The sequence below is a fragment of the Rhizobacter sp. P2_D12 genome (genome assembly GCF_056404395.1).
The window spans coordinates 1-46,618 of sequence record NZ_JBFUEB010000044.1; the positions used below are offsets into that span (position 1 = coordinate 1).

Annotated in this window: 39 protein-coding genes and 1 pseudogene; 25 read left to right on the plus strand and 15 right to left on the minus strand. The window is 68.7% G+C overall.

The window, feature by feature from the left end; all coding sequences use genetic code 11:
• Nucleotides 1-123: 123 nt before the first annotated feature.
• The 3 genes from AC1DYN_RS16165 (at nt 124) to AC1DYN_RS16175 (ending at nt 3,048) form a co-directional block, all read left to right on the plus strand.
• The gene (locus tag AC1DYN_RS16165; protein ID WP_477961285.1) at nt 124-1,107 is read left to right on the plus strand and encodes a C45 family autoproteolytic acyltransferase/hydrolase; all 984 of its coding nucleotides are present in this window, start codon (nt 124-126) and stop codon (nt 1,105-1,107) included.
• 295 nt (nt 1,108-1,402) lie between these two features.
• Nucleotides 1,403-2,272 carry an alpha/beta hydrolase gene (locus AC1DYN_RS16170; protein ID WP_477961287.1) on the plus strand — a complete coding sequence of 290 codons (870 nt, stop codon included), beginning with the start codon at nt 1,403-1,405 and terminating at the stop codon, nt 2,270-2,272.
• Between the two features lie 200 nt (nt 2,273-2,472).
• Nucleotides 2,473-3,048, plus strand: coding sequence for a hypothetical protein (locus AC1DYN_RS16175; protein ID WP_477961289.1), 576 nt, complete (start codon nt 2,473-2,475; stop codon nt 3,046-3,048).
• Nucleotides 3,049-3,367: 319 nt separating this feature from the next.
• On the opposite strand, the gene AC1DYN_RS16180 is transcribed toward AC1DYN_RS16175, so the two are convergent.
• Complete coding sequence (locus AC1DYN_RS16180) at nt 3,368-4,675, minus strand: tyrosine-type recombinase/integrase (RefSeq protein WP_056806382.1); 1,308 nt, start codon at nt 4,673-4,675, stop codon at nt 3,368-3,370.
• 238 nt (nt 4,676-4,913) lie between these two features.
• Here AC1DYN_RS16180 and mutS point away from each other — a divergent pair, with 238 nt between their 5' ends.
• The 9 genes from mutS (at nt 4,914) to AC1DYN_RS16225 (ending at nt 14,542) form a co-directional block, all read left to right on the plus strand.
• Nucleotides 4,914-7,469, plus strand: a complete 2,556-nt coding sequence (gene mutS, locus AC1DYN_RS16185) for a DNA mismatch repair protein MutS (RefSeq protein WP_477961291.1) — start codon at nt 4,914-4,916, stop codon at nt 7,467-7,469.
• Nucleotides 7,466-8,290, plus strand: a complete 825-nt coding sequence (locus AC1DYN_RS16190) for a proteasome-type protease (RefSeq protein ID WP_477961293.1) — start codon at nt 7,466-7,468, stop codon at nt 8,288-8,290. The genes mutS and AC1DYN_RS16190 overlap by 4 nt, the downstream gene beginning before the upstream one ends.
• Nucleotides 8,290-9,090: an alpha/beta fold hydrolase gene (locus tag AC1DYN_RS16195; RefSeq protein ID WP_477961295.1), complete on the plus strand. Its 801-nt coding sequence runs from the start codon at nt 8,290-8,292 to the stop codon at nt 9,088-9,090. The genes AC1DYN_RS16190 and AC1DYN_RS16195 overlap by 1 nt, the downstream gene beginning before the upstream one ends.
• Nucleotides 9,091-9,163: 73 nt before the next feature.
• Nucleotides 9,164-10,840, plus strand: a complete 1,677-nt coding sequence (pyrG, locus tag AC1DYN_RS16200; protein WP_477961297.1) for a CTP synthase — start codon at nt 9,164-9,166, stop codon at nt 10,838-10,840.
• Nucleotides 10,837-11,691, plus strand: coding sequence for a 3-deoxy-8-phosphooctulonate synthase (kdsA, locus tag AC1DYN_RS16205; RefSeq protein WP_477961299.1), 855 nt, complete (start codon nt 10,837-10,839; stop codon nt 11,689-11,691). The genes pyrG and kdsA overlap by 4 nt, the downstream gene beginning before the upstream one ends.
• Nucleotides 11,692-11,709: 18 nt before the next feature.
• Nucleotides 11,710-12,993, plus strand: a complete 1,284-nt coding sequence (gene eno / locus AC1DYN_RS16210) for a phosphopyruvate hydratase (protein WP_477961301.1) — start codon at nt 11,710-11,712, stop codon at nt 12,991-12,993.
• Nucleotides 12,994-13,011: 18 nt separating this feature from the next.
• Complete coding sequence (ftsB, locus tag AC1DYN_RS16215; protein ID WP_477961303.1) at nt 13,012-13,290, plus strand: cell division protein FtsB; 279 nt, start codon at nt 13,012-13,014, stop codon at nt 13,288-13,290.
• 2 nt (nt 13,291-13,292) lie between these two features.
• Nucleotides 13,293-13,901 (plus strand): nicotinamide riboside transporter PnuC, encoded by a 609-nt coding sequence (pnuC, locus tag AC1DYN_RS16220; protein WP_477961305.1) that lies wholly within the window; start codon nt 13,293-13,295, stop codon nt 13,899-13,901.
• The gene (locus AC1DYN_RS16225; RefSeq protein WP_477961307.1) at nt 13,898-14,542 is read left to right on the plus strand and encodes an AAA family ATPase; all 645 of its coding nucleotides are present in this window, start codon (nt 13,898-13,900) and stop codon (nt 14,540-14,542) included. The genes pnuC and AC1DYN_RS16225 overlap by 4 nt, the downstream gene beginning before the upstream one ends.
• On the opposite strand, the gene AC1DYN_RS16230 is transcribed toward AC1DYN_RS16225, so the two are convergent.
• The 3 genes from AC1DYN_RS16230 to AC1DYN_RS16240 are packed head-to-tail and all read right to left on the minus strand — an operon-like array spanning nt 14,520 to nt 16,511.
• Nucleotides 14,520-14,996 carry a CopD family protein gene (locus tag AC1DYN_RS16230; protein WP_477961309.1) on the minus strand — a complete coding sequence of 159 codons (477 nt, stop codon included), beginning with the start codon at nt 14,994-14,996 and terminating at the stop codon, nt 14,520-14,522. The genes AC1DYN_RS16225 and AC1DYN_RS16230 overlap by 23 nt on opposite strands.
• A 16-nt stretch (nt 14,997-15,012) precedes the next feature.
• Nucleotides 15,013-15,987 carry an Hsp33 family molecular chaperone HslO gene (gene hslO, locus AC1DYN_RS16235; RefSeq protein WP_477961311.1) on the minus strand — a complete coding sequence of 325 codons (975 nt, stop codon included), beginning with the start codon at nt 15,985-15,987 and terminating at the stop codon, nt 15,013-15,015.
• Nucleotides 15,987-16,511, minus strand: a complete 525-nt coding sequence (locus AC1DYN_RS16240) for a gamma carbonic anhydrase family protein (RefSeq protein ID WP_477961314.1) — start codon at nt 16,509-16,511, stop codon at nt 15,987-15,989. The genes hslO and AC1DYN_RS16240 overlap by 1 nt, the downstream gene beginning before the upstream one ends.
• Nucleotides 16,512-16,548: 37 nt before the next feature.
• Between AC1DYN_RS16240 and AC1DYN_RS16245 the strand changes: the two genes are divergently transcribed.
• Nucleotides 16,549-17,334 carry a ferritin-like domain-containing protein gene (locus tag AC1DYN_RS16245; protein WP_477961316.1) on the plus strand — a complete coding sequence of 262 codons (786 nt, stop codon included), beginning with the start codon at nt 16,549-16,551 and terminating at the stop codon, nt 17,332-17,334.
• A gap of 18 nt (nt 17,335-17,352) precedes the next feature.
• Here the strand turns inward: AC1DYN_RS16245 and AC1DYN_RS16250 are convergent, their stop codons facing one another.
• Nucleotides 17,353-18,534, minus strand: coding sequence for an acyltransferase family protein (locus tag AC1DYN_RS16250; RefSeq protein ID WP_477961318.1), 1,182 nt, complete (start codon nt 18,532-18,534; stop codon nt 17,353-17,355).
• A 200-nt stretch (nt 18,535-18,734) separates the two neighbouring features.
• On the opposite strand from AC1DYN_RS16250, the gene AC1DYN_RS16255 reads away from it, so the two are divergent.
• The 3 genes from AC1DYN_RS16255 to AC1DYN_RS16265 all read left to right on the plus strand — a co-directional run bounded on the left by AC1DYN_RS16255 (nt 18,735) and on the right by AC1DYN_RS16265 (nt 21,518).
• Nucleotides 18,735-19,598 (plus strand): basic amino acid ABC transporter substrate-binding protein, encoded by an 864-nt coding sequence (locus AC1DYN_RS16255; RefSeq protein WP_477961320.1) that lies wholly within the window; start codon nt 18,735-18,737, stop codon nt 19,596-19,598.
• Nucleotides 19,599-19,616: 18 nt separating this feature from the next.
• Nucleotides 19,617-20,369 carry an amino acid ABC transporter permease gene (locus AC1DYN_RS16260; protein WP_477961322.1) on the plus strand — a complete coding sequence of 251 codons (753 nt, stop codon included), beginning with the start codon at nt 19,617-19,619 and terminating at the stop codon, nt 20,367-20,369.
• Nucleotides 20,370-20,549: 180 nt separating this feature from the next.
• Nucleotides 20,550-21,518: a porin gene (locus tag AC1DYN_RS16265; RefSeq protein ID WP_477961324.1), complete on the plus strand. Its 969-nt coding sequence runs from the start codon at nt 20,550-20,552 to the stop codon at nt 21,516-21,518.
• Between the two features lie 59 nt (nt 21,519-21,577).
• Here the strand turns inward: AC1DYN_RS16265 and AC1DYN_RS16270 are convergent, their stop codons facing one another.
• Entirely contained in the window at nt 21,578-22,171 is a 594-nt protein-coding gene (locus AC1DYN_RS16270; protein WP_477961326.1) for a MarC family protein, read from the minus strand.
• 11 nt (nt 22,172-22,182) lie between these two features.
• Nucleotides 22,183-24,048: a DNA mismatch repair endonuclease MutL gene (gene mutL, locus AC1DYN_RS16275; RefSeq protein ID WP_477961328.1), complete on the minus strand. Its 1,866-nt coding sequence runs from the start codon at nt 24,046-24,048 to the stop codon at nt 22,183-22,185.
• Between the two features lie 44 nt (nt 24,049-24,092).
• Here mutL and AC1DYN_RS16280 point away from each other — a divergent pair, with 44 nt between their 5' ends.
• Complete coding sequence (locus AC1DYN_RS16280; protein ID WP_477961330.1) at nt 24,093-25,706, plus strand: cation:proton antiporter; 1,614 nt, start codon at nt 24,093-24,095, stop codon at nt 25,704-25,706.
• A 12-nt stretch (nt 25,707-25,718) separates the two neighbouring features.
• Nucleotides 25,719-26,363, plus strand: a complete 645-nt coding sequence (locus AC1DYN_RS16285) for a DedA family protein (RefSeq protein ID WP_477961332.1) — start codon at nt 25,719-25,721, stop codon at nt 26,361-26,363.
• Nucleotides 26,364-26,391: 28 nt separating this feature from the next.
• On the opposite strand, the gene AC1DYN_RS16290 is transcribed toward AC1DYN_RS16285, so the two are convergent.
• Together AC1DYN_RS16290 and tsaE are read right to left on the minus strand one after the other, a co-directional pair.
• Nucleotides 26,392-27,753 carry an N-acetylmuramoyl-L-alanine amidase gene (locus AC1DYN_RS16290; RefSeq protein WP_477961334.1) on the minus strand — a complete coding sequence of 454 codons (1,362 nt, stop codon included), beginning with the start codon at nt 27,751-27,753 and terminating at the stop codon, nt 26,392-26,394.
• Entirely contained in the window at nt 27,750-28,241 is a 492-nt protein-coding gene (gene tsaE, locus AC1DYN_RS16295) for a tRNA (adenosine(37)-N6)-threonylcarbamoyltransferase complex ATPase subunit type 1 TsaE (RefSeq protein ID WP_477961336.1), read from the minus strand. Before tsaE ends, AC1DYN_RS16290 begins: the two co-directional genes overlap by 4 nt.
• Between tsaE and queG the strand changes: the two genes are divergently transcribed.
• The 4 genes from queG to AC1DYN_RS16315 all read left to right on the plus strand — a co-directional run bounded on the left by queG (nt 28,242) and on the right by AC1DYN_RS16315 (nt 33,803).
• Complete coding sequence (gene queG / locus AC1DYN_RS16300) at nt 28,242-29,348, plus strand: tRNA epoxyqueuosine(34) reductase QueG (protein WP_477961338.1); 1,107 nt, start codon at nt 28,242-28,244, stop codon at nt 29,346-29,348.
• 65 nt (nt 29,349-29,413) lie between these two features.
• Nucleotides 29,414-30,460: a 5'-methylthioadenosine/S-adenosylhomocysteine nucleosidase gene (locus AC1DYN_RS16305; RefSeq protein ID WP_477961340.1), complete on the plus strand. Its 1,047-nt coding sequence runs from the start codon at nt 29,414-29,416 to the stop codon at nt 30,458-30,460.
• Nucleotides 30,457-31,488 carry a purine-nucleoside phosphorylase gene (locus tag AC1DYN_RS16310; RefSeq protein ID WP_477961342.1) on the plus strand — a complete coding sequence of 344 codons (1,032 nt, stop codon included), beginning with the start codon at nt 30,457-30,459 and terminating at the stop codon, nt 31,486-31,488. Before AC1DYN_RS16305 ends, AC1DYN_RS16310 begins: the two co-directional genes overlap by 4 nt.
• Nucleotides 31,489-31,562: 74 nt before the next feature.
• Nucleotides 31,563-33,803 carry a TonB-dependent receptor gene (locus AC1DYN_RS16315; protein WP_477961344.1) on the plus strand — a complete coding sequence of 747 codons (2,241 nt, stop codon included), beginning with the start codon at nt 31,563-31,565 and terminating at the stop codon, nt 33,801-33,803.
• 276 nt (nt 33,804-34,079) lie between these two features.
• Here the strand turns inward: AC1DYN_RS16315 and AC1DYN_RS16320 are convergent, their stop codons facing one another.
• Nucleotides 34,080-34,985 carry an AEC family transporter gene (locus AC1DYN_RS16320; RefSeq protein WP_477961346.1) on the minus strand — a complete coding sequence of 302 codons (906 nt, stop codon included), beginning with the start codon at nt 34,983-34,985 and terminating at the stop codon, nt 34,080-34,082.
• Between the two features lie 127 nt (nt 34,986-35,112).
• Between AC1DYN_RS16320 and AC1DYN_RS16325 the strand changes: the two genes are divergently transcribed.
• Nucleotides 35,113-36,090, plus strand: coding sequence for a tripartite tricarboxylate transporter substrate binding protein BugE (locus AC1DYN_RS16325; RefSeq protein ID WP_477961348.1), 978 nt, complete (start codon nt 35,113-35,115; stop codon nt 36,088-36,090).
• Complete coding sequence (gene xerD / locus AC1DYN_RS16330) at nt 36,087-36,995, plus strand: site-specific tyrosine recombinase XerD (protein WP_477961350.1); 909 nt, start codon at nt 36,087-36,089, stop codon at nt 36,993-36,995. Before AC1DYN_RS16325 ends, xerD begins: the two co-directional genes overlap by 4 nt.
• 2 nt (nt 36,996-36,997) lie before the next feature.
• Here xerD and AC1DYN_RS16335 read toward each other — a convergent pair whose 3' ends face one another.
• The 5 genes from AC1DYN_RS16335 to AC1DYN_RS16355 form a co-directional block, all read right to left on the minus strand.
• Entirely contained in the window at nt 36,998-39,580 is a 2,583-nt protein-coding gene (locus tag AC1DYN_RS16335; protein ID WP_477961352.1) for a PQQ-dependent sugar dehydrogenase, read from the minus strand.
• 47 nt (nt 39,581-39,627) lie between these two features.
• Complete coding sequence (locus tag AC1DYN_RS16340) at nt 39,628-43,599, minus strand: Ig-like domain-containing protein (RefSeq protein ID WP_477961354.1); 3,972 nt, start codon at nt 43,597-43,599, stop codon at nt 39,628-39,630.
• Nucleotides 43,600-43,801: 202 nt separating this feature from the next.
• Nucleotides 43,802-44,053, minus strand: a complete 252-nt coding sequence (locus AC1DYN_RS16345; RefSeq protein ID WP_477961356.1) for a BrnA antitoxin family protein — start codon at nt 44,051-44,053, stop codon at nt 43,802-43,804.
• Nucleotides 44,037-44,312, minus strand: a complete 276-nt coding sequence (locus tag AC1DYN_RS16350) for a BrnT family toxin (protein WP_477961358.1) — start codon at nt 44,310-44,312, stop codon at nt 44,037-44,039. The genes AC1DYN_RS16345 and AC1DYN_RS16350 overlap by 17 nt, the downstream gene beginning before the upstream one ends.
• 66 nt (nt 44,313-44,378) lie before the next feature.
• Nucleotides 44,379-45,239 (minus strand): MurR/RpiR family transcriptional regulator, encoded by an 861-nt coding sequence (locus tag AC1DYN_RS16355; RefSeq protein ID WP_477961360.1) that lies wholly within the window; start codon nt 45,237-45,239, stop codon nt 44,379-44,381.
• A gap of 270 nt (nt 45,240-45,509) precedes the next feature.
• On the opposite strand from AC1DYN_RS16355, the pseudogene AC1DYN_RS16360 reads away from it, so the two are divergent.
• A pseudogene (locus AC1DYN_RS16360) lies at nt 45,510-46,618 on the plus strand (hypothetical protein); the annotation flags it as partial.

Sequence of the window (46,618 nt, forward strand, 5' to 3'; positions counted from 1 at the left end):
ATCCTGCAACGCTCGCCGCTGCGGATCCTGCTGGAAGGCGCGCCCCGGGGATCCCTTCGTTAGGTGGGACCACCGGGTGTGTCTCTTGGAGATTTGTCTCTCCCCAGCGCGATACGATCGGCGATGCACAAACGCTTCCGCGCGATTCGTGAGGACGTGCCAGGTACCGACTGGCTGGCGCGGTTCGTGGAAGGTCGCGCGGAAGCCGAAGCCTGGTATCGAGGCCGCGGACGAAGCGCCCCGCCCTCAGGCGCCGAGTGCGAGGCACAGCTTGGAAAACACATGCCGGAGCTGCTCGGCCTGTATGCGCAGGCTTGCGCCCTCGTCGGCGGCGACGCACTCGCACCGCAGATTCTCAGCCAGTACCGCCCGCCGCTGCTGCCGCACGGATGCACCCAGACGGTTTGGTTCGGCGACGACGGCCCGGCGCTTATCCGCAACTACGACTACCCGCTCGAGACCGTCTCCGAGCAGTTCGAATCGACACGCTGGTTCGGCCGGGAAGTGATCTGCAAGGGGCAGCGACCGTGGGGCGGCTGTCTCGACGGGATGAACGCCGACGGGCTCGTGGCGAGTCTGACGTTCGGCGGTCGGCCGGCGCAAGGCGCCGGCTTCGCGATCATCCTGGTCCTTCGATACGTGCTGGAAACCTGCAGCCGCGTATCCGAAGCGGTCGCCGCACTGTGCCGGATCCCGGTGGCTCAGTCGCAGAACGTCACCGTGCTGGACAAGACGGGCGACCATGCGATTGTCTTCCTGAGCCCTGACCGCCCGGCCACCGTGTCGCGCACCGCAGTGTGCGCCAATCATCAGGACGCGAGCGATGCGAGCAACTTGTCAAGCGCAAGGGCGAACTCGGTCGCGCGTCAGCAGGCAGCGCTCGATGCGCTCGATCGCTCGGACGTTACGCTCGCGAAGATGGTCGACACCTTCCTTGCGGCGCCGATTTATTCGCGCGCGGCGTCGGCACCCACCGTGTACAGCGCGGTCTATCGTCCCTGCGCCTTGACTGTCGACTACCTGTGGCCGGGCCACGTCATGACGCAGCGGATCGGATCGTTCGAACCCGCGGAGTACGTGCATGAATACGGCGACCTCATGAACTGAACCGAGCGGGGCCGGGCTGGGGCCAAAGGTGGCACCCGCTCATGAGCAGCTACCGTCGGCTTTCGGACGGGTTAACCTGCGATATGACTCCTAAGGGTCGGCAAGGTGAGCTCACCGCCTTATGAACCGGTCGATCGAGCCCGGCCAAGCCGAGCGGCAGCTGTTGGCGCCGGCCGCGAACTGGAGGTCTCGGCCACTATCGGCCGGTCGCAGGCGACCGCTTTGAGGTAGGCTGAAGCGCAATGGTTCTCGAGTCATATCCATTCAACTGGCGTACGCGTTCTCGCCGACCAAAATGAACATACGCCGTCTCATCGTCAGTCTCTTCATCAGCGTCCTCCTCGTTGCGGCGGCCTTTGGTGGGGCCGGCGAAGCTCTGAGTCGGCCTGCAACGGGATCTGTCGGCCCCGCGCCGTTGGATCTGCACGCCACCTCGGTCGTCATTCGCACAGCTTCCGGTGGAGCCGTTTCTGGTTGGCTTGTTCTTGGCCGGCCTCGCTCGGGTGCGGTCCTTCTATTGCATGGCGTACGGAGTGATCGGCGACAGATGATCGAACGTGCCAGGTTGCTCAGTGGTTTGGGGTATACGGCATTCCTGATCGACCTTCCCGCTCACGGCGAGAGCACTGGTGACCGAATCACATTCGGAGTTCGTGAAGCCGAAGGTGTCAGGGCCGCATTGGACTATCTCCGGAATCGACTCCCAGGCGAGAGAATCGGAATCGTCGGAGTGTCACTCGGTGCGGCATCTGCGGTGCTTGCGAAAGCGGTACCGTCACCGGACGCGGTTGTTCTGGAGTCCATGTTCCCAACCATTGCAGAAGCGGTCTCCGACCGGCTGGTAAGGCAGTTGGGGCCGGCCGGGCGATATCTGGCCCCGCCCTTGCTGTGGCAACTCCCGCTGCGTCTCGGACTGCATCCTGAACAGATTCAGCCAATCATGGACATCCCGTCGCTGAATGCGCCCGTCCTCATCGCCTCAGGCACAGCGGACGAGCACACAACCCTCGCGGAGAGCAAGCGCATATTCGAGGCGGCACGTGAGCCAAAACAATTCTGGGCAGTCGAAGGGGCTGCTCATGTAGACCTCTATAGGCATGGCCCAAAAGCGTATCAAAGCACGGTCCTGCCGTTCCTGGAAAAGCACCTCCGAAGTGGGATCTGATTCCTTCGTCAGCCACGTATGCAAGCGCTGGTGCTGCCTGCCAGCCGGGTCAGTTTCTGCCGCCCCGGGCCATGTGCTCGAATGCCGGAGGCCGGCCACGAACTGCCGGTGATGAACGTCCACTCGCGGCTGACCCGGCGGGCATGTCGCGGAGTGGGCTTCGTTCTAAAACGGCAACACCTCCGTCAGAATTCCCAGATATGGCCTACTTCACCGTTTCGCTGAATGAGCATGTCATAGCTTGCGCCGGCTCGCCGGAGGTAAGTGTGCTCACGGCAACTATCGTCGCAACGGCCCGCGGTGCCGCGCAGCTCACTCTCAATAGTTTGACTACCGCAGGTGGCGAACAACGTTCTGAGCACTGGCCATTGTGGAATCTCTCGCCGCAAGATCAGGTATGCATTGCGTACACCGCCGCGGGCAAAGTGACCATCCCAGTCAGCACGGGAGTCGAGCCGGACCTACCATTCGACGAAACCCTGGCCCGCCTTCGGCAGAGCTTTCCGCAACTGCCTGAGCCGCGGGCTAAAGCGTTCTCTCATACGCGCGCGCCGCGCCGCGCCTGTTTGAGCGTAACCACGGATGCTGGCTCAGGTGTCGAAGCCACTCTGGGCGATGCCGAGCTTCTGCAAGCGGTAGTGTGCTTTGTCGGTGCAACCTGCAATGTGGAAGTGCACTCCCTTTCTGTGCGGTCAGGCGGAACAACCAACGGTGTTCGCTGGCTGGTGGAACAGGTCGAGATCGGGCAATCGGTGAGGTTGACCTACACGGAATAGCCCCTCGCGGCACCGAAGTGCTCAAACACCGAGCGTCCGCTTGCGGGCGTTGAATGCAATCGCGCCACCGACTGCAATGGGTCGATAGCTCCGCTTCGCCGCTCGCGAGAGCAGCCGTTCGACCAGCTCGGCGCCGCAAACGGCCCTATCCCCTCGGGCGTTGCAGATCGGCCGCTCGGGCGCGTTGCGTGGGGCTCGACGCGAGGCGCGACGAACGCCTCCATTCGGTCCGAGCTATTGCTCGGCGGCTAGACATGCCCGAACACAACCAGCCTGACGCTGACGCTCGGCGCTCACATGCCGTCGCCCCCCCGGCCCATCAGCGTGAGGTGGATAGATGTATCCGCCGCTGCGCCAACTCTTCGAGGTGCGCGGACAGACGGTTGATCCAGACACGGCGCTGCTTGTCGTATGTGTGCAGGTTGTAGATCCCCTTTACCCCCTCCTGCATGTGCCCCAACATCGCCTCACCTACGTCGTCAGGGCACTCTAGCGACGTGAGGAAGGTGCGAGAGGTGCGCCGAAGATCATGCGGTGACCAGTGAGTGACCTGAAGACGTGGCCGAGCATGCTCCGGCCGCGTCTTGCTGTACGGCTGGTGGTAGTGCACCGCCGTCTGGATCGTCTTCTGCAACACGTGGCCACCTTCCCCTGGCGACGGAAACAGGTAGCCGTCATGCACCTCCATCCGCCGGCGGATGACATCGAGCGCCCTGCCCGCCAGCGGCACACGGAAGTCCGTGGCGTTCGCATGCCGCGCGTTCTTGGTCTTCATCTTCGGCACGGTCCACCACCAACCATCCTTTTCCTTTGAAATCTCGCCGGACTCCATCGCCATGATCTCGGCGCCTCGCGCGAGCGTCCACAGGTAGACCGTCAGCGCGTCCTCGATCAGGCGGGGAAAGTTCGGTAGCCAGGCGATGAGCGCACCCGCCTCCGCCGCACTGAGTGCACGCTTCGAGGTACCGATCGACTCGCCGGAGATCTTTTTGCCCTTCGAGCGCAGCCGCCCGCGCATGATCTGGCGCCACCAGTTCGGAGTGCTCTCCGGGATCCGCCCGGCGTCGAGCGCGTAGTCCCACGCAGCGCCCAGCTCGGCCCGCAGCTTCGCAGCCTGCACTGGGATGCGCTGCAGCGACTCCAGCAGGTCGAAGCATTGCCGCCGGGTCAGCGTGGAGGCCGGCTCCGAGTCGAGCGCGCCGAGCATCGTGTCGAACATGCGCCGCACTTCGATCGCCCCTTTGGGCTTGCGGGCTCGGTCGACGTGGCCCGTCAGGTAGTCGTCGCACAGGAGGCGCACCGTATACCCACGCTCCTGCTGCTCCTGTTTGGCTGCCACGCGGGCCGTCCGCTCGGCCTCCCGCGCTTGGCGCTTCGACAGCGCGGGATCGCCACCCGCATCGCGCTCCTCGCGCAAACGCTCCCACTCGGCCGCAGCCGCCGGAAACGACATCGCTGGCCACCGCCCCAGGCCGACTTGGCGCATCCGCGTGTCGACCGGACTGCGGTACCGATAGGTCCAAGCGCGTCGGGTTTGAGTGGCTTCGAGACGAAGGCCTGGGCAGCCGTCGATGGTAAGGTGCGCGCCTGGCTGAAGTGCCTTGGCTGCGCGGGCGTCGAACTGCATTGCGCTCCCTGCAAGCGTAGGTTTTCTGGAAGACCGGGTCGCAGCCCAGCGTAGGTTTCCATTTTAGAAGTCCGCAAACCTACGCAGAACGGCCAAGTTTCCCCAAGTTTTTATAGGCGCTGAAAAGTCCATCGTGACCATGTCATCCGACAAAAATACTCAGCAATTCAACGAGTTAGCTGAAGAAGCGGCCGCCAGCCGCGCTCCCGCGCCGGTCCCCGTTTCGGCCCACACCCCAATGATGCAGCAGTACCTGCGCATCAAGGCCGAGCACCCCGAGACGCTGGTGTTCTACCGCATGGGTGATTTCTACGAGCTGTTCTACGACGACGCGCGCCGCGCCAACAAGCTGCTCGACATCACGCTCACCAGCCGCGGCCAGAGCGGCGGCGAGCCGGTGGTGATGGCCGGCGTGCCGGTGCACTCGGTCGAGAGCTACCTGGCCAAGCTGATCAAGATGGGCGAGGCGGTCGCGATCGCCGAGCAGGTGGGCGACGTCGCCACCGCCAAGGGCCCGGTCGAGCGCAAGGTGGTGCGCGTGGTCACGCCCGGCACCGTCACCGACACCGAGCTGCTGGCCGACAAGCGCGACGCGCTGCTGCTGGCCGTCTCGCAGAAGACGCAACGCGGCACCACCAGCTACGGCCTCGCGTGGCTGGGCCTCAGCAGCGGCCAGCTCGGCCTCACCGAATGCACCGAGCGCGAACTGCCCGGCTGGCTGGCCCGGCTCAACGCCGCCGAAGTGCTGGTCGACCGCGAACAGGTGCCCGCCGCCGTCGCGCAATCGCGCATCGCGATCACGCACCGCCCCGGCTGGCAGTTCGACACCGCGCTCGGCCTGCGCAAGCTGTGCGAGCAGCTGCGCGTGGCCAGCCTCGCCGGCTTCAACGCACAGGAGCTGTCCACCGCCCAGGCCGCCGCCGCCGCGCTGCTGAGCTATGCCGAGCACACGCAAGGCCAGGCGCTGGCCCACGTGCGCGCGCTGCAGGTCGAACGCAGCGGCGACCTGCTCGACCTGCCGCCCACCACGCACCGCAACCTCGAACTCACGCAGACGCTGCGCGGCGACGACGCGCCCACGCTGCTGTCGCTGCTGGACACCTGCCGCACCGGCATGGGCAGCCGCGCGCTGCGCCACTGGCTGACGCACCCGCTGCGCGAGCGCATCGTGGCCACGCAGCGCCACGACGCGCTCGACGTGCTGCTCGAGCACGGCGTCGCGCCGCTGCGCGAAACGCTGCGCGGCGTCAGCGACGTCGAACGCATCACCGCCCGCATCGCGCTGCGCCAGGTGCGCCCGCGCGAGCTCACCGGCCTGCGCGCCACGCTGCAAGGCCTGCCCGCGCTGCGCGAGCGCGTGCCGCGCCAGGCGCTGCTGCTCGAGATGCTGGCCGAGGCGCTGACGCCTTCGCCCGCCATCGAAGAGCTGCTGCGCAGCGCCATCGCCGACGAGCCCTCGGTGCTGCTGCGCGACGGCGGCGTGATCGCGCGCGGCTTCGATGCGTCGCTCGACGAGCTGCGCGACATCAGCCAGAACTGCGACGCCTTCCTGATCGACCTCGAAACCCGCGAGCGCGCCCGCACCGGCATCGCCAACCTGCGCGTGCAATACAACAAGGTGCACGGCTTCTACATCGAGGTGACCCAGGGCCAGGCCGGCAAGGTGCCGATGGACTACCAGCGCCGCCAGACGCTGAAGAACGCCGAGCGCTTCATCACGCCCGAGCTGAAGGCCTTCGAGGACAAGGCCTTGTCGGCGCAAGAGCGCTCGCTGGCGCGCGAGAAGATGCTGTACGAGCAGCTGATCGACCAGCTGCAGGGCCACCTGGAGGCGCTGTCCGGCCTGGCGCGCGCACTGGCCAGCCTGGATGCGCTGGCCGCGCTGGCCGAACGCGCCGACACGCTGAACTGGACGCGCCCGGCCTTCGTGCGCGAGCCCTGCATCGACATCGCCGCCGGCCGCCACCCGGTGGTCGAAGCACGCCTGGCCGAGACCGGCGGCGGCAACTTCATGGCCAACGACTGCCGGCTCGACGCCGCGCGCAAGATGCTGGTGATCACCGGCCCCAACATGGGCGGCAAGAGCACCTTCATGCGCCAGGTGGCGCTGATCGTGCTGCTGGCCGCCATCGGCTCCTTCGTGCCGGCCGACGACTGCCGGCTCGGCCCGATCGACGCCATCCACACCCGCATCGGCGCGGCCGACGACCTGGCCAACGCGCAATCGACCTTCATGCTCGAGATGACCGAGGCCGCCGCGATCATCCACGGCGCCGGCGAGCAGTCGCTGGTGCTGATGGACGAGATCGGCCGCGGCACCTCCACCTTCGACGGGCTGGCGCTGGCCGGCGCCATCGCCAGCCACCTGCACGAGCGCAACAAGAGCTTCACGCTGTTCGCGACGCACTACTTCGAGCTGACCGAGTTCCCGGTCAAGCACGACCGCGCGCTCAACGTGCACGTGTCGGCCGCCGAGAGCGGCGACGACATCGTCTTCCTGCACGACATCCAGGCCGGCCCCGCCAGCCGCAGCTACGGCGTGCAGGTGGCGCGGCTGGCCGGCATGCCGGGCACCCTGGTGCGCCAGGCGCGTGCCACGCTGGAGGCGCTCGAGGCGCAGCAGCACGCCGGCAGCGCGCAGATCGACCTGTTCGCGGCACCGGCCCCCGAAGCCGAGAAGCCGGCCTCGGCCATCGATCGGGCGCTGGCGGCGCTCAACCCCGATATGCTGTCGCCGAAGGAGGCGCTCGACGCGCTGTACCGCCTCAAGACCCTGCAGGACACACCCACATGACCTACTGCGTGGGCATCAAGCTCGATGCCGGCCTCGTCTTCCTCTCCGACTCGCGCACCAACGCGGGCCTGGACCAGATCAGCACCTACCGCAAGATGATGGTGTACGAGAAGACGGGCGACCGCTTCATGGTGCTGCTGTCGGCCGGCAACTTGTCGATCTCGCAGTCGGTGCGCGAGATCCTGCAGGTCGAGAAGCTCGACAACGGCGACGAACCGCCGATCACGATCTGGAACGCCACCAGCATGTTCGACGCCGCCCGCGTGCTGGGCAGCGCGGTGCGCCGCGTCTACGACCAGGACGGCCCGTCGCTGAAGCAGGCCGGCGTCGACTTCAACGCCTCGATGATCCTCGGCGGCCAGATCAAGGGCGAGGCGATGCGGCTCTTCCTGGTGTACTCGGCCGGCAACTTCATCGAGGCGACGCGCGAGACCTGCTACTTCCAGGTCGGCGAATCGAAGTACGGCAAGCCGGTGCTCGACCGCATGATCACGCCGCAGACCGCGCTCGACGAGGCCGCCAAGTGCGCGCTGGTGTCGATGGATTCGACGCTGAAGTCCAACCTGTCGGTGGGCCTGCCGCTCGACCTGCTGGTCTACGAGGCGGATGCCTTCCAGTCGCAGCAGATGATCTGCATCGACGAGCGCAACCCGTATTTCGCGATGATCCGCAGCACCTGGGGCCAGAAGCTGCGCCAGGTGTTCGAGTCGATCGACGACCCGCACTGGGACGGCAGCGCCGCCGAGCACCCGCTGTGCGTGCCGTCCGAGCGCTACGAGCCGATGCGCAAGATCACGCACCCGGGCGAGAAGATCGTCTGATGGCCGCGCGCGGAAGCATCGTCTTCTCGCACGCCAACAGCTTCCCGGCCGGCACCTACCGCGTGCTGTTCGAAGCCTGGCGCGCCGCAGGCTACGCGGTGCATGCGGTCGAGAAATACGGCCACGACGAGCGCTACGGCGTCACCAGCAACTGGCCGCAGCTGCGCAACCAGCTGATCGCCTTCATCGAGGCCGAGGTGCACGGCCCGGCCTGGCTGGTCGGGCATTCGCTGGGCGGCTTCCTCAGCGTGCTCGCGGCGGCGAAGCGGCCCGATCTCGCGCGCGGCGTGGTGCTGATGGATTCGCCGCTGATCGGCGGGCTGCTGGCACGCACGCTGCAGCTGGCCAAGGCGACCGGCATCGGCAAGAGCCTGTCGCCCGGCAACGTCTCCCGGCGCCGGCGCCAGCACTGGCCCAGCGCCGAGGCCGCCCTGGAGCACTTCGGATCCAAGCCCGCCTTCGCGCGCTGGGCGCCGGGCGTGCTGCGCGACTACATCGCGGCCGGCCTCGAGCCGTCCGGCCACGGGCAGTCGCTGGCCTTCCGGCGCGAGGTCGAGACGCAGATCTACTACACGCTGCCGCACCACATCCCGCGGCTGCTGGCGCGCCGCCCGCTCGCCTGCCCGATGGCCTTCATCGGCGGCACGCAGTCGGCCGAGGTGCGCCAGGTCGGCATGAAGGCGACCGAGCGCTGGACCGAAGGCCGCATCTCGTGGATCGAAGGCTCGCACCTGTTCCCCTTCGAGCAGCCGGGGCAAGCGGCGGCCGAAGTGCTGCGCTGGCTGGACAGCTTCCAGTAGCCCGGATGGCACGCGCCTATAATCGCGCTTTACCACCACGGCATTTGCTCAACAGGCACATGCTGACCCTGCAATGACCAAGTTCGTCTTTGTCACCGGCGGTGTGGTGTCCTCGCTGGGCAAGGGCATCGCGGCTGCATCGCTTGCAGCGATTCTCGAATCGCGCGGCCTCAAGGTCACCCTCATCAAGCTGGATCCGTACCTCAACGTCGATCCGGGCACCATGTCCCCCTTCCAGCACGGCGAGGTCTTCGTCACCGACGACGGTGCCGAGACCGACCTGGATCTCGGCCACTACGAGCGCTTCATCACCACCCGGATGAAGAAAGCCAACAACTTCACCACCGGCCAGATCTACAAGAGCGTGCTCGAGAAGGAGCGCCGCGGCGACTACCTCGGCAAGACGGTGCAGGTGATCCCGCACGTCACCAACGAGATCCAGGAATTCATCAAGCGCGGCGCCGCCTTCGGCACCGACCACGCGGTCGACGTCGCGATCGTCGAGGTCGGCGGCACCGTCGGCGACATCGAATCGCTGCCCTTCCTCGAGGCTGCGCRTCAGATGAGCCTGCGCATGGGCGCCAACAACACCGCCTTCGTGCACCTGACCTACGTGCCGTGGATCGCCGCCGCCGGCGAGCTGAAGACCAAGCCGACCCAGCACACGGTGCAGAAGCTGCGCGAGATCGGCATCCAGGCCGATGCGCTGCTGTGCCGCGCCGACCGCCGCATCCCCGACGAAGAGCGCGAGAAGATCTCCCTCTTCACCAACGTCCCCGAATGGGGCGTGATCTCGGTGTGGGATGCCGACACCATCTACAAGGTGCCGCGCATGCTGCACGAGCAGGGCCTGGACGGCCTGATCTGCGACAAGCTGCGCATCAACACGCCGCCGGCCAACCTGAAGCGCTGGGACGCGCTGGTCGACGAGGTCGAGCACCCGAAGCGCGAGGTGACGATCGCGATGTGCGGCAAGTACACCGACCTGTCCGACTCGTACAAGTCGCTCAACGAGGCGCTGCGCCACGCCGGCATCCACAACCACGCCCGCATCAACATCGAGTACGTCGACTCCGAGACGCTGACCCCCGACAACGTCGGCCAGCTGGCCCGCTACGACGCGGTGCTGGTGCCGGGCGGCTTCGGCAAGCGCGGCGTCGAAGGCAAGATCCTGACCGCCCAGTTCGCCCGCGAGCACAAGCTGCCCTACCTCGGCATCTGCCTGGGCATGCAGGTCGCGACGATCGAGATCGCCCGCCACAAGGCCGGCCTGGCAGACGCCAACAGCACCGAGTTCGCGCCCGACACGCCGCACCCGGTGATCGCGCTGATCGACGAATGGCAGGACGCCGATGGCTCGATCCAGACGCGCGACGCCAACTCCGACCTCGGCGGCACGATGCGCCTGGGCGCGCAGAGTTCCGACGTGAAGCCCGGCACGCTGGCGCACGAGATCTACGGCGACGTCGTCAACGAGCGCCACCGCCACCGCTACGAAGCCAACGTCAACTACCTCGACAAGCTGCGCGACGCCGGCCTCGTGATCTCGGCGCTGACGCAGCGCGAGAAACTGACCGAGATCGTCGAGCTGCCGCGCACCGTGCACCCGTGGTTCATGGGCGTGCAGTTCCACCCCGAGTTCAAGTCGACGCCCTGGGACGGTCACCCGCTGTTCCGCTCCTACATCCAGGCGGCGCTGGCGCACCAGGCGGCGCGCTCGGACCAACAAACCGAAAAGGCGGCAGCATGAAGCTCTGTGGATTCGACGCCGGCCTCGACCGCCCCTTCTTCCTGATCGCCGGCCCCTGCGTGGTCGAGACCGAGCAGCTGCAGCTCGACGTCGCCGGCCAGCTGAAGGAGATGACGGCCGCGCTGGGCATCCCGTTCATCTTCAAGTCGAGCTACGACAAGGCCAACCGCTCGTCGGGCACCTCGTTCCGCGGGCCCGGCATGGAGCGCGGGCTGGAGATCCTGGCCAAGGTGAAGCGCGAGATCGGCGTGCCGGTGCTCACCGACGTGCACAGCGAAGACGAGATCGCCCGCGTGGCCGCCGTCGTCGACGTGCTGCAGACGCCCGCCTTCCTGTGCCGCCAGACCGATTTCATCCGCGCGGTGGCGCAATCGGGCAAGCCGGTCAACATCAAGAAGGGCCAGTTCCTCGCCCCCGGCGACATGAAGAACGTGATCGACAAGGCCCGTGCCGCGGCACGCGAGAAGGGCCTGCCGGAAGACAGCTTCATGGCCTGCGAGCGCGGCGCGAGCTTCGGCTACAACAACCTGGTCAGCGACATGCGCTCGCTGGCCATCATGCGCGAGACGAAAGCGCCGGTGGTGTTCGACGCGACCCACTCGGTGCAGCTGCCCGGTGGCCAGGGCACCAGCTCGGGCGGCCAGCGCGAGTTCGTGCCGGTGCTGGCGCGCGCGGCCGTCGCGGTCGGCGTGGCCGGCGTGTTCATGGAAACCCACCCGAACCCGGCCGAGGCGCTGAGCGACGGGCCGAACGCCGTGCCGCTCAAGCGCATGAAGGACCTGCTCTCGACCCTGGTCGAGCTCGATCGCATCACCAAGAAGAACGGCTTCCTCGAAGTCGATTTCAACTGAACTGCCCAAGGAAGACTGATGAGTGCCATTGTTGACATCGTAGGCCGCGAGATTCTCGACAGCCGCGGCAACCCGACCGTCGAATGCGACGTGCTGCTGGAGTCCGGCGTGATGGGCCGCGCGGCCGTGCCCTCGGGCGCGTCCACCGGCTCGCGCGAAGCGATCGAGCTGCGCGATGGCGACAAGAACCGCTACCTCGGCAAGGGCGTGCTGAAGGCGGTCGAGCACGTCAACACCGAGATCAGCGAAGCGGTGCTGGGCCTCGACGCTTCCGAGCAGGCCTTCCTCGACCGCACGCTGATCGACCTGGACGGCACCGAGAACAAGAGCCGCCTGGGCGCGAACGCCACGCTCGCGGTGTCGATGGCGGTGGCACGCGCCGCGGCCGAGGAAAGCGGGCTGCCGCTGTACCGCTACTTCGGCGGCTCGGGCGCGATGCAGATGCCGGTGCCGATGATGAACGTCATCAACGGCGGCGCGCACGCCAACAACAGCCTCGACCTGCAGGAACTGATGATCATCCCGGTGGGCGCCCCGAGCTTCCGCGAGGCGATGCGCTACGGCGCCGAGGTGTTCCACGCGCTGAAGAAGATCATCAACGACAAGGGCATGAGCACCGCGGTCGGCGACGAAGGCGGCTTCGCACCCAGCGTGGCCAGCCACGAAGCGGCGATCCAGCTGATCCTGCAGGCGATCGACAAGGCCGGCTTCACCGCCGGCGAGCAGATCGCGCTGGGCCTGGATTGCGCCGCCAGCGAGTTCTACAAGGACGGCAAGTACGTGCTGGGCGCCGAAGGCCTGACGCTGAGCGCGCCCGAGTGGACCGACATCCTCGCGACCTGGGTCGACAAGTACCCGATCATCAGCATCGAGGACGGCATGGCCGAAGGCGACTGGGACGGCTGGAAGCACATCACCGACCGGCTGACCCAGAAGGTGCAGCTGGTGGGCGACGACCTGTTCGTCACCAACACCAAGATCCTGAAGGAAGGCATCGACAAGCGCATCGCGAACTCGATCCTGATCAAGATCAACCAGATCGGCACGCTAACCGAGACCTTCGCCGCCATCGAGATGGCCAAGCGCGCCAACTACACCGCGGTCATCAGCCACCGCTCGGGCGAGACCGAGGATTCGACCATCGCCGACATCGCGGTCGGCACCAACGCCGGCCAGATCAAGACCGGCTCGCTGAGCCGCTCGGACCGCATGGCCAAGTACAACCAGCTGCTGCGCATCGAGGAAGACCTGGGCGACGTCGCGAGCTACCCCGGCCGCGCGGCGTTCTACAACCTGCGCTGACCGCCCTTCCGCTTCGACGTGCGCCTCGTCACCCTCGGCCTGATCGTGCTGCTGGTTCTCGTCCATGCCGAACTGTGGTTCGGCAAGGGCGGCGCGCCGCGCGTGATGGAGCTGCAGGCCAAGCTGGCCCAGAAGAAGGCCGAGAACGACGTGGCGCGCACGCGCAACGAGCGCCTGGTGGCCGAGGTCAGTGACCTGAAGGAAGGCCTGGAGATGGTCGAGGAGAAGGCGCGCTTCGAACTCGGCATGGTCAAGCCGGACGAGATCTTCGTCCAGGTGTCGACGGCGCGCCGCTAGCGATGCAATCGCTGTTCGCCGCAGCGTTCACGCTGTGGGGCTCCCCGGTGACCTGGCTGGAGGTGGCGGCCTTCGTGCTGGCGATCGCGATGGTGGTCTGCAACATCCGCGTCAACCCGATCGGCTGGCCGCTGGCCATCGCCAGTTCGCTGCTGTACGTGGCGCTGTTCTGGAACAGCCGGCTCTACGGCGATGCCAGCCTGCAGGTGTTCTTCGCGGTCGTCGCCGGCTGGGGCTGGTGGCAGTGGCTGCGCGGCCGGCAGGCCGATGGCTCGGTGCTGCGCGTGCGCTCGCTGGGCCCGCGCGGGCGCCAGGCGCTGCTGTTGGCCACCTTCGCGCTGTGGCCGGCGCTGGGCTGGTTCCTCAAGCGCTTCACCGACACCGACGTGCCCTGGTGGGATGCGTTCCCCACCGCCGCCAGCATCGCCGGCCAGTGGCTGCTCGGCCGCAAGTACGTCGAGAACTGGCCGACCTGGGTGGTCGTCAACACGGTCAGCATCGGGCTGTTCGCCTACAAGGGCCTGTGGCTGACGGTGCTGCTGTACGCGATCTTCGTCGCGATGTCGTTCGCCGGCTGGCGCGCCTGGGCGCAGCTGGAGCGTACGGCATGAGCTGCATCGTCGGGATCGTCGGTGCCGAGAGCACCGGCAAGACCACGCTGGCCGGCGAGCTGCACGCGGCGCTGTCCGGCGAAGGGCATGCGGTGGCGCTGGTCGGCGAGTACCTGCGCGAGTTCTGCGATGCGCGCGGTCGCACGCCGCGTGTCGATGAACAGGCCGGCATCGCCGATGAGCAGGCACGCCGCATCGCCGCCGCGGCCGCCTCGCACGACATCGTGATCGCCGACACCACGGCCTTGATGATCGCCGTCTACAGCGACCACATCTTCGACGACACCGGCTTGTACGACGAGGCACTGGCCGCGCAGCATGCCTGCACGCTGACGCTGCTGACGGCGCTGGACATCCCGTGGCAGGCCGACGGCCTGCAGCGCGACGGGCCGCACGTGCGCGCGCCGGTGGACGCGCTGGTGCGTGCGGCGCTGGAGCGCGGCGGCGTCGGCTACTCGATCATCGCCGGCACCGGCCCGGCGCGCCTGTCGCACGCGCTGCTGGCCGTGCGGCATGCGCTGCTGGCCCCATCGGTCGTCGACGAGGCCCGCGCGAACCCGCGCTGGCAATGGGTCTGCGAACGCTGCGGCGACGTCGAATGCGAACGCCACCTGCTGCCTACGTCATCGTCCCGGCAATGACCACCACGACGATCACCACGCCGATCGTCAGGTTCACCGCCACCCAGTCGCGGATCGACTTCAGCGCCGCACCGGCGGCCGGCCAGTCGCGGGCGGCGCTCGCGCGCTGCACCCGCTTGAACAGCGCGAACCGGATGTGCCCGAAGATCGCGACCATCAGCACGCCCAGGCCGGCCATCACCGTCCATTCGAGCGGCATGTTGAACGGCCCGCCGGTGGCCTGGGTGGTCGATGCGACGCGCCCGACCATCAGCCCGCCGCTCAGCACCGTGACCAGCGCCACCCACAGCACGATCGAGAAGAAGCGCTGCAGCACCGCCTGCATCAGCGGCACGCGCTCGGGCGGCGGCAGGTGCGCCGCGCCGGGCCGCAGGCAGAACAGCGCGAAGAACATGCCGCCCAGCCAGACGATCACGGACAGGAAGTGCACGGCCTTCAGGGCGGCGTAAAGCATCGCGCGTCTCCGGTGCTCAGTTCAGCGTGGTGCTGCTCGGCGGCTGGTCGCGCGCGAGCGTGAACAGCTCACCGACGTCGACCGCGTCGAAGTGGTACTTGATGCCGCAGAAGTCGCAGCCGACCTCGACCCGGCCCTGCTCGGCCACGACGCCGTCGACCTCCTCGCGGCCCAGGCCCTTCAGCATCGCGCCGACGCGTTCGCGCGAGCAGGTGCAGGCGAAGCGCGGTCCCAGCTCGCCGGTCATGGCCGGGAAGCGGCGCATCGTCTCTTCCCAGAACAGGCGGCGCAGCACGGTGTCGGCATCCAGCGTCAGCAGCTCCTCGCGCGTCAGCGTCGAGGCCAGGTGCGAGATGCGGTTGTAGGCCTCGTTCAGGCCGATCTCGTCCTCGTCGCTGCGCCCGCCCGACAGGTTGCCTTCGCCTTCCAGCGGCAGGCGCTGGATCAGCAACCCGGCGGCGACCTCGTCGTTGGCGGCGAGGATCAGCCGCGTGTCGAGCTGTTCAGACTGCAGCATGTAGTGCTCCAGCACCTCGGACAGCTTCTGCAGCGGCTCGCCGCGGTCGCCATGCAGCGCGACCACGCCCTGGTAGGGCTGCTGGCCCGGGCCGCGCGGCTTCGGATCGAGCGTGATCGCGCAGCGGCCCTTGCCGCCGGTGTTGACCATCGCCGCGAGCCGCGCATCGGCCGGCACCTCGCCGACCACCTTGGCGGTGGTGCGGAAGGCGAGATCGGACTGCACCTCGGCCACCGCCAGCTTGACCGGGCCGTCGCCGAAGATCTGCATCACGAGCGAGCCTTCGAACTTGATGTTCGACTGCATCAGCACCGCCGCCGCCGACATCTCGCCGAGCAGCGCGCGCACCGGCGCCGGGAACGCATCCGAGGCCTCGCTGCGCCGGCGCAGGATCTCGACCCACGAATCGGTCAGGCGCACCAGCATGCCGCGCACCGGCAGGCCTTCGAACAGGAACTTGTGCAACTCGCTCATCAGCTGATTTCTTTCAGGCCGGCCCGGTAGCGGTGGGCATTCTCGACATAGTGCTCGGCGGTCTTCGTGAGCCCGTCCATCTGCTCGGGGGTCAGCTGCCGCACGACGCGCGCCGGCGTGCCGAGGATCAGCGAGCCGTCGGGGAAGCTCTGGCCCTCGGTGACCAGCGCGCCGGCGCCGACCAGGCAGTGCTTGCCGATCTTCGCGCCGTTCAGGATCACGGCCTGGATGCCGACCAGCGAATGGTCGCCGATGCTGCAGCCGTGGATCATCGCCTGGTGGCCGACGGTGACGTACTCGCCGATGGTGGTCGGGAAGCCGGCATCGGCGTGCACGACGCTGTTGTCCTGGATGTTGCTGCCGCGGCCGATCTCGATGTGGTCGCTGTCGCCGCGGATCACGACGCCGAACCAGGCGCTCGCGCCGTCGGCAAGGCTGACGTCGCCGACCACGCGGGCACTGTCGGCCACCCAGGCAGTGGCGGCGAGGCGGGGCGTCAGGTCCCCGAGCTGGTAGACGGCCATGGCATGCCCGTGAATTGCGAAGCCTATGATTCTAGGGATGAACCCCCGACAACGCGCCCTGCAGGTCTTGTGCCTGGCCGATCCGGCTGACAAGGCGCAAGCGGCACGCGCGCTGTTCGCGACCCTGGACGCCGGTGCGATCGACCCCGGCGAGCACATCGACGCACCCGCGCAGTTGCCGGGCCGGCCCGAACGGCCGCGGCTGGTGCCGCCCAAGCAGGTCGCGATGCGCTCGGCCTTCACGCCCGAAGGCCGGGCCGCGTTGCTGCACGCCATTGCGCACATCGAGTTCAACGCCATCAACCTGGCGCTCGATGCCGCGTTCCGCTTCGACGGGATGCCGGTCGCGTTCTACGCCGACTGGCTGCGCGTCGCGAGCGAGGAGGCGCTGCATTTCACGCTGCTGCGCGAGCACCTGCGCAGCGGCGGCCACGACTACGGCGACTTCGATGCGCACGACGGCCTGTGGCTGATGACGCAGCGCACGGCCGGCGACGTGGTCGCGCGCATGGCGCTGGTGCCGCGCACGCTCGAGGCGCGCGGGCTGGACGCGACGCCGCCGATGCAGGCCAAGTTCCGCAAGGCCGGCGACGCGCGCACGGTCGAGATCCTCGACGTGATCCTGCGCGACGAGATCGGCCACGTCGCGATCGGCAACCACTGGTACCGCTGGCTGTGCCGGCGCGACGGGCTGGATCCGATCGCGCACTACGCGCAGCTGGTGCGCCAGTACGAGGCGCCGCGGCTGCGGCCGCCCTTCAACCGCGAGGCGCGCGAGGCCGCGGGGTTCAGCGCGGAGGAGATCGCTTTTCTCAGCTCGTAGCCCGGATGCCAATCCTGGCTACCTGGCCGGCTCGGCCACGAACCAACGCTTGAGCCCGAGGAAGTGCTTCTCGAACAGGTGGTACGACAGCATCGCCAGCGCCAGCGTCGCGAGCGTGCCCGCCACGACGTAGCCGATCGCCACGCCGTTGCCCGCATGCTCGTGCAGCCCGAGCGACTGCAGCAGCGGCTTGCCCAGCAGGTCGTGCAGGGGCTTGTGGAAGATGTACATCGCATAGCTGTAGCGGCCCAGCGCGCGCAGGGGCGCGAGCCGCAGCGCAGCAGTCCAGCCGCGCGCGCCCACCGCATCCCCCGCCGCCGCCGCCACCACGCCGAGCGCGAACACGACAGCCAGCACGCTGTAGCCGAGCGTCTGCCCGAGCGGCGAGGTGCGCGGATAGCCATGCGTCGCGACGAAGCCCAGCGCCGCCAGCACCAGTGCCGCGACGATCAGCTTCTGCCGCGCCGCCACCGCGCGCGCCGGGTTGCCGGGCAACTGCAGCCAGGCCGCCGCGGCACCGCCGATCGCCAGCGCGTCCAGCCGCGTGACGGTGAACGAGTACACCGGGTCCGGCCCGAGCCCCGCCGCCAGCATGCCGACACGCACCCCGAGGATCGCCACCGCGATCCATCCGCACCAGCGCAGCACCTGGCCCGCCGAGCGCCGGTGCACCAGCAGCGGCCACAGCAGGTAGAACTGCTCCTCCACCGCCAGCGACCAGAAATGCGGGAAGGCATGCGTGGCCGTGCCGTACGGCCCCGTCCAGTTGGAGAGATACAGCCACAGCCACAGCTGGTGCGGCGAGTCGGCCTGCCAGCGCACCGGCATCGCGTTCAATGCCGGCAACACGATGAAGGTCACCGCCAGCGTCGCGTAGTACAGCGGGAAGATGCGCAGGAACCGCCGGCCGAAGAACGCACGGTAGTAGTTCGGCGCATCCTGCGTCTGCAGCAGGATGCGCGTGATCAGAAAGCCGCTCAGCACGAAGAACAGCTGCACGCCGATCCAGCCCAGGTCGAAGGCCAGCTCCAGCACGCGCCCGGCCAGGTCGGGTGGCCCCTCGAGGATCTGGAAGTTGTGGCACAGCACCAGCACGATGGCCAGCCCGCGCAGCCCGTCGAGGGCCGGCAGTTGCTGGGGAATGCGTGCGGCCGGCGCAATCGGCGGGGCCACGCCGATCGCGGCGGAGGTGGAAGACATCGGCGCCGTTTGTAGCACCGCGACCGCCCCCGTGGCACCCCACGACTGCGGGCCGGACCGGCCGGGCGCATCTCCGGGAAAGCACGGCCGGCAGCTGCCGTACGCCCGTGCGGAAACCGGTTTCGGCAGGCTTACACTCCACCGGCCCGCGACTTGCTAGCTTGCGGACCCACCCACAACAGACAACCCCAGGGGTATCCATGACCACCTTGAACACCCGTCGATTCCTGCAAACCGCCGGGCTGGCCGTCGCCGGCCTGCTGCTGGCTGCCTGCAGCAAGCAAGAGCCCACCGCCGCTGCGCCCGCCGCATCGGCCCCGCCGGTCGCCGCCTCGGCCCCGGCGCCTGCCAAGGTCTACGCCGTCGGCACCGACGCCGCCTACGCACCGTTCGAATCGCAGAACGAGAAGGGCGAGATCGTCGGCTTCGACATCGAGGTCGTCAGCGCCATCGCCAAGAAGGCCGGCATCGAGGTCAAGTTCACCAACACGCCGTGGGAAGGCATCTTCAACACGCTGGCGCAGGGCGACCGCGACCTGCTGGTCTCGGCCATCACCATCACCGACGAGCGCAAGCAGACGATGGACTTCGCCGGCCCCTACTTCGACGCGCAACAGCTGATCGCCGTCAAGAAGACCTCGAAGATCAGCAAGTTCGACGACCTGAAGAAGCTGAAGGTCGGCGTGCAGACCGGCACCACCGGCGATGAAGTCGTCAGCAAGCTGCAGGGCAAGACCAGCACCAACATCAAGCGCTTCGAATCGACCCCGCTCGCGCTGAAGGAACTGGAAGCCGGCGGCGTCGACGCGGTCGTGGCCGACAACGGCGTGGTCATCAACTACGTCGCCAACAACGCCGACAGCAAGTTCAAGACGGTGGCCGACAAGGCCTTCGCGCCCGAGCAGTACGGCATCGCCGTCAAGAAGGGCAACACCGAACTGCTGGAGAAGCTGAACAAGGGCCTGGCCGACATCAAGGCCGACGGCACCTACGACCAGATCTTCGCCAAGTACTTCGGCGCGCCCGCGGCCGCCGCCGCGCCTGCCTCGGCCGCCTCGAAGTAAGCGTTCGCGGAGCCGGTCATGGATTTGCGCTGGAGCATTCTGGCCGGCTACGGCCCGCTCTTCCTGTCGGGCCTGTGGACGACGATCCTGCTGACGCTGATCGCGATCGGCGCCGGGCTGCTGCTCGGCGTGCTGCTCGGCCTCGTCAGCAGTTCGCGCGACGCGCCGCCGCCCAAATCGGCGCCGGCGCGCTGGCTGCTGGCCGGGCTGCGCACCGCCACGCTCGGCTACGTCACCTTCTTCCGCGGCACGCCGCTGTTCGTGCAGATCCTGCTGGTGCACTTCGCGCTGATGCCGGCGCTGATCCACCCGGACACCGGCTGGCTGCTCAGCGGCGAGGCGGCGCGCGAGTTCCGCCAGTCCCACGGCGCGTTCTTCTCCGGCGCGCTGGCACTGTCGCTGAACGCCGGCGCGTACATCTCCGAGATCTTCCGCGCCGGCATCCAGAGCATCCACCTCGGCCAGACCCAGGCCGCCTACAGCCTGGGCCTGACCCATCCGCAGGCAATGCGCTTCATCGTGCTGCCGCAGGCCTTCCGCCGCATGATGCCGGCGCTGGTCAACGAGGGCATCACGCTGATCAAGGACTCGTCACTGGTCTCGGCCATCGGCCTGGCCGAGCTGGCGCTGGCCGCGCGCACCGTCGCCGGCACCTACTCGCGCTACTGGGAACCGTACCTGGCGATCTCGGCGCTGTACCTGGCGCTCACGCTGCTGCTGTCGCTGCTTGCGAAGCGCCTGGAAGCGCCTGCTCACTTGCGCGGGCGCTGAGCCCCGGCCCCCCGGGGCCGGCTGTCGTGTCCAGACAACGTTTCAGTGTGTGTTTTGCGTCTTCCAACCTGCCGTTTTCGCGAACGAAGGTCAGCACGCATACCATTTGAAACTTGCACCTTCAAGACAAAAGCAAGGGTGCAGTAGGTATACGCAATCCCAACCCCAAGGAACGCCTTCATGAAACGCTCCCTCATCGTTGCCGCGCTGGCTACCGTCGCCGCTGGCACCTCGTTCGCGCAAAGCAGTGTCACCATCTACGGCCGCCTGAACGAGTCCGTCGAACGCCAGAAGACCGGCGACGACAGCATCTACGCCCTGCAGAACAACGCCTCGCGCATCGGCTTCAAGGGCGTCGAAGACCTGGGCGGCGGCCTGAAGGCCGGCTTCCAGCTGGAACACGGCTTCAACGCCGACAACGGCAAGCAAAGCCAGACCGCCTTCTGGGCCCGCCAGTCGGAAGTGTTCCTGCAGAGCGCCGAGCTGGGCACGCTGCGCCTGGGCAACTTCACGAGCGAGTCGTACTACGCGACGGCCGACTACGTGAGCATGCACAACCACGACACCGGCACCTCGTCGGACGCGCTGTACCAATACGTCATGCGCGACACGAACAAGGTCGCCTGGCGCGCTCCGGAATTCGTGAAGGACCTGTCGCTGGAAGCGGCCGTGTCGGCAGGCGAAGGCGCCGCTGGCCAGGAAAAGGCCTATGACCTGGCGGCCAACTACTCGGTCGGCAACCTGGCCGTGGGCGCCGGCTTCTCGAAGAACAAGGCCGACAAGCAGTTCGCCGTGCGCGCGCTGTACACGCTGGGCGCCTTCACGTTCGGCGGCTACTACCAGCGCGCCGAGCTGGGCAGCACCTTCCAGCCGCTCGACGGCAAGGTCAACATCGTCCGCCTGTCGGGCATGTACGCCGTCGGCGCCTCGGAGTTCCACCTGAACTTCGGCGTGGCCGGCAAGGTCGACCACATCGACGACACCGACTCGCGCCAAGCCACCGTCGCGTACAACTACAACCTGAGCAAGCGCACCAAGGTCTACGCCTTCTACACGAAGGTCGACAACAAGGCGCTGTCCGGCTACGCCACCGGCTTGCCCGGCGTCGACTTCAGCTCGATCGCCGCAGGCATCCGCCACAACTTCTGATCCCTGCATACGCAGGATCGAAGCAGAAGGGCCGGTCGAAAGACCGGCCTTTTTTTTTGTCAGCCGAGGAAGTAGCGCTTCAGGCCGGCAAGCACCATCTCCACCGCGATGGCGGTGAGCACCAGGCCCATCAGCTTCTCGATCGCTGAGACGACCGAGTCGCCGAGCAGGCGGCGGATGCGGTCGCACAGCACCAGCACCGCGCCCGACACGGCCATCGCCGCCGTCAGCGCCGCCACCCAATCGAGCAGGCGGTCGGGCTGGCGCGACGCCAGCAGCAGCACCGTCGCCATCGCCGACGGCCCCGCCAGCAGCGGAACGGCCAGCGGGAAGATCAGCGGCTCCTTGCCCTCGGGCGTGCCGTACACGCCGCCCTCGTGGCTGAAGATCATCCGGATCGCCACCATCAGCAGGATCACGCCGCCCGCCACCTCGAGCGAACGCTCGGACAGGTGCATCACCCGCAGGAAGGGCTCGCCGAAGAACATGAAGAAGAACAGCACGCCGAATGCGATGCCGACCTCGCGCAGCGCGACCCAGCGCCGCCGGTGCCTCGGCACCTCGCGCATGATCGGGATGAAGATCGGCAGGCTGCCCAGCGGGTCGAGCACCAGCAGCAGCAGGATGAAGGCGGAGAAGAAGCTGTGGTCCATGGGCGCCCAGGTCAGCGTCCACGCCAGAAGAGGGCGTCGAGTTCTTTCATCGTGATCTGGCGCCAGGTGGGCCGGCCGTGGTTGCACTGGTCGGACCGCTCGGTGCGCTCCATGTCGCGCAGCAGCGCATTCATCTCGTCGATCGTCAGCTGCCGGTTCGCGCGCACCGCGCCATGGCAGGCCATGGTCGACAGCAGCTCGTCCTGCGCGCGCTGGATCACGCTGCTGGCGTCGTACTGGGCCAGCTCGGCCAGCACGCTGCGCGCGAGCTCGACCACGTCGCCACCGGCCAGCGCCGCCGGCTGCGAGCGCACCGCGAGCGTCGTGGCCGACAGCGGCGAGACGTCCAACCCCAGCGTGCGCAGGTTGTCGGCCTGGGCCTGCGCGGTCGCGATCTCCTGCGCGGTGGCGGAGAACGTGGCCGGGATCAGCAGCGGCTGGCTGTCGATCGCCGTGCTGCCGAGGCTGGCCTTCAGCCGCTCGTAGACGATGCGCTCGTGCGCGGCGTGCATGTCGACGATGACGAGGCCGTGGCTGTTCTCGGCCAGCACGAACACGCCGCCGATCTGCGCGACGGCACGGCCGAGCGGCCATTCGTCGCGCTGGAAGTCGATCGCCGCCGGCGCGTTGGTGGATGCGTTGGCGGCCGGCGCCACCGCGCGCGGCGCGGACGCCGACTCCCCGCCCCACAGCACCGCCACCTGCTGCAGGCCGAGGCCGGCCTGCACCTGCGGGCGCATCGGCGCCGGCGCGAACCCACCGCCGCCGAAGGACGATGGCCGCGCCGCCGGCACGCTGTAGCCCGCGAGATGCTCGGACGCCAGCAGCACGCCGGCCACGCCACCCGCCTCGTCCGCCGCGGCCGTCGCCGCGCGCGGCGCCGCCAGCGCCGCCTCGATGGCGCGCCGCACCGCCTGGTGCACTTCGCGCGAATCGCGGAAGCGCACCTCGATCTTGGTCGGGTGCACGTTGACGTCGACCCGGTCGGGCGCGATCTCGATGAACAGCACGTAGGCCGGCTGGCGCCCGCCGTGCAGCACGTCTTCGTAGGCCGAGCGCACGCCGTGGGCGATCAGCTTGTCGCGCACGCAGCGGCCGTTGACGTAGACGTACTGCTGGTCGGCGCGCGCGCGTGCCGCGGCCGGCGTGCCGGCCCGGCCGGTGATGCGCATCGGGCCGGCTTCCAGCATCACCTCGCAGCTCTGCTCGACGAACTCGTCGCCCATCACGTCGCGCACGCGCTGCGCCTGCGCCGCGCGGCGCCATTGCTGCGACAGCTTGCCTTCGTGCCACACCGCGAAACCGACGTCGGGCCGCGCCAGCGCATGGCGCCGCACCGCATCGAGGCAGTGGGCGAACTCGGTCGCGTCGGTCTTCAGGAACTTGCGGCGTGCCGGCGTGTTGAAGAAGAGCTCGCGCACCTCGACGCTGGTGCCGGTGCCGCGCGCGGCCGGCACCAGCTCGCCCGAGCGCGCATCGATGCGCTGCGCATGCGGCGCGCCCTCGGTGCGGCTGGCGATGCTGAGCTCGGCCACCGATGCGATGGCGGCCAGCGCCTCGCCGCGGAACCCCATCGTGACCACGCCTTCCAGCTCGGCCAGCGAGGCGATCTTGCTGGTGGCATGGCGGCGCAGCGCCAGCGGCAGCTCGTCGCTCGGGATGCCCTGGCCATCGTCCTCGACCAGGATGCTGCGCACGCCGCCGGCCACCAGCTTGACGGTGACCTCGCGGCCGCCAGCATCGAGCGCGTTGTCGACCAGCTCGCGCACCACCGAAGCGGGCCGCTCGACCACTTCGCCGGCGGCGATCTGGCTGATCAGTTCGTCGGGCAGCTCGCGGATCGGACGGCGGGGGGCGGGCTGCAAAAGGGCATTCATCGCGGAATTGTAGGAGCGTCGCGAGGCGTCGTGATAATCCGGCGATGCACGACCTGACCCTGCTCATCACCCTTGCCGGCGGCCTGGCCTTCGCACTCGTCTTCGGGGCGCTGACGCGCCGCATCGGCTTGTCCACGCTGGTCGGCTACATGCTCGCCGGCATCGTCGTCGGGCCCTTCACGCCGGGCTTCGTCGCCGATGCGGGGCTCGCGTCGCAGCTGGCCGAGATAGGCGTGATCCTGCTGATGTTCGGCGTCGGCATGCACTTCCACCCGCAGGAGCTGCTGCGGGTGTGGAAGCTCGCGGTGCCGGGCGCCATCGGCCAGAGCATCGTCGCCGGCATCGCCGGCTGGGCGCTGGCGCGCTACTTCGGCTGGTCGCACGCGGCCGGCGCGATCTTCGGCATGGCGCTCGCGGTGGCCAGCACGGTGGTGCTGATGCGCATGCTGGTCGAGCAGAACCGGCTGGCCAGCCGCGACGGCCACGTCGCGGTGGGCTGGTTGATCGTCGAGGACCTGTTCACCGTCGGCGCGCTGGTGGTGCTGCCGCTGCTCGCGCCGTCGGCCGGCGGCGCGGCGGGGTCGCTGGGCATGGCGCTGCTGATGGCGCTGGGCAAGGTGGTGGTGTTCGCTCTGCTGGTGGGCGTGGTCGGCACGCGGGTCGTCGGGCGCCTGCTCGAGAAGGTGGCGCGCACGCAGTCGTCGGAGCTCTTCACGCTCACGGTGTTCGTCGTCGCGCTCGGGGTCGCGGTGCTGGCGGCCGAGGTGTTCCACGTGTCGGTGGCGCTCGGCGCCTTCTTCGCCGGCCTGGTGGTGGGCCAGTCGCGCTTCGGGCCGCAGGCCGCGGCCGACATGGCGCCGTTCCGCGACGTGTTCTCGGCGCTGTTCTTCGTCTCGGTCGGCATGCTGTTCAACCCCGGCTTCGTGCTGCAGCAGCCGTGGATGGTGGCGGGGGTGCTGGCGATCGTGCTGGTGGTCAAGCCGCTGATCGCGGTGCTGATCGTCACGCTGCTGCGCGAGCCGCCGCGCACCAGCGCGACAGTGGCGGTGGGCCTGGCGCAGATCGGCGAGTTCTCGTTCATCCTCGCGAGCCTGGGGCTGTCGATCGGCGTGCTGCCGCGCGAGGCGATGGATGCGCTGGTGGTGGGGGCGATCGTGTCGATCGCGGTGAACCCGCTGCTGTTCCGCTGGATCGGCAAGCGCGTCGCCGAACCGGGGCTGGCGCCGCCGCAGCCCGCCGCCGCCGAGCCGCCCTCCTCCGCCGCAGCCGTCGTGCTGTGCGGCTACGGCGCGCTGGGCAAGCGCATCGCGGCGCACTGCATCGAAGGCGGCATGGCGGTCTCGGCCATCCACCACGATCCCGACCTGGACGCGGTGCCGGGGCTGGTACTGGTCTTCGGCGACCCGACGCGCGCCGAGGTGCTCGAAGCCGCCGGCATCGCCGACGCCCGCCTGCTGGTGGCCGCCGACCTGGGGCTGCCCGACAAGATCCGGGTCTGCACGCTGGCGCGGCGGCTCAACCCGCGCATCGTGATCAGCGGCAGCGCGAACACCGATGCCGAGCGGGCCTGGCTGGAAGAGTTCGGCGCGCAGTTCGTCAGCGACGGGCGCGACGAGCAGAGCGCGCAGATGGCGCGGGCGATCAAGGCCTTGCTCTGATAATCCGACGCCATGGACATCCTGCAATTTCTCCTCGACTTCATCCTGCACGTCGACGTGCACCTCGCGAACTTCGTCGCGGCCTACGGCACCTGGGTGTATGCGCTGCTGTTCCTGATCATCTTCGTCGAGACCGGCGTGGTGGTGATGCCCTTCCTGCCGGGCGATTCGCTGCTGTTCGTGGTCGGCGCGCTGTGCGGCGCGGGCCTGATGAACCTGCCGCTGTCGATCGGGCTGCTGGTGGCCGCGGCCATCCTCGGCAACCAGAGCAACTACACGATCGGGCGCTTCTTCGGGCCGCGCGTGTTCCAGTGGGAGAACTCGCGCTTCTTCAACAAGCGCGCCTTCGAGCAGGCGCATGCGTTCTACGAGAAATACGGCGGCATCACGATCATCGCGGCGCGCTTCATGCCCTTCCTGCGCACCTTCGCGCCCTTCGTCGCCGGCGTCGCGCAGATGACGCGCAGCAAGTTCACGTTCTACGACGTGACCGGCGGCGTGCTGTGGGTCGGCGGCGTCACGCTGGCCGGCTACCTGTTCGGCAACATCCCGTGGGTCAAGGAGCACCTGGACAAGATCATCTGGGGCGCGATCCTGCTGCCGGGGTTGCTGGTGCTGTTCGGGGCGTGGAAGGCGCGGCGTACCCAGGCCGCGTGAATGCATCCCGGATTGGCATCCGGGGTCGTCACAACTGACGTTGTCTTGCCAGTGGCGGGTTCTTCGCGAAGTAGCGCCTGATCCCCGTCGTCAGCGCCTCCACCAGCCGGCCCTGGTATTCCGGGTCGCGCAGCTTGGCTTCCTCCTCCGGGTTCGAGATGAACGCGGTCTCGACCAGGATCGACGGGACGTCCGGCGCCTTCAGCACCGCGAAGCCCGCCTGCTCGACGCTGCCCTTGTGCAGCTTGCCGACCTTGCCGATCTGCCCCAGCACCTCGCCGCCGAGCTTCAGGCTGTCCTTGATCTGCGCGGTGGTGCTCATGTCGAGCATCGCGCGCAGCACCGCTGCATCCTTGGCCTTGAAGTTGACGCCGCCCACCATGTCGGCCGCGTTCTCCTTGTCGGCCATCCAGCGCGCCGCGGTGCTGCTGGCGCCATGCTGCGACAGCGCGAATACCGAGGCGCCGCGCGCCTTCGGCGTCAGGAAGGCATCGGCATGGATGGACACGAACAGGTCGGCCTGCACGCGCCTGGCCTTGCGCACGCGGTCTTGCAGCGGCACGAAGAAGTCGGCATCGCGCGTCATCATCGCGCGAAAGCCCGGCAGCGCGTTGATGCGGTCGCGCAGCTTCAGCGCCACCTGCAGCACCACGTCCTTCTCCCGCAACCCGCTCGGGCCGCTGGCACCGGGATCCTCGCCGCCATGCCCGGGATCGAGCGCGACGATGATCAGCCGGTCGATCCGGCCCTGCGTCATCGCGGGCGCCGAGGCGGCCCCGGCCTCGAGAGGGCCCTGCGCAGCGGGCGTCGATTGCGACGCCGCAGCGACCGGCGGCGCCGGCAGCGGCCGGATGTTCACGTCCGGCGGCTTGCCGATCTTGCCGATGAACTGGCCCAGCGCGTCCTGCACCTCCTGCGCCGCCCGCTGCTCGGCCTGCTCCTTGTCCTTGATCAGCGCCAGCAGCGGATCGCGCTCGTGCGTCGGGTACAGGTCGAACACCAGCCGGTGCTGGTAGGCCGCCACCGGCGCCAGCGTGAACAGCTGCGGCGCGGTGGCCTGCTTCAGGTCGATCACCAGGCGCACGATGCGCGGCTGGTTCTGGCCGACGCGCACGCCGCCGATGAACGGGTCGTCCGAGCGCACCTTGCCGACGATCTCGCGCAGCGCCGGGCTCAGCTCCAGCCCGTCGATGTCGATCACCAGCCGGTTCGGGTTCTCGGCCAGGAAATGCTTGACCGACAGCGCGCTGTCCGATTCCAGCGTCACGCGCGTGTACTCGGCCGCCGGCCAGACCCGCACCGCGACGATGCTGGCGCCGAAGGCCAGCTCGCGCACGCCCAGCAGCAGCACGACGCTGCCCAGGCCTTTCAATGCAGCGCGCCGCCTCATGACAGCAGCTCCACGCCGCGCGGCGTCTGCGCCGTCAGTTGCACGTGGCGCTCGCCTTCGCCCGGTTCATCCTCTGGTTTGTCATCTCCGAGGGCGATGTCGATGCGCAAATCGGCCAACGGCAGCAGCGCCTGCGCCTGCTCCGGCCATTCGGCGATCTTCAGCCCGGGTGCGCCGAAGACGTCGCGGAAACCGGCATCCTCGAACTCCTGCGGGTCCTTGAAGCGGTAGAAATCGAAATGCGAGATCGGCGCGCAGCCCGGCAGCGGATACTGCTCCATCACGGCGTAGGTCGGGCTCTTGATGCGCCCGGTGACGCCCAGGGCCTGCAGCAGGTGGCGCGTGAAGGTGGTCTTGCCGGCGCCCAGCGGGCCGTGCAGCTCGACGAAGGCGTCGCGCAGCGCGGGATGCGCCGCCAGCCGCTGCGCGGTGGCGGCGCAGGCGGCCTCGTCGGGCCAGTGCAGCGATCGGGTTTCTAGAATCGTCAAATGACCGAAGCTCAGCAGTTGGACGGTGACGGCCTCGTCGCGCAATTGCGCGACTGGGGCCTCGCGCTCGGATTTTCACAGATCGGCGTGGCCGATGTGGATCTGTCGTCCGCCGAACCCGGCCTGCTGGCATGGTTGCGCAACGGTTTCCATGGCGAGATGGCCTACATGGCCGCCCACGGGCTGAAGCGCGCGCGCCCGGCCGAGCTGGTGCCGGGCACCGTGCGGGTGATCACGGCGCGCATGGACTACCTGCCCCGCCGCACCGCAACCGACACGCCGGACGACTGGCAGGCCATCGAATGGCAGCGCCTGGCCGCGCCGGCCCAGGCCGCGGTGTCCCTCTATGCCCGCGGCCGCGACTACCACAAGGTGTTGCGCAACCGGCTGCAGAAGCTGGCCGACCGCCTGCAGGAAGAAGTGGGACCGCGCGGCCACCGCGTGTTCACCGACTCGGCCCCGGTGCTCGAGGTGGAGCTCGCGTCGCGCAGCGGCATCGGCTGGCGCGGCAAGCACACGCTGACGCTGCACCGCGAGGCCGGCTCGATGTTCTTCCTCGGCGAGATCTACGTCGACCTGCCGCTGCCGCTGTCGACGCCGGTCAGCGGCCACTGCGGCAGCTGCAGCGCCTGCCTGGACGTCTGCCCGACGCAGGCCATCGTCGCGCCCTACCGCATCGATGCGCGGCGCTGCATCTCGTACCTGACGATCGAGCACGCCGGCCCGATCCCCGAAGAACTGCGCCCGGCGATGGGCAACCGCATCTACGGCTGCGACGACTGCCAGCTGGTGTGCCCGTGGAACAAGTACGCGCAGCGCAGCCCGCTGCCCGATTTCGACGTGCGCGACGCGCTGGCCGCGCCGACGCTGCGCGCGCTGTGGGCCTGGAGCGAGGACGAGTTCCTGCGCCACACCGAAGGCAGCGCGATCCGCCGCATCGGCCACGCACGCTGGCGCCGCAACCTGGCGGTGGCGATCGGCAATGCGCTGCGCGACCCGGCGACGCCGCCGGCCGAACGCGAGGCGCTGGCGCAGGCCCTGCGCGACGAACGCGGGCAGGTCGACGAACTGGTGCGCGAGCACATAGACTGGGCGCTTCGCGCGTGACCCGTGGCAGTCGAACGGCACGAACATTGCTCAACCCGGTGTTGTCTTCAACGAACTGCCCCCGCATGCCTGTCCGCCGTCTGCTGTCGCTGCTGTTCCTCGCCTTCTTCGTTTCATCGGCCGCCGCCGCCCCCCGCTGCCTGAGCGATTGCACGCCGCGCATCGGCATCGTCTCGGCCTTCGGCGCCGAGGCCGACATCCTGGTCGCCAACACGCAGGGCCGGCGCACCTGGACGGTCAACGGCAACCGCTTCACCACCGGCACGCTGCGCGGCAACAAGGTCGTCATCGTGCTGAGCGGCGTCAGCATGATCAACTCGACGATGGTCACGCAGCTGATGCTCGACCATTTCCGCGTGCAGCGGCTGATCATGAGCGGCATCAGCGGCGGCGTGAACCCGGCCCACCACGTCGGCGACGTGATCGTGCCCGAGCGCTGGGCCATGCCGCTCGAGGTCTACTGGAGCCATGACGGCGCGCCGCCCGCGCCCTGCGGTGCGCCGGGCGACGTGAGCTGCCTGGGCCTCAAGTTCGCCGAGGTGAACGGCAAGATGGTGCCGCCCTTCGTCGGCGCCGCGCCCATCGGCGGCCTGTTCATGCGCCAGAACTTCGTGATGAGCAGCGCCCGCGCGCCGCAGGGCGAGTACCGTTTCGACTACGAGGCCGATCCGGCCATGCTGGCGGTGGCGCGCGCCATCGCACCGGCGCTGGCGCGCTGCGGCCCGAAGGCGTTCAAGCCGGGCGTGACCGAGCCCGACCCGAAGCTGTGCGTGGCCACGCAGCCGCGCGTCGTGGTCGGTGGGCGCGGCGTGTCGGGCACGCTGTTCCTGGCCAACCCGGCCTACCGCACCTATCTGTTCGAGCAGTTGCAGGCCGAGACCTTCGAGATGGAAACCGCGGCGCTGGCCCACGTGGCGCACGCGAACGGCGTGCCCTACATCGCCTTCCGCAGCCTGAGCGACCTGGCCGGCGCCGAGGAATTCAACGCCGACGTCGGCGCCCTCTTCCTGAGCGGCCTGGCCGAAGCCAACGAGGCCGCGGTGACGATGGACTTCCTCGAGGCCTGGGCCAAGACCGACAAGAAGAACCCTTCCCGGAGACGCAAGCCATGAAGACGAAGACGTTCGCCGCCGTGCTGCTGGCGCTGGCCGCCCCGCTGGCGTGGGCCCAGCCGGTGGCCACCCCGCGCCCGCTGAAGGTGCTGATCATCTCGATGTTCGAACCCGAGGCCGCGCCGTGGATCGCGCCGCTGAAGCTGACCGACAGCATCCCGGTGCCCGGCCTGCTGCCCGAGAGTCCGGCCTTGCGCTGCAACGCCGACGACGTGTGCCTGCTGACCGCGGGCATGGGCCATGCCAACGTCGCCGCGTCGACGATGGCGGTGACGCTGGACCCGCGCTTCGACCTGCGCCAGACGTATTTCCTGATCGCCGGCATTGCCGGCATCGACCCAGCGCGCGGCACGCTGGGCACCGCCGCGTGGGCGCGCTACCTGGTGGACTTCGGCATCGCGCACGAGCTGGATGCGCGCGAGATGCCCAAGGGCTGGGCGTCCGGCTATTTCGGCATCATGACCCGTGGCCCGGGGGAGAAGCCGAAGCTCGAGTACCACACCGAGGTGGCCCAGCTCGACGAGGCGCTGCTGCAGAAGGCGCTGGCGCTGACGAAGAACGCGCCGCTGGCCGACAGCGACGCGGCCAAGGCCTACCGCAAGCGCTACAAGCAGGCACCGGCCAACCAACCGCCCACCGTCACGCAGTGCGACACGCTGGGCGGCGACACCTGGTGGCACGGCCACAAGCTGGGCGAGCAGGCGCGCGCCTGGACGCGCGTGCTGACCGACGGCAAGGGCGTCTACTGCACCACCCAGCAGGAGGACAACGCCACCTACAACGCGCTGGCCCGTGCCGGTGCGTCCGGCAAGGTCGACATCAAGCGCCTGGCCGTGCTGCGCACCGCATCGAACTTCGACCGCCCCCATTCGGGGCAGAGCGCCTATGCGTCGCTGATGGCGTCGACCGCCGGCACGCCGGGCGGCTTCGTGCCGGCCACGCAGAACCTGTACGCCGTCGGCGGCCTGCTGGTGAACGACATCGTCAGCCACTGGGAGCAGTGGAAGCTCGGCGTGCCGGCGCCCTGACGGCCTGATGCACCGCAAGGTGGCATGGCAGTTGCTCACCGCCTTCCGATTCCCCACCCACACGGATGTATCCCATGCCCCATCAAGCGGCCCCGTTCGCGCTGAAGCGCACCTCCTTCTCGATCGGCCTGGCGCTCGCGGCGCTGGCCGCCCAGGCGCAGGACGCCGGCACCCCGCCGGTGGCCGGCGTGCTGGCCCCGGTGACCGTGACGGCCGAGCGCCGCACGGAGAATGCCAAGGACGTGCCGATGTCGATCTCGACGCTGAGCGGCGAGAAGCTGGACGTGCTCAATTCGTCCGGCGAGGACGTGCGCATGCTGTCCGGCCGCGTGCCCAGCCTGAACATCGAGTCGTCGTTCGGCCGGGCCTTCCCGCGCTTCTACATCCGCGGCTACGGCAACACCGACTTCCACCTGAACGCATCGCAGCCGGTGTCGCTGATCTATGACGACGTGGTGCAGGAGAACCCGATCCTGAAGGGTTTCCCGGTGTTCGACCTCGACCGCGTCGAGGTGCTGGCCGGCCCGCAGGGCACCTTGTTCGGCCGCAACACGCCGGCCGGCGTCGTCAAGTTCGAATCGGTCAAGCCGCAGCTGAAGAAGAACGAAGGCTACGGCAGCATCAGCTACGGCACGTTCGGCACCACCAACGTCGAGGGCGCGTGGAACGCGTCGGCGAGCCCGGATTTCGCGGCCCGCGTGTCGATCCAGTCGCAGCACCGCGACGACTGGGTCGACAACAACTACCGCCCGGCGCAGACCGACAAGCTCGAGGGCTACGACGACAACGCGATCCGCCTGCAGGCGCTGTACCAGCCGAACAGCAGCTTCAGCGCGCTCGGCAACGTGCACATGCGCGACCTGAAGGGCACGGCGCGCGTGTTCCGCGCCAACATCATCAAGCCGGGCACGAACGACCTGGTCGACGGCTTCGACGAGAAGTCGGTCACGATCGACGGCAAGAACGAGCAGACGCTGTCGAACTTCGGCACCAGCCTGCGGCTGCGCTGGGCCTTCGACACGGTGGCGCTGAACTCGATCACCGGTTTCGAGCACCTGTACACCTACAGCCGCGGCGACGTGGATGGCGGCTATGGCGCGCCGTACGCGCCGGGTGGCGCCTATGGCCCGGGCTTCATCCCGTTCTCCAGCGAGACCTCGGACGCGCTGAACGGCCACCGCCAGTACTCGCAGGAGTTCCGCCTCGAGTCGCTGGGGGCCGGCCCGCTGAAGTGGCAGGGCGGCGTGTACCTGTTCCGCGAGAGCTACCTGATCGACAGCATCAGCTACGACACCATCTTCCACGGCCCCGACACCTCGGTGCAGACGCGGCAGACCAACAATGCCTGGGCGGTGTTCGGCTCGGCCAACTACCAGTTCACGCCGCAGGCGAGCATGCGCGCCGGCCTGCGCTACACGCACGACGAGAAGCACCTGGTGACGTCGTCGGCCGACACGGCGATCGACACCAGCAACGGCACCTCGGACAACACGAAGGACTCGAAGGTCAACTGGGACTTGAGCGGCACCTACGCGCTGACGCCTGACCTGAACCTGTATGCGCGTGTCGCGACGGGCTTCCGCGCCTCCAGCCTGCAGAACGCCTCGGCCTTCGGCCCGCAATCGAAGGCCGGCCCGGAGACCAACACCTCGTACGAGGCGGGCGTCAAGGCCGACCTGCTGAACAAGCGGGCGCGCACCTCGGTCAGCGTCTTCCACTACGACGTGAAGGACCAGCAGTTGAGCGCCGTCGGCGGCTCAAAGAACGTGACCACGCTGGTCAGCGCGAAGAAGGCGCAGGGCCAGGGCGTGGAGTTCAACTTCGATGCCTTCCTGACCGACACGCTGCTGTTGACGATGAACGGCAGCTACAACATGACGAAGATCAAGGATGGCGACCTGGTGGTGGCCGGCTGCGCGCAATGCACGGTGACCGACCCGGCCGGCACGGTGGCGGGCACGTACCACATCGACGGCAACCCGCTGCCGCAGGCGCCGAAGTGGATCGGCAACGTGACGCTGCGCTACGGCATGCCGATGGCCAATGGCGGCGAGGCCTACGTCTACACCGACTGGTCGTACCGCAGCAAGATCAACTTCTTCCTCTACGAGTCGACCGAGTTCACCGGCAAGTCGCTGCTGACCGGCGGGCTGCGGCTGGGCTACATCTGGGCCAACGGCAAGTACGAGGCGGCGGTGTTCGCGCGCAACATCACCAACGAGGTGCAGGTGGTGGGGGGCATCGACTTCAACAACCTGACGGGGTTCGTGAACGAGCCGCGGACGTTTGGGGCTCAGTTCAAGGCGACGTTCTGACGAGCGGGTCTCGGTGCAGGCAAAGGCGCGGGTGGGCTGTCTGGGGAACGCCAATCAGGATGGGGCGCCGGAGCTGTGCGGTTTGATGGCCCGCGCGCGCCAGCGCGCTTCGTGATCTGACTGTCGCCGACTGTTTGACCACAGCGAGCGAAGCGAGCGGCGGGAGTTTCGGCGACGGGCCGTCAAACCGCGCAGCGGAGGGCAGTCGTCGCGCCCCCGGCGCGGCGACCGCCTCATCCGGCGAGCCCCAGACAGCCCACCCGCGCCTTTGCTCGCTCAGACCGGCAATGCCGCAAGCACCGCCAACCACACCGGAATGCTCAGCATCCCCAGCAGCGTCGACAACGTGACCAGCCCGGCCACGTAGGCCCCGTCCCCACCCATCCGCGCCGCCAGCACATACGCGCTCGACGCTGTGGGCATCGCCGCGAACAGCACGACGATGTCGCGTTGCGCGAGCGGCAGCGCCAAGGCGGCGGTCAGCCCGATCGCCACCGCCGGCAGCACCGCATGGCGGATCGTCAGGAAGGCGGCGGCCAGCCCCGGCGCGGCCCGCAAACCCGCCACGCGCAAGCCGGCCCCCACCGCCATCAGCCCCACCGGCAGCGCCGCCACGCCGATGCGCTGCAAGGTGGTCGCCACCGCCTCCGGAAACTGCAGCCCCGCCAGGTTCGCCAGCAGCCCCGCCAGCGTGCTGACGATCAGTGGGTTGCGCACGATCTCGCGTCCATACGAATGCCCGCCATGCCTGGCCAGCGGCCACACCGCCGCCACGTTGCAAAGCGGTACGCACAGCGCGATCAGCAAGGCCATCCATGCGACGCCCTGCTGCCCGCCGAGCCGCTCGGCCAGCGCCAGCGCGATGAACGAGTTGAAGCGGAAGGCCGTCTGCGCCCCCGACGCATGCAGCCGCGCATCCACCCCCGGCCAGCGCCCCAACGCGTAGGACAGCCCGATGCCCACCAGCACCGCGCCGACACCGCCGGCCGCGAGGCTCAGCGTCTGCGCCGGCTGCAGCGGGCTGCGCACGATGGAGTTGAACAGCAGCACCGGGAACAGCACGTAGTACACCAGGCGCTCGGCGGCTTCCCACACCGGACGGTCCAGCGCGGTGTAGCGGCAGATGCAGAAACCGACGACGATCAGCAGGAAGTCCGGCAGCAGCAGCAAGGCATTCGACATGCGGCCGAGTGTGCCAGCGCCAGCGCTGCGTAGTTTCCACAGCACCGGCACGGATCGGCGGGAGCAGGATGGCCGACAATGCCGGCTCGCTCTCGTGCCCCCTCTTCTTTCAACAACAGGAGACACCATGCAACGCAGAACACTGATCGCCGCCGCGGCCCTCGCGAGCGCGCTGATGGCGGCCCACGGCGCCGCGCAGGCCCAGGCCTACCCGAACAAGCCGGTGCGGCTGGTCGTGCCCTTCGCGCCGGGCGGCACCACCGACATCATCGCCCGCGTGGTGTCCGAGAAGATCAACATCGCGCTCGGTCAGACGATGATCGTCGAGAACAAGGCCGGCGGCGGCGGCTCGGTCGGCGCCAACGAGATCGCCAAGGCAACACCCGACGGCTACTCGCTCGGCGTCGCCACCGTGTCGACCACCGCGGCCAACCCGGCCATCAACCCGAAGATCAGCTACAACCCGATCACCGACTTCACGCCGATCATCAACGTCGCGGCCACGCCCAACGTGATCGCGGTGCACCCGAGCTTTCCCGCCCGCGACTTCGCCGGCTTCCTGGCCGAGCTGAAGAAGAACCCCGGCAAGTACTCGTTCAGCAGCTCGGGCACCGGCGGCATCGGCCACCTGCAGATGGAGCTGTTCAAGAGCCTGTCCAACACCTTCGTCACGCACATCCCGTACCGCGGCGCCGGCCCGGCGCTGAACGACACCATCGCCGGCCAGGTGCCGATGATCTTCGACAACCTGCCGTCGGCGCTGCCCTTCATCAAGGACGGACGGCTGATCCCGATCGTCGTCGCCGCGCCGACGCGGCTGGCCGTGCTGCCCAACGTGCCGACCTTCAAGGAGGTCGGCTTCGAAGGCGTCAACCGCATGGCCTACTACGGCATCTACGGGCCGAAGGGCCTGCCGAAGGACATCGTCGACAAGGTCAGCAGCGCGGTGAAGAAGACGCTGGAGGATCCGGCCGTCAAGAAGCGCATCGAGGAGACCGGCTCGCTGATCGTCGCCAACACGCCGGAGCAGTTCGCGGCGCAGATCGCGGCGGAGTTCGAGGTGTACAAGAAGGTCGTGGCCCAGCAGAAGCTGAAGCTGGATTGAGCGTTTCGCCTGAACTCGCCGACAGCCACGGCGCGATCGATCGCTTCATCGACGCGCTGTGGATCGAGGACGGCCTGGCGGCCAACTCGCTGGCCGCCTACCGGCGCGACCTGGCGCTGTATGCGCAGTGGCTCGCCACCACCTCGAAGAAGTCGCTCAACGACACCACCGAAAGCGACCTGCGCGCCTACGCCGTCACGCAGGTCGCCGGCAAGGCCACCAGCGCGAACCGGCGCCTCACCGTCTTCAAGCGCTATTTCAGGTGGGCCCTGCGCGAGCACCTCGTCGGCGCCGACCCGACGCTGAAGCTGCTGACCGCGCGCCAGCCGCTGCGCGTGCCGAAGACGCTCAGCGAGGCCCAGGTCGAAGCCTTGCTGAAGGCGCCCGACGTCGACACCCCGCTCGGCCTGCGCGACCGCACGATGCTGGAGCTGATGTACGCGAGCGGGCTGCGCGTCAGCGAGCTGGTCACGCTGAAGACGGTGCACCTGGCGCTGTCCGACGGCGCGTTGCGCGTCACCGGCAAGGGCTCGAAGGAGCGCATCGTGCCGTTCGGCGACGAGGCCCATGCCTGGCTGCGCCGCTACCTCGACGAGGCGCGCGCCGACATCCTGAAGGGCCAGGCGAGCGACGCGCTGTTCGTCACCGGCCGCGGCGGACCGATGACGCGGCAGATGTTCTGGCAGCTGGTCAAGAAGTACGCGCTGCAGGCCGGCATCCACGCGCCGCTGTCGCCGCACACGCTGCGGCACGCCTTCGCCACCCACCTGCTGAACCACGGCGCCGACCTGCGCGCGGTGCAGATGCTGCTGGGGCATGCCGACATCTCCACCACCACCATCTACACGCACGTGGCGCGCGAGCGCCTGAAGGCGCTGCACGCGGCCCACCACCCCCGCGGCTGACGCTACTTGACGATCACCATGTACATGCTGATGCCGGCATTGTTCAGCGGCCCGAGCGTCACCGTCCCCGCGTTCAGCCGCTTCCTGAACACGCTGAAGGCCCGCGTGGTGCCGCCCTCCGAGGTCGTCAGGTCGGTCCCGGTGTCGACCCAGCTGCTGTCCACCCACGACGGCAGCGCGCCGCGGTTGTCGAACGCCAGGTAGACGTCGGCCGCCGCGCTGAGCGCGAAGGTCGCGAGCGGCGTGCCGGTGTAGGCCTTCGACGCATTCGCGGTGCGCACCCAGCGCCCGCCCACCAGCGCGGCCGGCAGGCTGGCCACCGTGAAGGCGCGGTCGCCGTAGACTGTGTTGCCGACCTGCAGGTCGGACTGCACCGACCAGGCCGCCGAGTTCGCGCCATCGGACACCTGCAGGTTGCCGATGCCCGCCACCGGCGGCGTCGTGCCGCAACCGGTGACGCGCGCGCCGCCCCAGTCGGCGTGGTCGTAGCTCTTGCCGTCGCCCGCGTCGGTCACCACCAGCCGCAGCTGGTTCTTGCCCGCCACGCTGACCAGCGCTTTCTTGCGGATGTCGCCGCCGCGCGTCACGCCGCTGTCGTAGGCCAGCGCGCCGTCCAGCCAGACCTGGAACACCACCGAGCCCTGGGCGCCGACCTCGCCGTCGATGCCCAGGTCGGACAGGAAGCTGCCGCTGCAGCTGCCGTTCAGCGCGAACGTGATGTCCGACGGTGCATGCACACCGATCCCCTTCAGGTAGGGCACGCCGGTCAGCATCATCGTGCTGCCGTCGGCCGCGCCCTGCTCGCCGTTGCTGCGGTCGACCTCGTACAGGCCCCAGCCGTTGGCCGGCGTGCCGACCACCGGGAACTGGCTCACCGGCGTGCGCGGGATGATGTCGCGCGTCGCGCTGGCGGTGGCACCGGACGCATCGCGCACCGTCAGCGTGATGCGCAGCCACATGTTGGCCTCGCTGGCCTCGAAGTCCGGCACGGTGAACGAGCCGTTGGTCGAGCCGCTGACCGGCGTGACGAACGAGTGCGCATGCGAGTCGTGCTGGAAGTCGACCTTCCAGGTGAACGCGCTCGGCGGCAGGTTGCCGTCCTCCGGGTCGCTGCCGCTGCCCGAGTACGCGATCACGTCGCCGGTCGCGAAGCCCGAGCCGGCAGCCGGCGCGACGATGGTCGCGGTCGGCGAGCGGTTGGTGGTGACGGTCAGCGTGGCCTCGTTCGACGTGACGCTGCCCGACGCGTTCGTGACCACCGCGCGGAACTTCGCGCCGGTGTCGTTGACCGTCGTCGTCGCCAGCGTGTAGCTGCTGGCGGTGGCGCCCGCGATGTTGCTGCCGTTGCGCTGCCACTGGTAGGACGTCGCCCCGTCGGCACCGACGCTGAAGGTCGCCGCCGTGCCCACGTACACCGTGATGCTCTGCGGCTGCGCGGTGATGGCCGGCACCTGGCTGCCGGTGTAGCTGATCTTGCCGACGGTGCCGGCCCCCGGCGCCGGCGTGCCGGTGCCCTGGTTGCGCGCCAGGTAGTACAGCGCGCCGCTCGGCGACACGCCGATGTTGGTCGGGTTGCCGATGCCGCTCGCGAAGTTGTTGATGACGGTCGGCGTCGCGGTATGGAGGTATTTGATGGTGCCGTTGCAGAAGTCGGCGAAGAACAGCTGGCCGACGTAGCTGGCCGGGAAGCGCGCCGTCGCCGGGTTGTAGAACTGCGTGCCGGTGATCGAGCAACCCACCGAGTGCGAGTAGGCGTAGATCGGGTTCAGGTACGACGCGTTCGTGCCCGTGCCCTCCACCGCCGGCCAGCCGTAGTTGCCGCCGGCCTGGCCCTTGTTGATCTCTTCCCAGCTGCCCTGCCCGACGTCGCCGATCACGATGATGCCGGTGGTCGGCTGGATGTCGAGCACGAAGGGGTTGCGAAAGCCCAGCATGTAGTTCGCCTTGTAGGCGTTGGGCGTGTTGAAGAACGGGTTGTCGGACGGGATGGTGCCGTCGGCGTTGAGGCGCAGCACCTTGCCGAAGGCGCTGGCCAGGTTCTGCGAGTTCGAGGTGGCGACCGGCTGCGGGTTGTCCTCGTGGTTGCCGACCGCCACGTACAGCTTGCCGTCGGTGCCGAAGCGCATCGCGCCGCCCATGTGCCACTTGGTGGCGCTCGGGATGTCGGGCAGCTCGAAGACCACGCGCTCGCTGCCGGCCACCACGCCGTCGGCGGCTTCGGTGACGCGGATCACGCGGTTGCGCGACACGCTGCCGACCACGGTGGAGCAGTAGAAGTAGACGTAGTGGTTGCTCGCGAAGGCCGGGTCGGGCACCACGCCCAGGCAGCCGCGCTCGTTGCTCGAGTCGACGTTCGAGAAGGCGTGGAAGTTGGTCGCCAGCATCGCGTCGTTCTTGATGATGCGCACGATGCCGTWCTGCTGCACGACCAGCACGCGGCCGTCCGGCATCACTGCCATCGAGGTCGGGCTGGTCAGGCCGCTGGCGACCTGGGCGTCGACGAAGCCGGTGGGGACGCTCGCGGCCTGTGCGTGGCCCGCGAGCAGCAGGGTGGCCGCAAGCCACAGTGTTCTCAGCAGATTCATGGTGTCTCCCGTAGCCCGGATGCCAATCCGGGGTCGTCGTTCACGATTCACTTCACGATGACGGAATACATGCTCACCCCGGTGTTGCCCAGCGGCCCGAGCGTCACCATCCCGGCCGGGAAGTTCTTGCGGTACAGCACGAAGACCCGCCCCGGCGACTCGCTGTTGACGAGCTGCAGCCCCGAGCTGGCCCAGCCGTTCAGCCAGGCCGGCACCGTGGCCCGGTTGTCGACGCCGACATAGACGTCGGCCGCCTGGCTGATGCTGAAGGTCGCCAGCGTCGCGCCGGTGTAGGCACGCGACAGGTTGGCGGTGCGCACCCAGGCCGCGCCGGCCAGCGCCGGCGGCACGCTGGTGAAGGTGTAGGTGCGGTCGCCGTACTGCAGGTTGCCGGCCTGCAGGTTGGTCGCGAGCGCCCAGCCGCCGGCGTTGGCGCTGTCGTTCACGACCAGGTTGCCCAAGGCGACGCCGGCCGCGCCGTCCAGGCTGTCGTCGATCTGCAGCAGGTACGACACCAGCTGCTGGCGCTGCGCCGCGGTCAGGCTGCTGGCGGCACCATGCAGGCCGGCCGGGTTGGCGGTGGTCAGCACGTCCATCAGCGTCGCGGCCGAGCCGTCGTGCAGGTAGGGTGCGCTGTCCCACACGCCGCGCAGCGTCGGCGTGTCGATGCCGGTCAGCGGGCCGCCCAGGCGATTGCCCGACGACGGCTTGATCGTGCCGACGTCGTGCAGCACGCCGGTCGCGCTGTCGGTGAAGTCGGTGCCCGAGTGGCAGCTGCTGCACTGGCCGGCGCCCTTGAAGATCGCCTGGCCCGCCAGCCCGTCGGCCGTCAGCGTGCCGTCGGCATTGCGGTACGGGCTCGGGCCCACGGTGGCCAGCGAGCTCACATAGGCCGCCAGCGCGTCCAGCTCGGCGCTGACGCCGGCCTTCGGGTTGCCCAGCGGCTGGTTGCGCGTGCCGGTGTTGAACTGTGCATCGGTCATGAAGCCGGTGCCGCCGAACGCGTTGCGGATGTCGTGCTCGAAATCCTGGATCTCGTCGAAGTTGGCGCTCCAGTGCACGCGGCCCTGGCCGGTGCCGCGGCGGCCGTTCAGCACCGTGGTGTTGCGCAGGCCCTCGCCGCGGTCGGTGAAGTCCATCACGCGGCCGTCGTGCCCGCCGTCCTGGTGGCAGCCGGCACACGAGATGTACTTGTCGCGGTTCATGCGCCGGTCGTCGGCGTTGTAGAAGATCTGCTTGCCCTGCAGCACCTGCGCGGACAGCGGCTCGGACGCGACCACGCCGATGTCGACCAGCTTGCTCGCGACGTTGCTGGTCGCGCTCAGGATGCCGCTCACGTCGTAGACGCCGACGTTGCGCGACAGGAAGTTCTGCACGTACAGCCGGCCGTTCGGCGTCAGCAGCAGGCCGCGCGGCGCACGCCCGACGTTGACGATGCCGGTGCTGAGCTGGCGCGTGTAGGCGTCGACCACCTCGATCTGGTTGGTGCCCTGCGTCGACACGAAGGCGTAGTCGCCGTTCGGGCTGAACACCACGGCGTTCGCCATCTCGCGGTCGTTCAGGTCGATGCGGTCGGCCAGCACCTCGGCGTTGGTGTCGAGCGCGATCTGCGAGACGATGGTGCGCATCGTGCTCTCGAAGGTCAGCGCCTGGCCGTCGCGGAAGGTGCCGCGCAGCGTGTTGTCCTTCTTCGACGGGATCCAGGCGCGCTTGCCGTCGGGCTGGATCGCGATCGAGGTCAGGAAGTTCGGCACGCCGCGGCCGCTGGCCTCGGTGTCGGGGCCGGGGTCGGTGGCGAGCGCGAAGGTGCGCGTGATGCCGGTCAGGTTGGCGTTCAGCTCCAGCACCTCGCCGCGCGTGGCCGGCGAGATGTAGCGCGTGACCAGCACGCGCGCCGAGTCGGCGCTGATCGCGATGCCGCGCACCGTCGAGCCCAGCGACAGCGAGGCCTGCACCGCACCGGTGGTGGGGTGCAGCTTGACGACGCCCTGCTGGCCCGACAGCGACACGTAGGCCGCGCTGCCGGCCGGGTTGAAGACCACGCCGAAGGGCCGCGAGCCGGCGCCGAGCGCGATCGACTGCACCAGGCCGCCGGTGGCGGGGTCGAGCACGCTGATGTCGCCCGAGCCGAAGTTGGCGACCCACAACCGCCCGTCCGGCGCGAAGGCCAGCGTCTGCGGGTTGGTGCCGACGCCGATCTCCAGCGCCTTGGTGTTGTTGGCGGCGTTGATCGCGCTGACGGTGTTGCTGTCGGAGTTGACGACCCAGACGCGGTTGCGCCCGGCGTCGTAGGCGATGGTGCCGGTGGAGCGCGGCGCGGTCGCGGTGGGCGCGGTGTAGATGGTCTGGTTGGCCGAGCAGGTGCTGGTCTGCGTGCCGCTGCGCACCGACAGGATCACCGGGTAGTGGCGCGGCGCGGTGTAGGTGTGCGTGGCCGAGGGCGTGGTCGAGAAGGCGGTGCTGCTGCCGTCGCCGAAGCTCCACGAATACTGCAGGTTGCTGCCGCTGGTGGAGGCGGGCGCGAACGACTGGCTGCTGTCCACCAGTGCCGAGGTGCGCGGCGACAGCGTGCAGGCCACGCCGGCGCTGCCGGCCGTCGTGAAGCGCGACGTGAAGGCAGCGATCGCGTTGCCGTTGTCGTCCTTCATGCCGCCGGCGGGCACGACCACCTCGTAGGTGGTGCCGGGGAAGAGCGGCGCGTCGGGCGCGAAGTTCAGCACCCCCGACTGGCCGCTGTAGCGCCCGGGCAGTGCCGAGCCGCCGAGCGGGCGCACGATGAAGCTGGTGGCCGACACGGTGCGCAGGTCGATGTGCGCGGTGGTGGTCAGGCCGATGCGGCTGGTGACCGGCATGCTGGCCGCGTTGTTCTTCGGCGAGACCATGTTGACGCTGGGCGTCTGCGTCCACGGCGCCGCCTGGTGCGGCACGATGGCGCTGCCCGAGCCATGGTCGTTGCCGATCAGCACCAGGTTGCCGAACACCGTGCCGAAGTCTTCGTCGCGGCCCGAGATGTTGGAGGTGCCGGTGCCGGCGGTCGCGCCGGTGGCCAGGTCGACCTTGGCGTACTTGACCGAGAAGCCGGCGTGCGCGTAGCCGCCCTGCACCGAGACGTAGCCGCCCTTGCCGCCCTGGTCGGCGGACACCGCGGTCTGCGTGAAGACGGCCGGGTTGCTGATGTCGAACACGTGCAGCTTGTTGTCGGTGCCGGCGGTGACGATGCGTTCGCCGTTGACGATGCCGCTGTACTGGCCCGGCGTGGTCGAGCTGGAGCCGAGCAGGCGCGGGTTGACCGGGTCGCTGATGTCCAGCGTGGCCAGGCCGCTGCCGTCGGTGCTGGTCATCACCAGCAGGTTGCCGACCGCGAAGGTGGGGCCGACGCGGAAGCCGCCCCAGGTGCTGGTCGGGACCGTCTTCACGTAGGTCGGGTTGCGCGGGTCGGACGCGTTGACGATCAGCAGCCCGTTGCCCGAGCCGCCGACATAGACGTAGGGCGCCTGCCAGAACGCCCACCAGGCGCCGAGCGCGTAGTCGGACTCCTGGATGCCGGGCAGCACCAGCGAGCTCAGCTGCACCGGCGCGAGCGGGTTGCTAAAGTCCCAGAACATGATGCCGTTGATGGTCTGCATCACCGCATGCTTGCCGCCGTTGGCGAAGCCGAAGCCGTGCGGCTCGCGCAGCGCGGTGACGTCGGTCTGCGACACCTTGACCGGCGCGCGCGGGTTGGAGATGTCGTAGAACGCGAAGCCGCCGCCGGAGACGCCGGAGTCCCTGCCGAAGGGCACGAACAGGTAGCCCTCGACCATCTGCACCGTGCCCTCGCCGCGCGCGCTGCCTCCCACCGCGTTGTTGATGACGGACAGCGGCTTGAAGACCTCGGAGGCGCTGTAGGTGAGGTTGGGCAGCCCGGGGCCGGCGGCGCCCGCGGAAGCCGCGGCGCACAGCGTCGCGATCACCGGCAGTGCACGGGCGGCACGGAGGATGCGCGCAGCCCAACGCGCGCGTTGAAGGTTCTTGAACATCGTTGTCTCCATCGGTGGCCGCGCGCCGGTGGTCCGGTGCTGCGGGGGTTGCGCGGAACGTCAGTTGAATAAACGTTCTACGCAATTACTACAAAGAACATTCATTCTTATAGCAGCCGGATGGAGGGGTGTCAATCGGGAAGAGGATGGGCGGTGGAGAGCCTACGCGACCCGCTTGGGCACGGGCTGAATCAAGATCTCGCTAGATCGAGGCATCGCGAAACGCGCGAAGCACCGTGTTGATCCGGGTCTGATAGCCGGGACCTTGCGCCTTGAACCACTCGAGCACGTCCTGATCCACCCGCAGCGAGATGGAAGTCTTGGCAGGAAGAGGTTGCAGACCACGCCGGACGATGCCGCCAACGATGTGCCGAACGTCGGCCTCGGGATGCTCGTCGGAAACCTTTGCACCGCCTTCCTTCTTGAGGCGTGCCCAGTCAGTCTTGGATTGCATCGAAGTAGATTTGCGCTTCGCGGTTGGTGGCTTTGCGGAACGAGATGACTCGGATTTCATGTTCGCTCTCCGTGTGAACTACTGAAACGGGGATGCCGGCGAGAAGCCCGAGTGTGATGAAGCGCTGCTCGCTGTAGGAAAACCTGGCATCTTCGAAGCTGTACGTTGCCGCCTCGAAGACGCGTGGAACGTCAGCGAAGTCGAGGCCGTGGGCCTTCAAGTTCGTGGCGCGCTTCGTTTCGGACCATGTGAATTCCACCAACACAGTGTATATACATTTCGTATTGGCGTCAACGACGCCTCGCCTTGGTGGATTGAGGCTCGCTCAGCCGGACCGCCCCGCCCTCGCCCCCGCCCGCTTCCCCGACTCCGCCAACTGGTGCCCCGCGCTCACCACCAGCGCCTGCGACAGGCACAGCGGCGCCACCAGCGAGCGGAACGCCGTGTCCGACGCCAGCCCGAGCTCGAAGCAGACGGTGGCCGACGGCTTCAGCGGCGACAGCGCGCTGTCGGTGATCGCGATCACGCGCACGCCGCGCTCGTGCGCCGTGGCGGCCGCATCGATCACCTCCTGCGAATAGCTGTGGAAGCTGGTGACCAGCAGCACGTCGCCGCGGTCGAGGTTGCGCAAGGACTCCTTCAGCATGCCGCCCACGCCATCCAGCAAGTGCACGCGCAGGTCGAGCTGGCTCAGCGCATAGGCCAGGTAGCACGCGACCGGAAAGGCCCGCCGCTGCGCCAGCACGTGCACGCGCGCCGCCCCGCAGATCAGCTTGACGGCGGCCGTCATGTCGGCCGCCTTCACGCCCTCTTCCAGCGAGCCCAGCTCCGACACCGCCTCGGTGACGAACTGGCTCAGCAGGCCGGTGCCGCCCTTGCCCGTGGCCTTGCCCTGGCGGCGCTGCCGGTCGATGCGTTCGCGGTAGCTGCTCGAGCGCTCCACCAGGTGCTCGCGGAACACCTGCTGCATCTCGGAGAAGCCCTTGAAGTCCAGCGCGTTCGCGAAGCGGATCAGCGACGACGGCTGCACCTTGGCCGATTCGGCCACTGCCGCCACCGTGCCCAGCGCCAACTCGTTCGGCTGGTCCAGCGCGTAGCGCGCGATGCGTTGCAGCTGCTGCGGCAGCTCAGGGTAGGCCTGCTCGATGGCAGCCTTCAATTCGTCGTAGCTGGTGGCCCGGGTCATCGTCGAACAACACGCAAAAGGGACAAGGAAACGTTCATGGAACTTAACATGAACAAACGTTCTTTCGGCTCACGGCCCACCACATTCGTTCAACCCACCCCCCGGGTTGCGGTGGCCGGGCCCGCCGCGAAACGCCGTTCGCCCAGCGCGGCCCCCGCACGCCGCAAACCGAATCGCGTTTCGGCATCTGCAGGCCTTTCTCCCAGGTAGAACGGCACGCGCCGGCCGTGGCACGGCGGTTGCAAAAGAAGGGGCAAGGAGCACCGCCCCATGACGCATCCACTGGTCGACTACAGCCCGGAGACCGAGGCCCCCGAAGCCCTCGTGCCCGGTCCGCTGGCGGCAGTTGCCAGGCGCACGTCGACCTCGGCCGGCGTCTTCAACGAAGGGCAGCTGCTCGAACTCGCCGCGCAGTTGCTGGAGGCGCGCACCGCGCCCGCGCTGGCGGCCTCGCTCGATCGATTGATCGCCCGCTCGTCGCGCCAGCTCGGCACCGCCACCAGCGCGCCGCAGGCCCATGCGCTGCAGGAGGCACTGGCGCAAGCCGCCGCCCGCGTCCTGCCCTGCACCGCCTGCACGCGCGGCGGCCAGACCATCGCCGCCGCGACACGCGCCGCCGGCCTCGAACTCGAAGGCCTCAGCCCCGAGGACAAGGAGTTCGAGCTGGCCCGCAACTTCGTGCGCCTGGCCGCCGATGCCGTGCGCCACCTCGTCACCTCGCCCGCCGGCACGCCAGCGCAGCGCGCTGCGCAGGACGCGCTGGCACGCGCCGCGCGCCACCACGCCCCCGGCCTTCTTTCCTCACCCCCTCTCAACCAGGAGCCGACCATGCATGACATCGACCAAACCCGTATGGAGTACGAGAACGAGCAGTTCGAGTTCGCAGAGAACGAGTGGTCGCCGGAAACCGGCGGTGCGTTCAGCGAGGCCGAAGAGATGGAGCTTGCCGGCGAGCTTCTGTCCGTGTCCAACGAAGGCGAGCTCGACCGCTTCCTGGGCGACCTGGTCAGCCGCGCCACCAAGGCCGTCGGTTCCTTCGCACGCTCTCCCATCGGCCAGGCCGTCGGCGGCGTGCTGAAGGGCGTGGCCAAGAAGGCGCTGCCGATGGCCGGCACCGCGATCGGCACCTACTTCGGCGGGCCGCTGGGCGCCAAGATCGGCAGCGGCCTGGCCAATGCCGCCAGCAATGCGCTCGGGCTGGAAGGGGAGATGGCCGGCGAGGACCGCGAGTTCGAAGGCGCCAAGCAGTTCGTGCGCCTGGCCGCGCAGACCGCTGCGCAGGCCGCCGCCGCGCCGCCGCACGCCGACCCGCGCACGGTGGCACAACAGGYCGCCGTCGCCGCGGCCAGGCAGCTCGCACCGGGCCTGCTGTCCGCAGC

Bases quoted from the DNA above. Each gene is read 5' to 3' on its own strand.
- AC1DYN_RS16315 (WP_477961344.1), top strand. From the start codon at position 31,563: ATGCCCCATCAAGCGGCCCCGTTCGCGCTGAAGCGCACCTCCTTCTCG.
- AC1DYN_RS16190 (WP_477961293.1), top strand. From the start codon at position 7,466: ATGACCTACTGCGTGGGCATCAAGCTCGATGCCGGCCTCGTCTTCCTC.
- AC1DYN_RS16240 (WP_477961314.1), bottom strand. From the start codon at position 16,511: ATGGCCGTCTACCAGCTCGGGGACCTGACGCCCCGCCTCGCCGCCACT.
- pnuC (WP_477961305.1), top strand. From the start codon at position 13,293: ATGCAATCGCTGTTCGCCGCAGCGTTCACGCTGTGGGGCTCCCCGGTG.
- hslO (WP_477961311.1), bottom strand. From the start codon at position 15,987: ATGAGCGAGTTGCACAAGTTCCTGTTCGAAGGCCTGCCGGTGCGCGGC.
- AC1DYN_RS16250 (WP_477961318.1), bottom strand. From the start codon at position 18,534: ATGTCTTCCACCTCCGCCGCGATCGGCGTGGCCCCGCCGATTGCGCCG.
- kdsA (WP_477961299.1), top strand. From the start codon at position 10,837: ATGAAGCTCTGTGGATTCGACGCCGGCCTCGACCGCCCCTTCTTCCTG.
- AC1DYN_RS16345 (WP_477961356.1), bottom strand. From the start codon at position 44,053: ATGCAATCCAAGACTGACTGGGCACGCCTCAAGAAGGAAGGCGGTGCA.
- AC1DYN_RS16285 (WP_477961332.1), top strand. From the start codon at position 25,719: ATGGACATCCTGCAATTTCTCCTCGACTTCATCCTGCACGTCGACGTG.
- AC1DYN_RS16280 (WP_477961330.1), top strand. From the start codon at position 24,093: ATGCACGACCTGACCCTGCTCATCACCCTTGCCGGCGGCCTGGCCTTC.
- queG (WP_477961338.1), top strand. From the start codon at position 28,242: ATGACCGAAGCTCAGCAGTTGGACGGTGACGGCCTCGTCGCGCAATTG.
- AC1DYN_RS16170 (WP_477961287.1), top strand. From the start codon at position 1,403: ATGAACATACGCCGTCTCATCGTCAGTCTCTTCATCAGCGTCCTCCTC.
- AC1DYN_RS16265 (WP_477961324.1), top strand. From the start codon at position 20,550: ATGAAACGCTCCCTCATCGTTGCCGCGCTGGCTACCGTCGCCGCTGGC.
- AC1DYN_RS16255 (WP_477961320.1), top strand. From the start codon at position 18,735: ATGACCACCTTGAACACCCGTCGATTCCTGCAAACCGCCGGGCTGGCC.
- AC1DYN_RS16305 (WP_477961340.1), top strand. From the start codon at position 29,414: ATGCCTGTCCGCCGTCTGCTGTCGCTGCTGTTCCTCGCCTTCTTCGTT.
- AC1DYN_RS16355 (WP_477961360.1), bottom strand. From the start codon at position 45,239: ATGACCCGGGCCACCAGCTACGACGAATTGAAGGCTGCCATCGAGCAG.
- AC1DYN_RS16225 (WP_477961307.1), top strand. From the start codon at position 13,898: ATGAGCTGCATCGTCGGGATCGTCGGTGCCGAGAGCACCGGCAAGACC.
- AC1DYN_RS16290 (WP_477961334.1), bottom strand. From the start codon at position 27,753: ATGAGGCGGCGCGCTGCATTGAAAGGCCTGGGCAGCGTCGTGCTGCTG.
- AC1DYN_RS16260 (WP_477961322.1), top strand. From the start codon at position 19,617: ATGGATTTGCGCTGGAGCATTCTGGCCGGCTACGGCCCGCTCTTCCTG.
- eno (WP_477961301.1), top strand. From the start codon at position 11,710: ATGAGTGCCATTGTTGACATCGTAGGCCGCGAGATTCTCGACAGCCGC.
- AC1DYN_RS16195 (WP_477961295.1), top strand. From the start codon at position 8,290: ATGGCCGCGCGCGGAAGCATCGTCTTCTCGCACGCCAACAGCTTCCCG.
- mutS (WP_477961291.1), top strand. From the start codon at position 4,914: ATGATGCAGCAGTACCTGCGCATCAAGGCCGAGCACCCCGAGACGCTG.
- AC1DYN_RS16325 (WP_477961348.1), top strand. From the start codon at position 35,113: ATGCAACGCAGAACACTGATCGCCGCCGCGGCCCTCGCGAGCGCGCTG.
- AC1DYN_RS16270 (WP_477961326.1), bottom strand. From the start codon at position 22,171: ATGGACCACAGCTTCTTCTCCGCCTTCATCCTGCTGCTGCTGGTGCTC.
- AC1DYN_RS16230 (WP_477961309.1), bottom strand. From the start codon at position 14,996: ATGCTTTACGCCGCCCTGAAGGCCGTGCACTTCCTGTCCGTGATCGTC.
- AC1DYN_RS16180 (WP_056806382.1), bottom strand. From the start codon at position 4,675: ATGCAGTTCGACGCCCGCGCAGCCAAGGCACTTCAGCCAGGCGCGCAC.
- AC1DYN_RS16175 (WP_477961289.1), top strand. From the start codon at position 2,473: ATGGCCTACTTCACCGTTTCGCTGAATGAGCATGTCATAGCTTGCGCC.
- AC1DYN_RS16245 (WP_477961316.1), top strand. From the start codon at position 16,549: ATGAACCCCCGACAACGCGCCCTGCAGGTCTTGTGCCTGGCCGATCCG.
- AC1DYN_RS16310 (WP_477961342.1), top strand. From the start codon at position 30,457: ATGAAGACGAAGACGTTCGCCGCCGTGCTGCTGGCGCTGGCCGCCCCG.
- AC1DYN_RS16320 (WP_477961346.1), bottom strand. From the start codon at position 34,985: ATGTCGAATGCCTTGCTGCTGCTGCCGGACTTCCTGCTGATCGTCGTC.
- AC1DYN_RS16165 (WP_477961285.1), top strand. From the start codon at position 124: ATGCACAAACGCTTCCGCGCGATTCGTGAGGACGTGCCAGGTACCGAC.
- AC1DYN_RS16340 (WP_477961354.1), bottom strand. From the start codon at position 43,599: ATGTTCAAGAACCTTCAACGCGCGCGTTGGGCTGCGCGCATCCTCCGT.
- mutL (WP_477961328.1), bottom strand. From the start codon at position 24,048: ATGAATGCCCTTTTGCAGCCCGCCCCCCGCCGTCCGATCCGCGAGCTG.